Origin of the sequence: Veillonella montpellierensis (assembly GCF_947090115.1) — a bacterium.
In the GTDB taxonomy this organism is placed as follows: Bacteria; Bacillota; Negativicutes; order Veillonellales; family Veillonellaceae; genus Veillonella; species Veillonella montpellierensis.
Genome location: NZ_CAMUMS010000008.1, coordinates 57,672 through 115,342, shown reverse-complemented (window position 1 = coordinate 115,342; position 57,671 = coordinate 57,672). Strand labels below are relative to the sequence as shown.

Genomic DNA, 57,671 nt, shown 5'->3' with positions numbered 1-57,671 from the left:
TGGTAGATTCTACGCCCAAATCAATAACATCGGCGCCTTGAGCAATCATATCCACCGTATGAGCCACAGCGGTTTCCACGGTATTATACTTGCCCCCATCAGAAAAAGAATCAGGCGTACCATTTAAAATGCCCATAATCAACGTCTTATCTTGCAATGTTAATGTTTTGCCATCATTCCATGTATAATTTCGTTTTTTAAACATGACTCGTTGTACCTCCCATAATTGCAAATGCTTCTTCTCGTGGGGCTCCATCAACGCCCAATACGCCACGACCTTCTAAGGTAACCGTTTGTGTACCTTGCTGCATATCGCCACGAATTAGCATACACAGATGTGTACCCGTAACACGAACTAATACACCGGCAGCACCTAATTCATTTTCAATCGCATCCGCTATTTGATTTGTTAATCGTTCTTGTAATTGGGGGCGTCTCGCCAAGATATTAATCACATCACCGAACTTACTAAGACCTGCTACTTTCCCATCCGTTGGTTGATAAATGATATCCACCATGCCATAGAAAGGCATTAAATGATGTTCACACATAGAATAAAAGGGGATATTCATAACAGATACAAGGCCCTCATACTCCGTAGGGAACACTTCACCCCATGCATGGCGAGTCGATTTTCCCACACCTTCAAACAACTGACTATACAACATAGCCACGCGAGTCGGTGTTTTTTCCATGCCTTGTTGTTTTAAATCAATGCCAAAGGATTCTAAAAACAAAGCCATGTTCTCTTTTGCCTGTTCATTCACCGCACAAGTCTCCTTACACAATCTTCGTCGTCCAATCTTCAATATTCCATATATCGGTCACCCATGATTCATAAAATTCTGGTTCATGACTAACTACTACGATGGTGCCTTTGAAAGCTTTCAGCGCCCGCGCCAATTCTTCTTTCGCATATATATCCAAATGGTTTGTCGGTTCATCCAGTACTAATACATTATAGTGCGATAACATAAGTCGACATAAGCGTACTTTAGCATTTTCACCACCCGACAAAACGCGCATTTGCGATGTAATGTGTTCATTTGTCAGTCCACACCGCGCTAAGGCTGCACGCACTTCTTGATTCGTCATAGACGGATAGGCATCCCAAATATAATCGAGGGCCGTGGTTTCGTTACTCGGCACATCTTCTTGTGCAAAATAGCCAATTTCTAAAAAATCGCCTTTCACAAGTTCACCGCTCACCGGTTTGATCATACCTAATATAGTTTTTAACAAGGTTGTCTTTCCCAAACCATTCACGCCGCGAATGGCAATTTTTTTATTGCGCTCCAACTGAAAGTCCACAGGGCGCGTTAAGGGAACATCATAGCCAATTTCTAATCCAAAGGCTTCTACAATATATCGGCTCGGTGTCCGTCCTTCCTTAAATCGAAACGTAGGCTTACTATATTCTTTAGGTTTCTCTAAGATTTCTATCTTTTCTAATCGTTTCGCCCTCGAATTAGCCATACCTCTCGTCGCCACACGCGCTTTATTTCGTTGAATAAAATCTTCCATGCGACTAATTTCTTGTTGTTGTCGCTCATAGGCCTTACGAGCTTGCTCTTTCTGCATTGCATAGGCCGCCTGAAATTGTTCGTAATTCCCCGTATAGCGAGTTAATTTGGCCTGTTCCACATGGTAAATCACATTGACAACGCGATTTAAAAATTCCATATCGTGAGAAATTAAAATGAAGGCATTCTCATAATTTTCTAAATAGTTCTGCAACCAATAAATATGTTCTACATCCAAGTAATTTGTCGGTTCATCTAATAATAAAATGGTCGGTTTTTCTAATAACAATTTTGTTAACAGTACCTTCGTGCGCTGTCCACCACTTAGCTCTCCCACATCTCGCTCTAAGCCAATATCCATCAGCCCTAACCCTTGTGCTGTTCGCTCAATGGTAGCATCAATTTCATAAAAGCCACGCTGTTCCAATTGTTCCTGCCAGTCACCAACTTGTGATAGCAACGTATTCATACGCTCTTCATCGCAATGGCTCATTTCATCATAGGCTCGTTGCATTTGTTCTTCTATCGTAAACAAATCATCAAACGCCGTTTTTAACACATCGCGAATCGTCATATGCGGTGCTAGTACACTATGCTGATCTAAATAACCGACCGTCACTTGATTAGACCATTCAATCTTGCCTTCATCGGGAGGAATCTTGCCTATAATAATATTTAAAAATGTTGATTTGCCCTCACCATTCGCACCGATTAAACCCACATGCTCGCCTTTCAACAATCGAAACGAGGCGTCCTCTAAAATCTGACGCGCCCCAAAGCCATGTGTCACATTAGAAACCGTTAATACACTCATACATTCTCCATCACTAACAATCGTATCATATATTAATAATGCACATTATAGGCACCTTTGTATCTATAATGTGCATATCATAGGTAAAACGGCTACATAACCTTCTTTTACACTAATTGTATTTATTTATTATTGTACCGTGAATTCAAAGGTATGTCAAAAATAAGGAGCCTTTTATCAGTCCTTTTATCAAGTGTTCATTCTATATAAGAACTATCATATAGTGTGATACAATATGTTATTTCTGCTTATCATATTCACTGTTTTGTATAGGAAATACTAGTAGGCCTACATGCGTATATTCGTCCCAAACATACTTAGTTAATTCATACACATGTTGATTAGAAAACCAAGCGGCTCCACCCCTACAACGAACACCTGGCATACGTATTCCATGAGGTTCTCCATACTTAGCGCGTAAAACATCATACATAGCATTATATACCGCCTGTACTTCAGGATTATGCGTACCACCACTTGTGAATGTAGAAAGCACAAATGTATTACCTACCTTAGAAACATGATTCGTCGAATCAAACTGTATCCATACATGTTGGGATATACTAGGTGTAATATCTCGTTTTAAATAATAAGAATTCCATCGTTGACTAGACTCTTTTTCCCAGTCCTTCACGTCAGAAAAATTAAAATCAACTTCATCCTTAGGCATGCCTATATAGACGGTGTATATATTTTCTGGATTCGAGCTAATACGTTTTCCTACGTCTATCACATCCGTTGCATAGGCAAAACTAACACAGAGCAACGAAAACAAAACGCCCACCAATATAGATAGTGTTTTTTTTAGCATAATAAATAACCCCTTTCATAACACATATAATCCTATCATTCGATAGTCCAGACAGTAAAATTGTACATCATTGAATATAGGTAGTAAAAATGTACATCATTGCCGCTTACAATACGGTTCATATAGCAAGGTATTTGAAATATAGCGAAAATTAACTGTCGCCCCTAATGGCAACGGAATACATCGCCCCTCACGATTGGTTGGCAAGTAACATACAAATGGATCTCCTTTCGATGAACGACGAGACTCTTCCATGCACCGCAATAAATCAAATCCTATATCATCGCAACCAATACTACCACTAACTGCTATGCCCTGCACCCATCCCAATACATCCGTTTTTTGCAATTCTTTGATGCGCTGTGAAAGCAGTTTTACTTCGCTCTTTTCTGTATGCACCCAAAGTATCGTCGCTGTCGCCTCATCGTCTCTTAGTCTATACGGTGTATCCTGCAATGCACACAACGAGGACAAGGAGCCGCCCAGTAATCGTCCCATCCCCAATTCAGTGCCAATCATGCCACGTGGTGGTTCTGGCAAAGGCTCTATTACCTTACTTTTTCCCTCTACTAAGGCAACCAATTGCCACATAGATATAGCCGCATCCGATACATACACTTGTTCTACATGCGGTTGATCCAATCTTTCACGAATCATATGTGCCTCTTCTACTGTACATCGACCTTGCTCCGCCAAAGATAGACCATGATAGGTAATTAATCGGCTCTCTTGATGCAAGGCACGATGAAACATTGTGCAAAGGTTCGCCCCTATACAGGGTTTATGATAATAACGAATACGTTCATAATCTAATCGTGCTAATGCCTTAATTCCTATCGTATCATCCTGTGACACCATCACCGCATCACAATCGGCACTTGTCATATAGTGATTAAGCTCATCCATCACCACTTCTTGTGACACCCTCGTACTTGTTTGTACTGACGATGAGGCCCATATTAATTGATACCCTAAGGCTTGCCAAAGTAATGTTATATGTAATCGTTCAGTGCTACTCATCGTATGACCGCTAACGACGGCTATGGTCATCCCCTTATGTAGTTGTGTAGGCAACCGCCATGATTTAGTATATCTGGTTTTCATAGAGTTCCATTCTTTCATCATCATTATACTAGTAGGGGAAGGCCCTATACACGGATATGGTCATTCACATATACGATGCGCCCACTTGTCTAATCCTACTTTCCCATACATCATTCTCACGCACTCATACCTATTAAACTCATCGCATGATACACGTCTCATTCTATTTTACTATACCAAGCTCTGCCGCGGATAGGAAATCATGCATCACGCCAAAACAATGTAACCACGAACTTTCATAAACGAACCTATTCCATGTACATACATGTACTCATTCACCATTACCACAAATGTAAATATTCCTCCATCCTATTAGCCTATACGCTAGTTATAGGTCATCAATTTTTGAAATAACCGCGTCTGTGTTATAATTTAAACATATAATAGTATGAGGAGAGATATATGGAATCATTAGATATTTTATATGCCATGGTCATCACTGCCCTGATTGGCCTATTAGGATTATGGATCGGTCACACAGGTCGACAAAAGAAACTTTCTATTTTTTCACTGCAAGGTCGTCTAAATCGCAGTCAATTTATACTAGGAACAATCATCCTATTTGTAATACTAAATGGATTAAGCACATTGACGCAATTACTCATTATCGATGCCGTCGTTATATTAGCCACCTATTGGGCCGTACGAATTGCCATGTTAGTTGGTCTAGTACTCATTACGCCATTTTTAATCACCTTATTTGCTCGACGCTTACATGATATCAGTCTGCCCTCTTGGCCTGCTATACCATGGACATTTTTTATTATCTATACCTATGTATCCAATCCAGTAAAGAATATATCCCTCATATATGACATGCTAATCATAGTCGTTCTATTGTTGCTCACCCTGCCCAACAATACTCTTCCTAATCAATATGGCATGCCACAAACATGGCCATCCTCTACACCTTCAAAACGCAGAACTAAACATATCCGTACTCATAAAAAATCCCTCGTGCACCCTGCGATGTCTAGTAGCTCATCCGTAGAAAGCCTTTCATTACGCGAGGAATTATTATCATCCAAACAAATGCAAAGGGGCCCAAAAAAGGTAACCACAACTGTCTCGTCAAATACTGCAGAAAAGGCGTCTATTATCACGCATATCCATAGCAGAGCGAATAGCTGGTTACATTCTTTACTGACTCTATGGTCTATCGTAAAAGAAATCTTTCAAACTATAAAAACTCGTCTACATACATTTCTTCACAATCAGCAATAATCTCATCCATGGTGACTACGAAACGTGATATACCCTTCCCTGTTAAAAATCACTTATACGAACGCAGCTACTTCAATGTCTATCACTTACATTCCTATCGATAGCTCGCAACACATAATCGGCTAGCACAGTATTACCTCTTGCATGTTGTCTATACATGCCGACAGATGATAGTACAAAAAGAATTCTGTCACTTACATTCCTTATTGCTAACGCGCAACACATAATCGACTAGCACAGTATGTATCATTTACATTTTTCCTATAAAGACCGACAAATGATGCATGCAAAAGATTCTATTACTAATATGATCCCATATAGATAACATACTATCGGTTTCTATATGTGTATGCACTATAAAAAAGGACGGTACCAAATGTAGTTTACATTTGGTACCGTCCTTTGCTTATTTTTTTAATTCTATACAATTTTCTTAGAAATACTATAGTAAAACGAAAGAACATCTCTTATCTATATAGACATGATAGTCATAATAGAGTGCGCCCAAAATAAGAATACAATCCTCCACATCAACTCTATACCAGTACTACGCAATGTAACTAAAAGGAATCTAACAGAAAGATAAACCTAGTTCTATCCCTTTATAAAAATATCTCACTCCACGTCGCTACATAAAGTATAAACGCCTTACTTTCCGGGACGTGAAAAACAGAAATAGATCTATAGTGTAACTCATATCCATCGTCTATTTACTACATTTAATAGCCTGTATCAATTCTTGTATCGTCGCTGCTAATAAATCAATTTTGCCTTCAAACCGTAGTAATAAATACAAGGCAACCACCATGGGAAAGCCATAATTAGCAGTGGCTTGTAATAGATAGTCCATATTACCACCTCCTACTCTATATATTTATAGTAGTAAAAGAATGTTAAATACAGCGATCATATATGGATTATGTATAAGGTGATTATAAAATCTCTCTATCTATGATATAATTTGTGTATTAATGAGAAATATTAACCCTTGGAGGGTCTATGAATAATATACTAACAAAACTATTACCATGGACGATTACCACGACGTTAGCATCAACAAAGCAGAAAGACTGTGCTACTGATTCCACAAAATCTGCCATGGATGATACAGTAGAGTTATATGACCATAAAGTAATCACTATTGAAGAAGATGTATTAAATCGAATATTGCGATCTAAGCTAAGAAATCACTGGCTATTTTACGCAATTACTTTCGAATTTGAACCAAACAATACGGTCTTGCTCAGTGTGATTACAAAAATGGGAAATGTATTTAACATCGTCTATTCTATCGAAGATGTATGGTTTGATGACTATACGTCATCATTTGAAATCAAATTAGATATTAGCGCCAGTGACATGGGCGGATTTATTTTAAATACCCTCTTCCATCTATTAGGGGCGTGGGGATTTAATCTAATTGGTGTTTTCTTCAATCCTATCCGCTTAAGTGAAGCAGGCTCTACATTGCGTTTTGAAAAAAATGGTGTAATTCGTTTTGATTTAACGGCACACAGTGATATACGTCATTTTATTCCTATGCCACCACGCGAGGAAACGAGTGTCGGTCCTATTTTATTTACCAATGTAAAAACAAAGCAAGCTGTATTACATATGGATTATTACGCGTTCCACGATCCCGTCAATACCTTTAATGTGCCAGATATTCCAATTAAAACTAGTTGGTTGCGTTCTATTGACATTGCCGCCGCTTTGCTATTACCTATTGGTGTATGGATTACCTTTGTCATTTTACATCATTATTTACCAACTCAAACGCTTTCCTTTACCTTTTCCACCTATTTTTTAATCTCCTTAGGTATTTTCTTTATTAGTTTCATCGTTATGAACATTCCTAGATATATTTACATGTATTTAGATTCTCGCAAAAAATGGCAAAGTGTGTTAGTTCACAACAATATTAAAATTCAGTTGAGAAAATTGCATCGTCGCATTTTCATGCAGCAATCCATTCTAACTACCGATAACATCGATGGAACTAGTCCCGAAGGAAAAGCAAGCCAAGCGCGCATTAGAGATTTATTATTACAAATTCGCGATAAACGCTTTTTAGCACAGCAATTAAAATTAGCCGATGAAGATCGCGATAGAAAGCAAAAAGTTAAATTTATTATTGCCTATATTGTATGTACTTTATTGGAATGGATGTTACTGGTTCGCTAAGAAAAGAGACTCTCCAATTGTTGTCATCGAGAAAAATTCAGTCACTCCTATCAATACATAGACTAACACGTGCGGTGTAGCCCATTTCATATTTCAGTCTTACCAATTCTCGACACGCTAATCAACCATAACGAAATAGAGGAAAGTTGAGCAAAATGCATCAACTTTCCTCTATTATTTTCTTTTCAAGGGTCGCCTCATTTTCATCATGCACCTAACTATACCTAGCAATGCATTCACCTAAAGACTAGCACATCATCCGCCTAAAAACTAGCACGGCATCTGACTATAGAAATGACCCCCTCTGTCGTAAATAGTGTTATCCTGTATGACCTTTACGCAAAGGATTACCACTCTATGCAACGTTAAAAGGGCTCAGTACTTAGCATTTACTATCGATGAAAGATTATACCCCATATAAGATATACAACAATAGCTAGTCATCAATTATCGGATTGACGACTAGCTATTATGTTTAATAGGGAACCATATATAAACTATCTTACCTTATTAGGCTAGATTCCTAGCCTTTTACTATCAATTTCCGTCTTGTAATTCCAGATTAGTGTAGCCATGATAGCCATTTATACAGCATAGACGATTAGAAATGCTTTCTACGCCACACGTAACAATTACCTAGGAGAGCATATTTTCTAAAGTTTCCTAAAAGAACGCTCCTTACTCTTCAAACATGGTGGCTAACAATAATTTTAACCGATTCGCTTGGTTAACAGCACTCGATCCTGGATCATAATCAATTGCTGCAATACGTACATCCGGATACCGTTCCGATAAGATGCGAACCATACCTTTCCCCGTAACGTGGTTAGGTAAACAACCAAATGGCTGTAAACATACAATCTGTTTTGCCCCTTTTTCAATCAAGTCGATCATATCACCTGTTAAAAACCAACCTTCTCCGCATTGGTTACCTAAATCAATTACGTGTGATGCTTCTCGTGCCACTTCTTTCATCGGTTGAATCTCATCGAAATGCTTACTTTTCTTTACCGCATTACTATAGGGGCGACGATACAATTCCATCAAATTACGTGCCAACGCGCCACCTAAGCCGGATAACCAAGAACCTGATAGATACTTAGCTCGATATTCACTATCCATAGAGCAATATAGGAAAAAGTCCATAAGCCCAGAGGTAACAACTTCGCCACCCTCTGCCTCAATCAAATCAATAATATGATTGTTGGCACTAGGATGGAATTTAACATAAATTTCCCCTACGATGCCTACTCGTGGCTTTTGAGGAATATCCTTGCGTGGCAATGTGTCAAAATCATGAATGATTTCTTTAATATATTTATTATACGTAAATAGGTTCGCTTTCAATAGATTATTCTTTAATCGCTGAATCCAATAATCACGTAACGCATTCGTAGCGCCCGCATCTCGTTCATACGGTCTAGTGGCTAGTACACATTGCATAATCGCATCACCATACACCATACCTTGCATCAAGCGATGTAGGAAATTACGAGTCAATGAAAAACCTGGTTGTTTTTCTAGTCCGCTAGCATTTAAGGAAAGAATTGGTACTTGTGAAAGCCCTGCATCAATTAAGGCTTTACGAAGGTATCCAATATAGTTTGTCGCTCGACAACCACCACCTGTTTGCGAGATGATCACCGCAGTTTTATTAACATCATACTTGCCTGAAAGCAGAGCGCTCATCAACTGACCTACTACGATAACTGCAGGATAGCAAGCATCATTATTAATATATTTCAATCCCACTTCAATATCTTCTCTTGTTGGTGCTGGGATTAAAGCACATCGATAGCCTTCTTGTGCTAATAACGGTTCAATCATGGAGAAATGAAGCGGCGACATTTGTGGTACCAAAATCGTATATTCTTTACGCATTTCTTCTGTAAAGACAACCCGTTCATAAGTGTATGGCGTTTCCAACTCATCTAATGATACTGGCTCTTCATGGTGACCGCAACAACCTGCACAACATTGACAAGGTGATACGGCTAGAGATTGTTCATCTGATGATGGAGATGGACTTGCACAGCTACCAGAATCATGGCGCAAGGAACGAGCCATCACCGATTGAAGCGAGCGAATACGAATTGTAATGGCCCCCAAATTAGTACCTTCATCAATTTTTAGTACTGTATGAATTTTATGGCGGGCTGCCAAAATATCCTTTACTTGATCGGCTACGATGGAATCTAGACCACAACCAAATGAATTTAATTCCACCATTTGAAAGCCGTCGGTGCGACTGACAAATTCCGCCGCCCGATATAAACGACTATGGTAGGTCCATTGATCGACCACGCGAAGCCGTTCGATAGGTCTGCCTAATGGTGCCACGCCGTCCTCAGTAAGCACCGCAATTCCCAACGAGTTAATCAATTCTGGTATACCGTGATTAATTCCCGCGTCTAAATGATACGGTCTTCCTGCCAATACAATGGCGGGTATACGTTCTGCAATTAAACGGGATACCGTTTTTTTAGTAAGCTCTCTGTACTCTTCTTTCCACGTTTCTTGTTCGATCCAAGCCCGTTCAACAGCCTCTTTAATCGCCTGCTTGTCCACGTGTAGCACAGGAGATAACTCCTCCACTAAACGAGGAATTAATGGCTTTTTATCGGCTAATGGCAAGAATGGTGATAAGAAAGGCGTATCTTTCAATACATCTTGCATATTGTTACGAATCAGTTCTGGATAGGAAATGACCATCGGGCAATGATAGTTGTTATCTCGACTATATTCATGTGGCCCCGCTTGGATACATGGATAAAAAATATAATCCACCCCTTGTTCTACCAATTCTTTAATATGTCCATGTACGGCTTTAGCTGGATAGCAAGCCGTATCTGATGGAATCGTATCTAAGGCAGAATTATACTGTTCTTTTGTCGTTTCCGATGACAATACCACTTCATACCCAAGATGAGTAAAGAAGGTGCACCAAAATGGAAAATCTTCGTACATATTCAATACGCGTGGAATCCCAATACGACCTTTTGCCTCATGAGAAGGTACATTTCTCTTTAGATAGTAATCAAAGATACGACGTAACTTGCTGGTAATCAAGTTCGGCACTGGTTTATGCTTTTCTTGAATCATTTTTCCTGCGCCACGATCACAGCGATTCCCCATCACATAGGTACGACCATCACTAAAAGCATTAATCGTCAACATACAATTATTCGCACATAGACCACAATGGCGCATAGTTGTTTCTACTTGTAACGTATGTAATTGCTCTGCATTAACTAATTGGGATGTGTAATTATCTTCTTCCTGAGCGTGTTCCTGTGCTAACAGTGCCATACCATAGGCGCCCATAAGTCCAGCCGTATCTGGTCGTATAACTTCTACGCCTAATAACTTTTCAAACGCGCGTAATACCGATTCATTATAAAATGTCCCCCCTTGTACAACGATGTGTTGTCCCAATTCTTTAGGGTCCTTTACTTTCATAACCTTATATAAAGTATTTTTAATGACCGAATAGGCTAATCCTGCCGCAATATCTGGCACACTAGCCCCTTCCTTTTGCGCTTGCTTAACCTTGGAGTTCATAAACACAGTACAGCGCGATCCTAAATCGATAGGCAACGGTGCCAGCATCCCAATTTTAGCAAAGTCCGCAATGGGTATACTCAAACCACTGGCAAAGGTGTCAAGGAACGAGCCACACCCAGAACTACACGCTTCGTTGAGAGTAATGTCTTCAATATACCCATCTTTTACTTTACAACATTTCATATCTTGTCCACCGATATCCAATATGAAAGTAACATCAGGGCAAAATTCACGAGCTGCTCGATAGTGTGCCATCGTTTCTACTTCGCCCACATCAATGCCTAATGCTCGTTTTAAAAAAGCTTCGCCGTAGCCAGTAACGCCCGTATGCGCAATATACGCATCGGCTGGCATATGGGTATAAATATATTCAATGATGGTCCGTGCTTTTTCAAGAGGCTTACCTTCATTCGGTCCATAATGAGAATAGAGAATCGCCTTATTTTCATCCATAAGGACTGCTTTTATCGTCGTAGACCCTGCATCTATCCCCAAGTATAATGGGCCCGTAGCAGTAGAAAAATCAGCCCGTAATGCCACGTCCTTAGCATGGCGTTCACGGAACTCCTTAATTTCTTCCTCATTGGCAAATAGCGGATCCAATCGGTCTGTCACTTCCATAGGTACATCCCGTAAGTCATCGACTTGTGTCACTAACTCGCTTAGCACTAAAGAACGACATTCATCTTTCATCAACGCTGCCCCTAGAGCGATAAACAGTTCTCCATTCTCTGGAATAATGCGACTATCTTCATCTAAAGCTAAGGTATCACAAAAACATTTTCGCAGTTCTGACAAAAAAGTAAGGGGACCACCTAGAAATGCCACATGGCCTTCAATCTTATGTCCACAAGCTAATCCTGCAATTGTTTGATTAACAATCGCTTGAAATACCGATTTAGCAATATTTTCATGAGATGCCCCTTGATTTAATAGTGCCTGTACATCCGTTTTAGCAAATACGCCACATCGTGCTGCAATAGGATATACCGTAGTCGCCTTAGCAGCCAATTCATTAAGACCACTCGCATCCGTCTGCAACAGGGTGGCCATTTGATCGATGAAAGCGCCCGTACCACCAGCACAACTACCATTCATACGGTGTTCTGCCGTCTGCCCCAAGTAGGTAACTTTAGCATCTTCACCGCCCAATTCAATGATCACATCTGTTTCAGGATAGTAGTGCTTAATCGCTTTTGTTTCTGCAATAACTTCCTGCACAAAAGGAATGTCTAAATGTCTAGCCATAGCCATACCGCCAGAGCCAGTAATCACCACATGCACAGTATGCTCTTCATATCCCACTACAGCTTCCTGTAATAAGGTATGTACTGTATCTAGAATATTCGCATAATGACGACAATATTTTTTATATATGTAATTATCTTCTCCATCAAGTAAGACAACCTTAACAGTGGTTGAACCTACATCGATCCCCATTCGTAATAGATCTTTCACTGAAGCCTCTTTCTGTATATTATCAAACACCTAGTTTGTGTACTTATAATCTATACTACATCTAAAAATATAAATTTAATATAGTTTTAATTATACTATAAGATATATCTTTTACAAATAAAATGTATAGGATTCCTATAGAAATTAATGTGATAAATAAAATTTTACAACAATTCCATCTATAAAATCATCTCCTACCTAAGGATATGTAAAAAAATTACACGAAACGTTAATCAGATGTAAATGAAATTTTATTTCATATTTATTTTTTTATATCTATAAAAATTCACTAATGGCTGATTTACTATTCATACATATAGAATCCATTACAAATATTTATAACAGTCATAAATTATACTAATTATCACTAGTTACTTTACTATTATAATTACAATATTTTCTCCTAAAACTAGGTCTAGTATCCTTCTTACGTCTATATTTATCTATATACTATCAATATCATTTTCAAAACATATTTTTTATATGAAAATTCTTATCAATACAATAATTTCAAGTGTAAATCGCCTTATAAAGAGCTTGGACAAATTGATAATTGCAAGTATATAATGAGGTCATAATAATTATTGCGTATAATAGTTATTCTCTATATGCAATAACATGTTAGGTGACTCTGTAAGGAATAGGTACTGATGAGGAGGTAACTATGGAACAGTTTGATGTCCTAATCGTAGGTAGTGGTGGCGCAGGTATGCGTGCCGCATTAGAAGTAGGCCGTCGTAAAGGTCTAACTGTAGCGTTAGCTACTAAAATTTTCCCAACTCGTTCAGCAACAGCAATGGCACAAGGTGGTGTTAACGGTTGTTTAAACAACGTAGCTAAGGAAGATACTATCGAAACACATACATTCGATACAGTAAAAGGGTCCGACTATTTAGGGGACCAAGATGCGATTGAATTCTTCTGTCAACGTTGTCCAGAAGGCATTTTAGAAATGGACCAAATGGGCGCTCCATTCTCGCGTACAGAAGAAAACAAAATTGCGCAACGTAACTTTGGTGGTCAATCCTATCCTCGTACTTGCTATAGTGCGGATAAAACAGGTCATGTTATTTTGCATACCACATATGAACAATGCTTAAAAGAAGGCGTTCACTTCTTACAAGAATGGTATTTACTTGATCTTGTAAAAGTAGATGGCCATATCTGTGGTGCCGTTATCTGGAACATGAAAGAAGGTAAAGTAGAAACCATCAAAACAAAAGCAATCGTATTAGCCACTGGTGGTTCTGGCCGTATTTTCTGGACTCGTACAACAAATCCATTCTTGTCTACTGGTGATGGTATGGCAGCTGCATTCCGTGCAGGGGCTGCCTTAAAAGATATGGAAATGGTACAATTCCATCCAACTGGTTTAGGTAAAACTGGTATCTTAATGTCTGAAGCTGTTCGTGGTGAAGGTGGTTACTTATTGAACTCCGAAGGCGAACGGTTCATGAAAAAATATGCACCGAATAAAATGGAATTAGCATCTCGTGACGTAGTAGCAAAAGCTATCGAAGTGGAAATCGCTGAAGGTCGTGGCCTTGGTGGATCTGGTCTAGACGCTTATGTAGTAGCCGACTTACGCCACTTAGGACCAGAAGTAATTATCGAAAAATTACATGGTATTCGTGACTTGGCATTGTCCTTCGAACATTGTGATCCATTGACAACACCAGTTCCAATTCGTCCTACTTGCCACTATATCATGGGTGGTATCGACGTAGTAGACTACAAAACATGTGCTACTGAATTGCCAGGCTTGTTCGCTGCTGGCGAATGTTCCTGTATCTCTATCCACGGTGCCAATCGCCTTGGCGGTAACTCCTTAGCCGACGGTGTCGTATTTGGTCGTGTAGCTGGTACTGGTGCGGCTAATTACGCTACCACTCATGAACAAGTGGAATGCACAACACAATTAGAAGAAAACGCAGCTGAATGGGAAGCTAAGTTCAAAGAAGTCACTGCTCGCAAAACTGGTCGTCCTGTTGTAGAAATTCGTGATGCTCTAGCAAATGCGATGTGGAATAAATGCGGCATCTTCCGTAATGAAGAAGGTATGACAGAAGCGTTAAACGAAATCAATCAATTAATTGAAGACTATAAAACTTGCTACGTTGGTGATGCAGAACGTACGTACAATATGGCGTTTGTTAACTACTGTGAAATCAACTCCATGTTGACAGTAGCAAAAGCAATCGTATCTGGTGCTTTATATCGTAAAGAATCGCGTGGTGCCCACTTACGTGAAGACTTTACGAAGCGTGATGATGTAAACTTCTTAAAACATAGTTTACAATACTTACAAGATGACGGAGAGTACAAATTAACAACCCGTGATGTAGTATTCACTAAATATGAACCACAAGAAAGGAAGTACTAAGATGAGACAAATTACTTATAATATCACCCGTTATAATGAAGGCCGTTCTTATGTACAATCCTTTACATTTGATTACGAGCCAGATCGCACTATCCTTTGGGGCCTACAAAAAATCAAAGATACCCAAGATCCTACGTTAACATTCTTAGCAGCGTGTCGTTCCGCTGTATGTGGTGCTTGTTCCGTAAGAGTTAACGGTCAAGCTATGTTGGGTTGCGAAGCTAAAATTGATGAAGTAACAGAACGATTCCATAGCGATACGATCGACATTGCTCCTATCGGTAATTTCCGTGTGATTCGCGACTTGGTCGTTGATTGGGAAGCCAAAGTAGATCGCTTACGTACAGTAGCTCCTTGGATTTATATGAAGGCGGAATTTGCCAAAGGCAACGTGCGTCAAACACCAGCCGATTTCAAAAAATTCGTAGCCGGTACAGAATGTATTCTTTGTGGCTGCTGTGCATCGGAATGTAATAAATTGACTGCCAACGAAGATGACTTCTTAGAACCATATGTATTTACTAAGGCCAATCGCTTTGTATTAGATAGTCGTGACGAAGCCCCATTTGCTCATATCAATCCTGCCTTAGCCCATGGCTTATGGAAATGCGTACACTGCATGAACTGTATCTCCCGTTGTCCTAAACATTTGAAACCAGCTCACGATATTTCCAATATGCGTAGAGAAGCAACAAAAGATGGTAATTTTGGTACAGGCATTGACCAAAAAGGTCCACGTCATGCGTTAGCTTTCAAAGACGACTTGAAGAAAACAGGGCGCTTGAAAGAAGTATCCATGAGCTTGAAATCCGATGGTATCGTGGACTCCTCTAAACAAATGTTCTACGCATTACGATTAATGAAACATGCTAAAATCAATCCATTGGAATTAATCGTACCGCAACAACCAGTGAACGGTATTGACGGCGTTCGTAAGCTTATCAAAATGGCAGAGGAGGCTAGCAAATAATGAAATACGCATTTTTCCCTGGCTGCGTACTTGAAAGTGCAGCAAAAGAAGACTATATGGCAACCAAAGCGGTTGCTAAACGCTTAGGTATTCAAATTGAAGAGATTAATGGCTGGACCTGTTGTGGTGCTTCTCATGTGCAAGACATCGAGCCATTGACAACCTTGGCTACCAATGCTCGTAACATTGCCATCGCTGAAGAACAAGGTCTCGATATTCTCACTGTATGTAATACATGTACCCTTATGCTTCGAGAAGCCAAAAAAGAATTAGATGAAAACGCCACTAAACGGACAGAGGTCAACAATATGCTCGCACAAATTGGCAAAGAGTATAAAGGTACTTCAAACATCACTCATTTCTTATGGGTCTTAATTCGCGATTATGGATTAGATAAACTCCGTACACAAGTGATAAAACCACTAACTGGTTTACGGGTGGCTGAATATTATGGTTGCCATATTCTTCGTCCGCAAGAAACAATGGACTTTGAAGATTACCAATTGCCAACTAGCTTATTTGATTTAATTACCGCCATTGGTGCGACACCAATCGACTTCTCTCGCAAATTAGATTGCTGCGGTTTCCATGCCGTATATCCTGCGCATGATTCAGTTATGCAAATGACTGGTTCCATCAATGCAGATGCAGTCAAAGAAGGGGCGGATTGCGTGGTAACGCCTTGCCCTCTTTGCCAAATGCAATTGGATATGTTCCAAAAAGAAGCAGAACAAACTGTATCGAAAGGAAAAGACATGCCAATCTTGCACATGTCACAATTAATCGGCTTGGCGCTTGGCATCAGTCCTAAAGAAATGGGTATGACCTCTCGTCACTTAACTGATGTAGGTTCTATCTTACAGTACATATAATGTACACATGCCATATCATATAGTCTATGTGCTATGGCATCTATCACACAATAGGTACCTATACCTAACATACTAGGAGGTTATCACAAAATAGCTTCCACAAACATAGAGGAACGTTGATAAAAAATACGAACTACACTTCCCAAATTATGTCCAAATTTGGTGTGCCGTTCAATAGCAACGTTCCTTTGTGTTTATATGTTAATAGGGAAAAGTATCTCAACGTATTCTTTTCATTACTCTAATGTGATCATGGTCAAGTCTAGTACCACTGCATACAGTTACATCAAATCGGAGAAATCTAGCTGACTCGTATCCCATTAGATTATGCATTTTACTTAAATAAACAACACCTTTCTTTTGCCCCCAAATAATGAAATTATATATAAAAACTACTAGTATGCGTATATGTAGCGTACTCTACATAAGAGATACCGCTGTGTCAAAACAAGTATAAATATCTGTATGGAATCGATATATGACAATACGTACTGATTCGATAATCACTTTCTTAATGTATATACTACGATATAAGAGTCAAAATATAGGCATATACTATTTCATTAGGCACATAGTAGACAATATATAGTTCTCCTAGTAACAAAATTCAATCCTTCCCAAAGCATAGAAAAGACGTACCGTAATGAGCCATAGTCTCTTTACGATACGTCTTTTCTATGTGTCTATAAAATCTTATAGATTAATCTTTAATTGTCACAGAACGGCTGATAGCGCGACGGAAATAAGGTACTAAGCGAAAGGCTACTTGGTAAATCACAAAGCCTATAAGAACCACACTTAACCCGCCAATAACAGCTATATCGCCTGCTGCATACATAGCATATAGACAATATACTAACGCAATCACTAGGAACGGTTTAATGCGCGAGCGCATCGCTAGTGGTGCATGTTCCGTTTTTAATAATTTACTAGCTGCCAACAATGTCAAAATATAAGGAAATACATTGGTAACAACTGCTAGATTAACTAAATTAACAAACTGACGATTTAAACTTTCATCGGTCGTCATTAATGCCATCCCCGTTTGTACCGTTAAAATAATAACGAGTCCACGTACAGGTGCGTCGGCACGATTAACCCGAGCAAAAATCTTAGGGAATAGTCCTTCTTCTGCACAAGATTTAAATACGCGAGATAATGTAAATTGCCAACAAAGAATGGCACCACAACAAGATATGACCATCATGGCCATAACAATCTTGCCAATTGTATCATTAAACATATAGGCAAAGGTAAGTCCAAATGGTGCGGTAGAGTGTAATAAGTCTACATGTGGCACAATCCCTGCCATAACATTCGTGGAAAAAATATAAATAACCGCTACGATTAATGTACCAAAGAATGTAGCAATTGGTACATTCTTTTTCGGATTTTCTACTGCATCTGCATTAGCTGCTGCTGATTCAAAGCCTAAGAAACTCCAAAGCGTCAATGCGATGGATTCACTAACTGCATCAAAGAATGGCATTCCATTAGGGTTCCAGACGGATACATACATATCCGCACTAAAGTAGTACCAACCAACGGTACTGATGAAAATAACGGGTAGTACGGATCCCCATACGGTAATATTACCAATTCTTCCTGTTCGACGATTGCCTCCAAAATTAAGAATCGCCGCTAACCAAAGTAAAACAATGGTGGCTTCACTAATTTGCCACGGATTCAATGTGACATCAAATAATACAGCTGCGTAGCCGACTGCAGAAATAGCAATCGCTACATTAGCAATGACAAGCGATACGGCATATGCGTAGTTCGCCATAAAATGCCCGGTTCTACCAAAAGTATACTCCGAGTAACCGCCCATGCCGCCCCGTTTAGTAGAGAACATACCGCATTGTGCAAAGATGTATGCTAATACTAACGAGCCCAAAGCCGTTACTAACCATGATAAAATCGAAATTGTCCCTACCTGTGCAAGTTGTGTAGGTAACATAATAATTCCTGCGCCAAACATATTAGCGGCTACCAAAGTGGTAAGCTGGAATACAGACATTTTTCTAGCGGTTGTTTTCATGTATCAATCCCCTTTCTCCGGTGGTGAATTTTTTCTCGTCCATAATTCACTGTAATGGTTTAATACCGCCTACACGTACATCAGTTCTCGCGGAAATGGGCAAGAATGTGATGACGTTAAAATTGTGTATTCTATTGTCAGTATACTTGCTAGTATCATTTATACATAATTACAATCATATGATACTATTCATGTTCAAAACTCTTATATAATTATAATTATCTATAAACAAATGCATCAGTATCTGTTTCTTAGTACTGATTTATAATACCATCATTTTCATGAGAATGAAAGTGTTTTTTTACAATAAAAAATGCTTACCAACCTAGTTATTATCTATAATGGCAAGGCTCTATACGAATGAGATTGTCATATATGGCTTATTACCTACACTTTCCACGCTACTACCCTCTACTATGCTCCAATAGAGGACATCAAAAGTTACACACATTGAATAAAAACGGATATTTTAGCCATATAGTTCTAATATTCGTTATTTTAACTACCCTAGCTGCATATTTTACCCATTTCTCCTCTTATAGTTTGTAAAATTTTACGGCTTACCTAACCTAAATCGTCTGTATAAAAAAAGCTATCGCCATATGTCCATGATACATAGACATATAGCGATAGAAGAGTGTCACCTGATCCTATCGATAGAGATATTAAGGTTCAACTTGTTGAATGATGCGTAACCATTCTTGTATTTGGGCTTCTTCACGGTGAATCACCGCTTGTCCAACCTGCCGCTGCCGAGCTACACATTCTGGTGCAGTGCCACTATAATTATTTCTACCTTTCACGCAAGATTCTATCGTAATCGCATCTAAAATATCCGCTTCAAAATGGGGCGAAATAGCTTTAAAGTCTTCTACGGTCAAATCTAATAATACGCAGTGATTTTGAATACAATGTTGCACCGCAGCACCTACGATTTCATGAGCCTCTCTAAAAGGTACGCCTTTTTTAGCCAAATAATCTGCCATATCCGTAGCATTGGAGAAATCATCGGCTAATACATCATGCATCCGCTTGCCGTTTACTTTCATACCACGAAGCATAGCCGCATTGATGGATAAGCCAAAATGAACGGTATCAATCGCATCAAAAATACCTTCTTTATCTTCTTGCATATCTTTATTATAGGTCAATGGCAGTCCTTTTAATATGGTCAATAATCCTAGCAAGTGACCGTAAATACGACCCGTTTTACCACGTACTAATTCGCATACGTCAGGATTTTTCTTTTGTGGCATAATGCTAGACCCCGTACAGTGGGCATCATCTAATTCGATAAATCCAAATTCAGTAGTGGACCATAGGATCAATTCCTCACTAAGACGACTCAAGTGCATCATACATAGAGAAGCAAAGCTCAAAAATTCTACTACATAATCACGATCACTCACTGCATCCATACTATTTTCATAGATGGAAGAAAATCCTAATAGTTGTTGCGTATATGATTGATCAATGCCATAGGTACTTCCAGCTAAGGCCCCTGCACCTAAGGGCATGCTATCCGCATGAGTAAACACTAAAGGCAATCGTTCAAAGTCCCGTTGCATCATGGAAAAGTAGGCCATCATGTGATGTGAAAACAATACAGGCTGCGCCCGTTGTAAATGGGTATAGCCAGGCATGATAACATCTTCATACTTGCTAGCCACTTCTAAAATAGCTTTTTGCATATCTACTAATAACGTCGCCATATGAACTACTTCTTTACGTACTAGCATATGCAAATCTACGGCGCATTGGTCATTGCGGCTACGTCCCGTATGAAGTCGCCCTCCAGCTTCACCGATAGCATCAGTTAATCGTTTTTCAATATTCATATGAATATCTTCTAAGGCTACGGAAAAGTCGAAGGACCCGCTTTCAATTTGTTCTCGAATGGCGGTTAAGCCCTCTACAATAGCATCACAATCAGCTTGTGAAATAATGCCTTGTTTTGCTAACATCTTGGCATGTGCTTTACTGCCTGCAATATCCTCTGCATACATTCGTTGATCAAAAGCGATGGAAGATGTGAAATCTTCTACCGCTTTATCGGTTCCCTTTGTAAATCGGCCACCCCATAATTTTGCCATGTAATACTCCTTTTCTTACCATACCTAGCAAGAAGAACCTCAGTCACATATACCGATGTGGCTGAGGTTCTTTACACGCCTATGTACCAATGCATCGGTGATAAGTAGTCCATAGGTATATAGTATCGTCTATGTATGGTGCTACTAATTATTGATGAGATTTTTCTTTCATTAATGCATTAATTTTTAATGGCAATCCAAATAGATTAATAAAGCCTTCTGCATCTGCTTGATTATATACATCATCTTCTTCAAAAGTAACAAATTCTTGACTGTATAAAGAATATGGACTAGTGGCACCAGCACTCATAATGTTGCCTTTGTATAAATGTAATGTAACTCTTCCTGTCACTGTTTGTTGTGTAGTGTCTACAAAGGCTTGAAGTGCATCTCGCAATGGAGCAAACCACATGCCATCATATACTAATTCAGCATATTTATTGGCGATTTGTTCTTTATAGTGGTATGTAGCTCTATCAAGGCAAAGATATTCTAGTTCTCTGTGGGCATACATAATAATCGCTCCCCCTGGATTTTCATAAACTCCACGAGATTTCATGCCTACCAATCTATTTTCTACAATATCTACAATGCCGATACCATTTTTTGCACCTATATCATTAAGCATTTGTAATAAAGCAAGTGGACTTGCTTGTTTTCCATTCACCGCTACTGGTACACCTTCTTTAAAATCGATGGTCACCTCTGTTACGGCATCTGGCGCTTCCATTTGTGATTTACATACTAATAATACATCATCTTTTGGTGCGTTAGCAGGATCTTCTAAATGACCGCCCTCATGAGATAAATGCCATACGTTTTGGTCCATACTATATGGATGTGATTTCGTAGCCACTACAGGGATATTATGCTTAGCTGCATATTCCATACAATCTTCACGGCCCTTGAATTCCCATTCTCTCCAAGGAGCGATAATCTTAGTATTTGGTGCTAATGCTTTGATTGCCAATTCAAAGCGAACTTGGTCATTCCCTTTGCCAGTAGCACCATGAGCGATGGCATCAGCTCCTTCTTGTTGTGCCACATCGACAAGAATTTTAGCGATTAATGGTCGTGCGAAAGAAGTACCTAATAAGTATTTCCCTTCATATACGGCACCAGCTTTTACAGTAGGCCAAATATAATCTTTCACAAATTCTTCTTGTGCGTCCACAATATATGCTTTAGAAGCACCAGAAGCGATGGCCTTCTTTTCTACGGCGGCATAATCTTCTGGTTGCCCTAAATTAACACAACAAGCAATCACTTCACAACCATAATTTTCTTTTAACCACGGAATGATAACCGATGTATCTAATCCGCCTGAATACGCTAATACTACTTTTTTTACATCACTCATGGTAGACACCTCTTAACCCCATTACTACGTATTAATTTATCATATGCATAATCTACTGTTGAAGTATAAAACTTGTTCAACTAAGTAAAAGCAAACCTATCGGCAAGACTTATATGCAGCTAACACCGACCATGGCAAAATCACTTACCCATCCATTCGCTCCTATTCATGCACATATATACTCTATAACTACGGTTTTCATTATACAACTGTAAGAATTTTTATGCAAGTATTTTTTATAAAAATTCTTACAATCACAATTTGATAAACTATCTACACCGCTTTGCACAGCAGATAATGATTAATTAGTTCGTCTTTTGTCAACTTTTACTCTACTACTTATATGTATATTTCTTTATGCAGTAATTATAAATATACTCCATTCATATCACTTTCAAACGGCTACACTACATGTAATCAGTGTATCCATGTCATCAGATTGTACATAATGCATAACATCGTTTCTATGAAAGCACGCCCCATACTACGATTCATCTATTCGAAACTCTATCTAATAAACATGACTTACCTCATAGTAGTCTGTGTTACAGCAAAATGATGATGAAGTCATACTATCATCTACTAAGTGCCGCTGATTTTGCTGTGTCTATTCGTTTACGAGGGCTGCGGATTGCTAATTCTATGATTCATTCACTATGAACGAGGCTTACGTAATTAGCCTACAAGCGATGTATACTGATTACAAAATAAATAACGTAGAAAAAGAAGTAAATCCTCTAGTTGTCATTTAGCTATTTATTATGCATACTAATTGCCGAAATAGATAACGTAGAAAAAGTCCCTATATATCGGCAAACTTGTAGATTCTCATAGTCATATGCCTTTATTCTCCAAGTGACGCATCATAATTTTCTATCTCCCCCTAGAGTCTTATACATCCAAGTTACAAAAAATACACTGAAAGAAATTATTCTTTCAGTGTATTTATATTGATAGTAGTGTCTATTCTTTGTATGCGTAAGCAATATCATAGCCTATACGCCAGAAACGTAGATGTGTCTACGGCACAAATCTAAGTCCTATTCTAGTTACCAATGATAAATGGATGCAAAGGATCCATCATCCATATCCTAATACGGCTTGTACTAGTACCTAGAATCATACCGCTCACCAGCATACATGGTTAGTTTGCATAAAGGAATACACCCGTCTACTATGAACGAATCTCTAGTTAATTTCCAATATACCCTGGCGCTCTATCACCGCGCTTAGCCTCTTCAGATGATGCATTATCCTTTGTACGAGCATGATTGTCCGTATCCTTTGAGGAATTCTTATCAGCAGAGGACTTGTCTTTCTTTGGCGTTAACAATTCCGTCGCCTTGTGCCCCGTTACTGCTTCTACTACTGAATCAAGAGAAATGCTTGCTCCATCCTTAGGTAACACAGTATCATCAAATTCTGGCTCATCCTCCATACCAAGAAGATCATTAAACGCTGATTTTGCTTCTGCTGGACTAATCATATCCTGAGATACCATCTGCATAAGCACCGTATATTGTCGTTCCTTAGCAGCCTGATAGTTATCTCGTGGATTATAATAGGTAGGCGCTTGTGGTAACCCCGCTAGCATAGCTGATTGCGCTAAAGATAGGCGAGCTGGCGTGGTGTCAAAATAGCCTTGTGCCGCCGCCTTAATCCCCGTATAATTATTACCAAAATAAACGGAGTTAAGATACATGGTAATAATCTCATCCTTTGAATAATGCCGTTCTACTAGAAAGGCTAACACCATTTCTTCTAATTTACGAGAAAATGTGCGATGACTCGACAAAAAAATATTCTTTACCAGTTGCTGGGTAATCGTGCTACCCCCTTCAACCGTTTGTCCTGCCATAGTATTCATATATAGGGCACGTCCTATGCCTTGTACATCAATGGCGCCATGATCATAAAATCGTTTATCCTCTGCTGCTATTAACGCTTTCTTAGCGAAATCACTAATATTTCCCTCCCTCACTTGGTTATCCGGGCTAACACGTCGATTGATAGCTTCGGCTACAGCATCTTCAATGTGAAATAAACGATACAAACGATCTAACACAGTCAATTGATCTTCCGAGGCCGTACTGCGCTCACCTTCAGGTAGTGTACTACTTGTTTCTTCCGTCTCTATAGTGTCGCTATGGCTTGCTGTATATTCATCATAGGCAATCAAACCGCCTACCACGAGAAATAAGGCAATAACCGCGCCAATCACTATACGACATATACATTTTATTAAAATCATCATATACTTATCATATCACATTTAAGTGAGAATTGACATTTATATATATGCTAATTCTATTGTATCGATTTTTCATGTATAATATAAATAAGTATATATAAAGGAGTAAAAATTATGAAACAATGTATGGATGCCACCAATTTACATCGTCGTATTAGTAAAATTATTGGTCAAGTACAAGCCATCGACCGTATGATTGAAGAGGATGTGCCTTGCGAAGATATTCTCAGTCAAATTAATGCCGCTAAATCAGCCTTACATAAGGTAGGGCAAGTCGTACTGGAAGGTCATATCAATCACTGTGTACGCGATGGCATTGAACATGGCGACGTAGATAAAACAATTTCTGATTTTACAAAAGCAGTCGAACGATTTGCCAATATGGGCAAGTAACCGACTAGAAACGAGGTATTTCCTATGAAATTTACTAAAATGCATGGTTTGGGCAATGATTTTGTCATGTTCACAGATCCTAACGGTGCCCATAAGGATTATACACAGGCTGCCATTACCTTGTGCGATCGTCATACGGGGATTGGCGCCGATGGTATCATTGTGGTCATTCCCTCTGAAATAGCCGATATTCGTATGCGCATCATAAATGCTGATGGTAGCGAAGCAGAAATGTGTGGCAACGGCATTCGTTGCTTTGCCAAATATGCCTATGAAACAGGGGCGATGCAAAAAACAACATTTTCCATCGAAACATTAGCAGGTATTATGAAACCGACCTTAACGATACAAAATGGGATTGTAACAGAAGTAACCGTTGATATGGGACATCCTTTCTTTGATGCTAAGGATATTCCTATGAATATAAGCGCTTACAAGGTCATTGATTATCCCATAACTGTAGCAGGCCAAGAAATGCATATCAGCTCCTGCTTGTTAGGTGTGCCCCACACAGAGGTCTATGTGGACGATGTGATGACCGTTCCACTCACTACCTTAGGTCCTCTAATTGAAACGCACCCTCTATTCCCACGTCATACAAATGTTAACTTTGTACAAGTTATCAATGACCATCATATAAAAGTACGCACGTGGGAACGTGGCGCTGGGGCTACCTTAGCCTGTGGTACTGGTTCCTGTGCGTGTGCTGTTATGAGTCATGAAAAAGGATTAACCACTCGTGAAGTAGATGTAGAACTTGCACTAGGCACATTACACATTACCTATCTACCAGATGGCACCGTCCTCATGAGGGGCCCTGCAGAAATTGTATTTGAAACAGAGCTTCCCATGACTATCTAACAATCAGCCCTATGCCATAACGATGTCTATCATAGGACACTAAGAAAGACTCATTGCTCTACAAAGAATAAAAAGAAAAAAACTAAGTCCCATTGAATTAGGGATGTTAGAAAAATTGATTCAGAGCGTCTTTCGGTAGTACGATACAACAGATAAAAAGGCTATGAGTTTGAATGCTCATGGCCTTTAAATTATTACAAAAATAGAGTTATAGGACAAAACGTGTTGTTTTAAATGCCGATAGAACTAGAAAATACCTAGTTCCATCGGCATTTTATCTTTTTTAGTGAACTTTAAAGGGTGGACAAAATGTGTTGCAAAAAAGCTGAAATCTCTTGCATTTACTGGCCTAAATAGGGTTTTATCTTTCTAGGAATATATTTTTTTAGAAGGAGTATTTTTATGAAAAATGTTAGATGCCCTAATTGTGGCTTTAGTTGTAGAAAACATGGTAGGTCTAATGCAGGTTCCCAAAGATGGATATAGAGGCAGTGTAGATGTTCATTTACGAATATAATTACAAAAGATGAAATCAAATTACAATTATTTTTAAAGTGGTTGTTTGGCAAGAATACTCAGAATGAAATGACAGGACAAGGTCGTAGTTTTCATAGAAAAACAGTAAGGTTTTGGGAGTTATGGCCGTTGCCCCCTAAAATTGAAGTATCGAGTACAGTGGTTTTTGTTAATGGAATTTATTTAGCTAAAAATGTCTGTATTTTAATCTGTTGTAATCAACAATACGTTCTGGGGTGGTACGTTTGCAGATATGAACATTCTAGAGCGTGGTGTGCTTTACTACAACGCATATCTAGTCCTATTGTTGTTATTTCAGATGGAGGTACTGGCTTTTAAAAAGCATTAAAAAAAGTTTGGACCAAGACAAAACTACAAAGGTGTATCTTCCATGTATTTCAGTAAGTTAAAAGATATACAACAACACGACCTAAAAGTCTCGCTGGAAAAGAACTATATGGATTAGCCAAAACTTTATTAACAATAAAAACACAAGATCAGGCTCGGGTATGGATTCAAAATATAATGGCTTGGAAGATTCGACATAAAATATTTCTAGCTGAAACAACCATAGATGAGTATGGTACTATACGACCTAAGCATGAACGCTTAATAAAGACAGAAAACTCCTTAATCAAATTAATCAATAAACATGTATTATTTACATATTTAGATAAATCTTTATGGTTTGAATGCCCTGCTACAAACAATCGAATTGAGGGTGGAATTAATGCACAATTACGTACTATGCTGCGAAATCATCGTGGTATGTCAATCGAAAGAAGAATAAAAGCGGTGTTCTGGTGGTGCTATATGCACTCACCGAACCCGCTTCCATTCAAAGAAATACTTAAGGTTATGCCGACCAATAAAAGTATCTCTGATATATATAATACCATGATTGTACAATCCAGATTAGATAACTCGATTCCAACATGGGGAGATGCCATTGCATGGAGTAATTTGCATAATTATGATTATTCTTTTAACAATTCATGGGATTAAATTTGCAACACGTTTTGTCCTATAACCCTATATTTTATATAAAAAATCAATAATTTCATCAATTGATTGAAATCTTTCTTTTAAGTTAGTAGAAAGACCTTTATTAATAAAGCTAGATAGATTCTTATTTTTTATATTATTTATATTTTTTCTACCTGTTAATACAAAATATATCAATCGAGTTATTGAATAAGTTTCATGTTCAATTCCATAATTACTAAAACCATAAGTTACTAATCCTGGATCGTTGAAGCCCCCCTTAAAATCCGTATTTAATGATGTTAAATTACTTTCAGGTGTCTTTACTAGTCCAAAATCTGAAATTTTAACTACATTAACATCGTCGTAGATCTTTATTAAAATATTATTTGGACTAATATCTCTATGAAGCAAATTTTTTGAGTGAATGTATTTAAAGGCTTTTAATATTTGTAAAGATAAGTTTTTCCTATCAGTTTTCTTTAATAAAGTGTTGTTTTCATTTATATAGCTTTCTAGAGTTTTATCCATATACTCCATTGTGTACTCTTTTTTTGATCATTAAAGTTATATACTTCAACAACATATGGAGATGATAAATTTTTCATTTCTTCAAATTCATTTTTAAACCTAACTTTTTCTTTATCAGATAAATCATTTTTTGCTCTTTTTAAGACAAATTTCTTTCCATAAAAAGGGTCTATATATGAAAATACTTTTGCATACGAACCCTCTCCGATAATTTTGATATCAACAATTTTATTTCTCCCACTAGGAGAATTAATCGATATAACCTCGGTAGGTTTTAAAATAGGAATAGTATAATAAAGTTGAACTTTTGCCATATTTGGAGGTATCTCGCTACCTCCACTATTAGAAAGAAATCCTTCAGACTCTTTGATAACCTTTTTATAATATTCGTCAAATGAAAAAGAAAATTTCGTGTTTTTAAGTGCTCGATGCATACCTGTTACAACATTAATAGCTAATAATAACTCTCTACTAGGTTCAGCCCAAAAATGTACTCCGTATTCTCTTGTAGGTAATCTTTGGTTCATGATTTTATAGTTCTCAACCATTAGATGATGAATTATAGAGAAAATTTTCTGTAGTTTTTCTGACTTGAAACATTCATATAAGTCAATAAATTCTATATTAATATATTTAACAATTTCTCTATACTGTGTTTCTATATAATTTTCTAAATCCATTTTTTAAACTTCACCACATTTCTAGATATCATAAATTATATTTTCTTAGAGTTTAATCTTCTGTTTAATAACTTAATAATATTGTTTTTACTTAATTCAAAAATACTTTCAGGTAACCCGTATTCTTTGTAAACCAATTTATTAAATTTTATCCAATCAAAATCTTCTAATTGAATATCAATATTTTCAACCTTCTTTTCTTTTATTTTTTTCCACGAATTCAAAATTATATTTTTTGATTTTGTTGATAATAAATCAGGATTTAAAAAATATGATTGACTTATTCCATCCTTAGTTAAATCAGTTGCCCCTAATGCTCTACCAAAACCTGATCCCATTAACATAAATATTGAAACTGATGTATTAAGTAATGCATGAATTAGATTCTTATCATCTTTATGCTCATACTTTAATCTAAATGCAGTAACCCTTTGATTTACAACAGTCTCTTCTTCAAACATCACCCAGAAGAATCTTTTTCCTGGGTTTATAGAGGTAGCAAAATCAGCAAATTGCGGTTTTTGATCAGCTTGATACCACGAATTTTTTCTCTTATTTTTTCTATTTATAGCTACTGGTGTATTTTCAATCTTCTTAATATATTTAATTGTATCAATATTACCTTTATTTTTGATGGTGTCGATTGAATCCTTGGTGTAAAAATAGTATTCATTAGTAATGTTAATATGGTAGCTATCAACATTACTTAAGTTTTTAAGTATTGGAAACGTATATTCATCATCGGCATACTTTTCACCTGTAATAAAAATTTTATCTGCTCCAGTTCTAACGCCTCTGCTACTGTTAAAAATACTATTTAAATCGACTAGTTTTTCTTTAATATCTAATATCCAGCTAACATCGTCAAATAGAGGTTCTAATGATAATCCTAAGTTTATAAATTCATTAACCTCATCGTATCCATATTCTTCTAGATTAAATAGTTTACTTTCGGAATTAAATAAAATTGATTCAGATAGTTCTTCAATCATTTCCTCTTTACATGTCCTAGGATTAATATTTAACGAAACAAATTTAGTACCTTTATCTAACGATTGACTTTTATTTTTTAATATAACTATTGAAGAAACTATTTCCGCATTTGCAAACCATCTACCAACATTCGAATATAGGATATATTCAACCTCATAATACTCTAAAAGCGTTTTATAAAAAGATTTGTAGTTCTTTTGAATCTTGAACCACGAATTTGAAATTATTACGCCAATTTTACCATTATTGTTATCCAGCAAATCTTTAAATTTTAACAATATTATTTGATATATATCTGATTTTCTATCTAATGAAGTTGAAGATACAAACTTTTCTATTTTTAATTTGTCTGATTCATTCCTTTTATTGCTACTGATAAATGGCAAGTTAGATAATAGATAGTTGAATTTAGGAATTTCTAATACTTCATTTTTACCAGTCATAGGATTTACAATATTAATTGAATTTCCAATATTTAAATCAAAAACATCACTTTGAAAAACTATGTTTTTCTTATTTATGCTTTTTGGAGAAGTCATTGCAAGGTTTGCAATTTGTAGAGGATAGTTATATTTATCAGAAGACCAAACATGATCATGAGCATAGTCTACAGAATTATAATTTGAAATATATTTAATCATGTTTTTTGCTATAGTTCCTGACCCAACAGTTAAATCGGCATATTCACCAACCCCCTCATCGATTGCCAAATGTACTAATAACTTCGCTAGATTATTTGGGGTTGTATAAAGACCCATTAATTCTCTCTTAGAAATATCCACGATATTTTCTAGAATATTTGAGGTAAATTCCATACTCGCATTTGAAAAATTTGTTTGTGATAGAAAAATGTTAAACTCATTTATACTAGAAACAACCTCCTGTGGCAAAATAGTTTCATACTTTCCGACATTTAATATAGTATAAAAGTCAGTTTTTTTAACTTCCTCGTTATATTTTACTGATAATTCATTGATATTTTCATGTTTAGAAAAATCAATCAATAAATTATTTATTCCAGTATGATATCTCTTTATTAAATGTGAGAATAGAATTCTATTAATCCATTTGATTATAATATTCTTAGCAAATGCTAAATAGGATTTCTTTTCATTATTAATATCAGAAATTATAGATAACTCTGCTTTTTCATTTTTTACCCAATAATTAACATATTTTCTAAAGGTAATATCTGTAAGATTTGAGTAGTTATAAGCTATTAATGGAGCAAGTTTATCTGAGATCGTATTTACATAATTTGAAATATTAAACTCTATAGGAGCGGCTACAAATTTTTCAGCTAGTAATTCTTCATTTAAACAAGAAAGAACATCCTCTAATTGTTTTTCCCATATATCTGTATTGTTCTGAACTTCTTTTCTATCAATTAAAACTTGACTATATTGATAAAAAAAATGCGTAGCCTTATCTTGCCATTCACCATTTTTATTTTTTATGTAAATAGACACATATTGAAAATTCCATAATACAAAAGCACTCGTTCCCAATCTATCCGCTTTATCTCTAGCATTAGATATAAATTCAGAATCATCTATTGGAACATCGGGCATTTTTAGTTCCCAACCCATTAAAGGTTGTAATTTATCCTCATCTTTAAATATAATTATATCTGGAAAAAGAGTAGAATTTCGATTATCTTTAGCGTTCTCACTTTTAAGTGAAAGTTCACCCACAGCCTTTTTCATACCCCAGTTATTATTGCTAAATATTATATTTATTTTGGTAATTAATTCGCTTCCTACACTTCTCTCGTTAGATATTAAATTTGATTTGCTTTGCATATTCCCTCTCCAACAGATTGACCGGAACAATTTCGCTTAACATATTTCCATCAGTTATTAGCATATTTTCATAACTTTCTAATATTCTATTTTTTGAGATTTCTACATAATCAATTTTTTTATTTTTAAATAAAGCCACGTCAATGTTTTTCTCTATACCTACAAAATTTCTACCTTCAAGTAGAGCAGCTACTAAAAAGGACCCTGATCCACATGTGTTATCCAAAACAACATCTCCTATGTTAGAATATGTCCTAATTAAATATCTTGCTAATTCTACAGGTTTTTGTGTTGGGTGAACAACTTTTCCTTCCGATTCAGCTGTCTTAAAATATATTACATCAACAGGGTATCTGTCTCCATCACTCTCAACTAATACAGGATTGAAGTCCCCATATGAACCTGTCAGTTGATTTTTACGTATACCTTTACTATAAGCTTCTCCTCTAGTCATTTGAGGATTGTAAACTGGTTGTTTTCTATAAAATACAACTATGTCTTCATGTTTTCTTAGTGGCTGTATCTTCGCATTTAAGAAATTTGTTGGCTTAGATTTTTCCCAAACTATTTTATATTTATAATTTTTAGGATTTGAAAGCATCAATTGTGCTGTAAATAAACCTGAAGCTGTAAAAATCATAGCACCATTGTCTTTAACTATTCTATTATATTCTTTCCATAGTTCTTCCAGCGGAATTACACTATCCCATTTATTTTGTGTAGTACCATAAGGCAAGTCTACTAACAACATATCGATAGAATCATCAGGTATTTTTGACATAATTTCAAGAGAATCACCCTCTATAATATTATTAAGAAATTCTGTATATTCTAATTTATTAATACAAGTTTTACCCATTTTTAAACTCCAATACCTCTGATATATCACATTTAAAATATCTACAAATTCTACCAAGTATTTCCATACTCACATTCTCGTCACGTCCCATTTTAGCTATGGTATGAGGAGTTGTTTGTATGGCTTTTTGTAGGTCTAATTTATTCATCTTTTCATCTATTAATTTTTTCCATAATTTATCATAGGAAAATCCCATATTCCACCTCAAATTAATCTTCTACTTTATACAGTTTTTCTATAATATTATACCACAAATTGTAACTTAATCTTTACATATTTCTTAACTAGTTGATTAGCCTATTACGTAATTCTTACAGTATATTAAAAAAGCTGAAAGAAATGACATGTCATTTCTTTCAGCTCTTTTTTATAACTCTGTCTGTTACATATGAAAATCATTAGATAGTAAATAGACCTAATAAGGCACCAAAAGTAAGAGAAATTAAAGAAAGTACAAACAATCGTGGTGCACAGAATTTTAACATATCTTTAATTTCTACACCGGCCAAGCCGCACGCTAAGAATGTTGTTGCCGCATGCGGTGTTACTAATACGCCATAGTTTTTGGAAATCAACATAGCCATCGCCATATTATGTCCATCAATACCAAATTGTTGTCCTACGCTAATAGCGAGTGGTACAAGACCAAAGAAGTAGGAGTCAGTACCTAATAACATACCGATTGGCACACCAAAAATGCCGAAAACAGTTTGCAAATGACCACCAATAGCATCTGGCACTAAGCCGATTAACAAGGATGCCATGGATTTCATCATACCTGTTCCGTCTAAGACACCTAAGAAGATACCGGATGCCAATAGGATCATAGGCATAGTCAAGGCTGTATCTGCATGCATTTTAATCGCCTTAGATTGCGCTTTTGCCCCAGGGAAATTAATAATTAAAGCTATGGCCAACCCTAGCATAAATGCTCCATATAATGGCACTTTTGTAAAGCAAAGAAGGCCAATAACACCAAGGGTAATCAACAAGTTAATCCAGATTAACTTAGGTCGTTTCATAGCGTCAAATTCTGCTTGAGAATGACCTATATCACTATCCTCAACGGTGCTATCAAGTAAAGCAGCTTTGCCAGTGGCATGTAGCCCAGCACCGCGACGTTTTTCAACCCATCCCATATAGGCCGCAAATAGAACGACAATGACAAGTCCTACCCCTTGTAATGGGATTAATTGTTGCCACAATGCATTTACATCTGCATTGAGTACAACACCTGTACGCGCTACAGGACCGCCCCATGGCACCAAGTTCATAATACTCATCGCTGCCCCGATAATAACTAGCAAAGTAACTGGTCGAATATGTAACTTTTTATACACTGGCAACATGGCTGGAATGGTAATTAATAATGTAGAAGCTAAGGAACCATCCATATGCGCAATAACGGCAATCAAGGAAGTGGCAATCGTAACCGCCATAATATTATTGCCCGCTTTTTTGGATAGCCAATTAACCATAGGATCAAATAGCCCTACATCCCCCATGAGAGCAAAGAATACGATTGAAAAGATAAATAATACCGCTGTAGACCAAGTTTTAGATACGCCAGCTTTCACGAACGCAAAGATTTCGTGTGGTCCAAAACCTACAATCACAGCCGCTACAATAGGCACAATAACAAAAATAGGAACAGGATTTGTTTTTGATTGAATCAACGCCCAAACGATGGTTACAATCATCAAAATTCCCATTACACCAAGAAGTGTTTCTCCATACATAAGCAAATCCTCCATGTATATAATAACAAAAAGTGGGTCTAACTTATAACAATGTGCTCATTGGTAACAACACAGAGAAAATAATAATTATACATACAAGTACATGACTTACTAACACTCATTCGTTATACTTAGAAAACTAACTATAACATACTATTGATATCGAGCCGATACCATATCTATCAATATGGCACGGCTCGATGTTCTATACCGATATAACTATTATTACCATACTGTATTAACTACTACAGCTGTATGATAGCTTATCAATCAAATGCTCTCTAGTCTATTCCAGTAACCATGTACTCATGCGTACTATACTAATGGTTTGCGAACCACGTCAATCACAGAGCCGTCACGATATTCTACGACAGCTACAATATCTTCATCTTTATCGGATACGGTAACTGATTCTGGTTTGCCGACTAAATCAAAAGCAATTTGTTGTAATTCTTCAATTGTGTAAATTGGCAAGTTACTATCTCTTAAGGCATCGATTAAATCTTTGCGATTTGGATTGATAGCAATGCCTCGTTCTGTAACAATCACATCTACAGATGTACCTGGTGTGATAATGGTTTGTACGCGATCTAAAATCATTGGCAATCGACCACGTACTAATGGACATGTAATGACAGTGCATTTAGCACCTGCTGCTGTATCACTATGGCCGCCAGAAGCACCCATCAACACGCCATTTGAGTCCGTCATGCAGTTGACATTGAAATCAACATCTACTTCTGTAGCACCCAAGAATACTACGTCAAGATAATTCGTCATGCAATCAGTCCAAGGATTAGCATACATGGACGCACTCATTTCAATATGATTAGGATTTGTATGTAATGAAGCTGCCGCTGTTGTATCAAATGTTTGTGTATCATAGACTGCATCGATTAGATTGTCTTCTAACATGCCTGCCAAGATACCAGTAGCACCGCCAATACCAAAGCCAGCTTTGATACCTTTCGCTTTCAATTTTTCACCGATGAACTTAGCCACTGTCAATGGAGCACCGCCAGCGCCTAATTGGAATGCAAACCCTTCTTTAATAATCCCTGCTTCATCTAAAAAGGCTGCCGCCATTTCAGCGATTTTAATTTGTATTGGGTTTTTAGTAAATCCTACTGCCCCTGACGCAATGCCTTCTGGGTCCCCAATGGATTCTACTTCTACGATATAATCTACATCGGTTTGTGGTACAGAGTAAGGATATACATAATCTACTAAATTATCAGTAATAGCCACGGTTACATCCGCATAATGTGAATCTACCATAGCATACCCTAAGGCACCACATGCTGATTTACCTTCAGAGCCAGTAAAATTACCGCGACGGTCACAAGTAGGAGCTCCCATAAATGCTACGTCAATATGAACTTCTCCAGATTCAATAGCTCTTGCACGGCCACCATGAGAACGAATGACTACAGGGCGTTTTAATACGCCTGGATTTTTAGTAAGAAATTTACCGAGGGCAGAACGCAAGCCTGATGTTTCAATGGCTGTAACGGTACCATCTTTAATCATATCCACTAAGAAGTCATGGCAAGGGCTTAAGGAGCTAGATGCAACGGTAATGTCTTTAATGCCTTTCGCTTGAATGCGTTCCATCACCATTTGGCATATATAGTCGCCATTACGTAAATGATGGTGAAAGGACACTGTCATACCATCTTTTAAGCCTGCTTTTTCAATTGCTTCATCAATGGAAGCTACAATTTTATTAGGCTGTTGTCCATACGCACGTACTGTACGGCCTACACGATGTGTGTTTGGTGTAATCGCAAATTCGCCTTGATATACTTCTTTGCCGCTAAGGTACGGCAAGTTTGTTGGGATGTCACGACCTGCTTTATTTAACATTAATTTCAGCTCCTTCATCTACTTCTACTTTAATACCTGCTGCCCGTGCTTTATCAATAATGCGTTGTGCACGGACTACGATAGGTCCATCAATCATTTTTCCGTCTACTGCAATAACGCCTAAATTATTTTTCAATGCATTCGCATAGCTATTCAACACTTTAACAGAATGAGCAATTTCTTTTTCATCTGGTGTAAATACTTGATGAGCCAATTTAATTTGGCTAGGATGAATACACGATTTTCCATCAAAGCCAAGGGCTTTAATATAGGTTACTTCTTCTACAAAGCCTTCAGGATCTTTCACATCAGAGAAGACTGTATCTACGCAACGGATACCCGCTTCACGGGCAGCCAATAAAATCGATTGACGTGCAAACGCCAATTCTACGGCTGGTTTCGATTTACCAGTACGAAGATCAGCGCGATAATCTTCTGCACCAAGAGCAATGCCTACCACGCGAGGGCCATGGCAAATTTCTCGCACATTATACAAACCTTTTACGGATTCAATGGCAACGATGATATTAATAGTGCCTTCTTCCCATCCATTTTCTTTTTCCACTTCTTCAATCTTACGAGCTACTAATTCCACTTCTGATACGTCTTCTGTTTTTGGTAAGCGAATCAAATCAGGTTTAGCAGGAATAATGACTTCCATATCTTTAATACCATATGGTGTTTGTGTAGGATGATTGATACGAACCACTGTTTCTGCACGGAATTTCATAGACTTTAATGCTTCTGCTGTCATTAATCGAGCCGTATCTTTTTCTGTAACAGGAATGGAATCTTCTATATCAAACATCAAGCTATCTGAACCGTGAATATCCGCACTGTTAATCATTTTAGGTGAATTGCCCGGTACGAACATCATCGACCGAGAAATACGAGCTTTTGCTGCTTCTGTTAATGCACTCATTATTCTTGGCTCCCCCTTTCTAAGGCACCCATAACACGGGCTTTAATCGCATAGTCCCAAGCTGCTTTATCATCACAAATTACTTTCACACCGTCAAAGCCTTGTTCTTTCACTGTGTTAATAATCAATTCTTCAATATGTTTGCCATATTGACGCATGACTTTTGAAGTTAATTCCACTTCAATACCTGCACTAATTGGTTCCACTGTAACGAGAACATCTTGCTTTTCATCAAAACCAGCCGTAGCAGTTTTCACTAAATGCTTCATAGTATATCCTTTCTTAGGTACATCTGAAAGTTACTACATCGTAGTAACTTTCCCTACAACATAAAATACAATAGGTCTATAAAAAACATTGTGCAATGTCTTTACCTTGTTAACCGATATAGCCTGTAAGGGACCACCATAACGGGCTAATCGTAAAATCAATAATCAAATAAACAATAACCAATAACGCTCCCACAGTCCACCAAGTTTTTACGGTGTTATATCCAGCGGAGAAAATAATTGGTCCTGGGGACGCGCCATAATGTGTTAAGGAACCGCCAAACGCATTCGTCGTCAACATTAATAAGCCGAATAGCGCAGGATCTACGCCTGTCGCCTTACCCACTGTCAAGAATACGGGCATCATAGATGCGATATAGGCTGTACTGGAGGCAAATAAATACCGAATAGCGCAGCTGATAATCGCCAATATAACTGCCACCATAAGTGGGGAAAGGTCAAATGCCATATGACTTTCCATGAATGTAGCCAACCAGTCAAAGAATTTCGCTTTTGATAAGGCTGTCGAAATACCAAGTAAGCCACCGAACCAAATGAATGTGTTCCACACCGCTTTGGTTTCCACAATATCATTCCATGTAATAATCTTAGTCAATAAGGTGAATGCCATCGCTACCAGTGCTACTGCAGTGGCATTTACGGCAATACCGATAGATGGCAAGGCCCAACCGATAAGGGCTAAGACGAAAATCACGCAGAGGATCTTTTCACTGGTCTTCATATCGCCTAGTTCCGCTAACCCCTTAGCGGCTAACGCTTTATTATCAATGGTTGTCACTGTAGGTCGATCCACATAGTACGCAATCAAAGGTGTGATGATTAGCATTAACAAACCAGGAACGATCATGGCTAAGGCCCATTCACCCCACGTCAATGAGATGCCTAAAATTTTATTCACAAAGTCTAAGGCAAGTAGATTGGGCGCCATGGCGGTCATGAAAATAAAGGATGTTATTTTTGTAACAAAATAACCATTCATCAAAATATAGGAACCACCTTTACGGGCTGTTTCACCAGGAAATGAGTGAATGGATTCTGCAATGGATAAATTGATTGGATATACAATGCCTGCTGCACGAGCCGTATTCGATGGTGTAGCTGGAGACAATATAAAATCAATCAATGCCGTTACATATCCTAAGCGCAATACGCTGCTACCAAATAGACTTACTAAATGGTACGCCAATCGATGCCCCAGTCCCGTCTTACCAAAAGCAACACTTAGCGAAAAGGCGGCAATAATCATCCATAAGGATGTGGAGCCATAGCCAGCCAATAATATTTTGGCATTATCCATAAAAATAGAAGATGCGGCAATAATGGCTAAAAATATAATCTGTACGGAATAGGGTTTTAACATAAGCCCTACAATCGCTGATAAATAAAAACCTAATAGGCGCCAACCTTCTTGACTCAACCCGTCTGGTGCCCCTGAAAACCATGTATATAATGGAATGGCTATCATGATAGCTAATTTCCAAATTTTGTTATTCATACAAATCCCTTCTATCGATTTACTACTCTGTATATATTCCACCTAGAATCTATACCATACAAAACTACACAACATATCTATTCCTATATGCACTAAGTCTATAACAATATTCTTATAATATGTGTATATAGAATACATATAATTCCATACATTCATTATATATGGTCTAGTAGAAGAAGAAAAATAGAAGCCTCTTATAGGGGGGTATAAAACTTTTATACCTATTGAACAACAACTACGTAACTCTTGTTACTTAACAAAAAAAGTTCACGTCTATATAATACATAGACATGAACTTTCATTATCGATATAAGGACACTCATTCTTTGTAAAAGAACGATGTGTCTACTACTTCATGTTCTTCATAATATGAAGTCACAAATTCTATAAAAATTTTAGCAGCTGATAAATTTAATATGCTTTCATTATAAAACATCTTTGTGCTTCTTGTCACGAAATTTCCCTGTTTATCACATACGGGGCGCACCACAATATCTCGATCCTTGCAAGAACCAAGACCCATATACGTAAGGATTGACCAGCCTAGTCCTTCCCGTACAAAGTGGCGACAGGTTACCATGGAATTCACTTCCATCCCTAATGTTAACATTTGTGGAATATGTTCTCCACACCAAGTTTCAATCACATTGGCTACGGTTGGATCTGTTTGATATCGAATATATGGAATGTCCCCTAATTCGTGAAACGGAACGGGGTCTTTATAGACCACACAGTACGGTTCCTCTAATAAGGTAGTCGCTTGACCTACTCCATTATAGTCACCTCGTGCAAAGGCAATCATGCATTCGCCAGAATTAAAAGATTTAATCGCTTGGTGGCTAAATCCTGTTTTTACATGCACCGTAATGTCTGGATACTGTTCCCTAAACAGTCGTAATAAGCGCGGCAATTCATAATCAGCAAAATTAATGGAAGAGGAAATTTTTAAGGTGCCACTAATTTTGCCCGATACGGAGCTTAATTTTTGTCGCAATGACTCTTGTTCGCCTAGCATGTGGCGGCAATATTCATAAAACACTTCGCCCTCTGGCGTAAGGATAATCCCTTCATTGGTTCGCAATAATAAAGATATATCTAACTCACGTTCCATATGACGCAATCGATAGCTAAGAGCCGGTTGCGATATAAACAGTTTACCAGCTGCTTTCGTAATATTCCCTTCTTCAACTACCGTAGTAAACGTTTTCCATTCTCTTTCATCCATAGATTGCTCCTATCTATCGGCATATACGATGCCCTACAACACCAACACATCTATGTTAACGAGCATTAACGGTTCCTTCAAATACTTTTCCCCGTACGCCATCAACAGTAACAATTTGACCATCCTCCAAAACACGTTCTACCTCTTTTGCTCCCAAAATAACTGGTATGCCTAAGTTAATACCTATAATGGCTCCATCCGATGTAAATCCATCTTCTACCGTAATTAAGGCACCTGCCTGTTTTGCTAATGCCATATAGTTAGGCTCCATAGTTCCTATAACAAGGATATCTCCTGGTTGAAAGTGTTCATGACTTTCATGGCGACTGGCTATGTATATACGCCCCGTAGCAGACGTACTGCCAAGGCTATTACTATCAATTAACACATTGCCCGCCACGTGCACGCGAATCATATTCGTTGTGCCATGTGAACCAGATTGTACACCGGCTGTAACGACGACTAAGTCGCCAGAAGAAATACAATTATCCGCTAAGGCTTGGTGTATGGACTGGGTTACCATGCCGTCAGAATTAGTACACACAGGTCCTTTAATCGCCTGAACGCCCCAATACAGTTGCATACGTCGAATCGTAGCCGCATGAGGTGTTACCGCTACTACTTGACAGCTAGGCCGATGGCGTGCCACGCCAATTGCCGTAGCGCCCGTTTCTGTACAGGTAATAATCGCACTGGCCCCTAAGTTGTTAGCCACGTCTACACTGGCCGCGCAAATTGATTCCGTCGTATTCATGGAGCCTGTTCTAATTTGCCGCCCCGCATTGTCATAAATGCTCGCTTGCTCTGTCACTTCTGCAATACGTGTCATCGTTTGTACCGCTTCCACAGGATAGGTACCATTTGCCGTTTCCCCACTCAGCATAATAGCATCTGTGCCATCTAAAATCGCATTCGCCACATCGCTCGCTTCCGCTCGTGTCGGTCTAGGTTGGTGAATCATAGATTCTAACATCTGCGTTGCCGTAATCACTACTTTCCCCGCTTCATTGCATTTTCTAATAATCATTTTCTGCAGTACAGGCACTTCTTCCGCTGGAATTTCCACGCCTAAATCACCACGAGCTACCATTAAGCCGTCCGCCATTTTTAAAATATCATCGAGGTTGTTAAGTCCTTCTGCATTTTCAATTTTTGCAATAATTTTTATATCTTTTCCCTTGCCTTCGCTTTCTAAAATACGACGAATGGCCACCACATCTTCACCGCGTTGTATAAAAGAAGCGGCGATGTAATCCACATGTTGCTGGCAGCCAAATCGTAAATCCGCTTCATCCTGAGCGGATACGGCTGGCAAATGTAATGGCACTCCTGGCACCGCCACACGCTTACGATCGCCAATTTCTCCACTGTTATTCACATAGGTCACAATATCTGTATCGGTAATTTCTACTACCGATACCTCCACAAGTCCATCGGCTAACAAAATGCGATCTCCTATAGACACATCATGAATGAGCCCCGCATAACTAACGGTGTTGCGTTCTTGATTCCCCATAACCGCTTGTGTCGTCAATGTAAACGTTTGTCCTGCTTGTAAATATACTGTTCCCTTTTCAAATAGACCTAGTCGTACTTCTGGTCCTTTCGTATCCAACATCAATGCCACTGGTTGCCGCACAATAAGTGCTGCATCACGCACCATATTCATTCGTTCTTCTTGCTGTTCATGCGTACCATGAGAAAAATTAAACCGCGCCACATTCATGCCAGATTTCAACATGTTTTCTAATATACCCGGTTGGTCGGTACCTGGGCCTATGGTACATACAATTTTAGTTCGCTTATTCATACTATACCTCTATAGGCATACACATTCCATCTCTATTACATAATAGAAATCACTGGTGGAATCAGGTATTACCTTTACTAAACCATTAATAAAACTCTATACAATCTTCACCTAAGATGGTCACCAACTGGTGGCAAATCTCGTCTGTCGGTGTAAAGTAAAAACTTGGATGCAACGGAATAGATTTACGTTGCTTCTCTAAATAAAAGCTAACCGGTACATTGCCCGTCGCCTTCGTAAGTAATGTTTTTAATTGTTGGCTCACTTCTGGTGTATCACACTCTATAGGAATATGAATCACCATCCGTCGCACTGTATGATAATTAACTTTCAAAGGCATGACGGACTCAGCAATGATTTGAACGCCTTTTTCATCTGCATCAACACGACCTTTAATTTTAACAATCATATCTACTGCTATATAAGATTGTGCTTTTTGATAGGTTTGTGGGAACAAAACTACATCACTAGCGCCAGTAAAATCTTCCAACCGCACGATGGACATCAACTCATTGCGTCGTGTCATGCGATCTGTTTTACTCGCAATCAAACCTCCCACTGTCACTTGCTTGCCATCATAGGCTTCTGGATTATCTCGCAAGCGGCCCAATTCAAACAAGGACGATAATTCATTGGCATAGCTACTCAAAGGATGTCCTGTAATATAGAATCCTGTATATTCTTTTTCATCCTTTAACTTTTCCTCTTCCGATAAATCCTCTATAGAGGGCGTCTTAATATAATCTATATCTTCTTCTAAACCGCCAAACAAATTCATCGTTCCTAAGGCTTGATCTTTTTGTTGTTTACTGCCCACAGCCTGAGCCGCTTCGTACATATGCAACAACTGATTGCGATTTTCCCCAAAACTATCCATAGCACCACAGCGAATTAAACTTTCTAATAATCGTTTATTCACCACTTTCGCATTCACCCGTTTGCAAAAATCAAGAAGTGACACATATTCTCCCGCTCTTTGACGTTCTAGAATAAGCTGATCAATGGCATTATCGCCTACATTTTTAATGCCCCCTAAGCCAAAGCGAATCGCCGTATCTTCCACCACGAATCCATGTTCACTGTAATTCACATCGGGGCCCAATACAGTGACGTCATGTTTCTTACATTCATTGATATAATAGGTAAGTTTATCCATGTTCGTCATAAAGCTCGTCATGGTAGCCGCCATAAATTCAGGGAAATAATGAGCTTTTAAATAAGCCGTTTGATAGGCAATATACGCATAGGCAGCACTGTGTGATTTATTAAATCCATATCCTGCAAAATACACGAGCAAATCAAATACTTCATTAGCAATAGCATCGTCAATCTGATTGTTACGAGTGCCGGCGATAAAGGATTCGCGCTGCGCTTTTAAGACAGATTCCTTTTTCTTACCCATAGCACGACGCAATAAATCAGCTTGCCCCAGTGAAAAGCCACCCATAACAGAGGCAATTTGCATAACTTGTTCTTGATACAAAATAACACCGAATGTATCTTTTAAAATAGGCTCTAACAAAGGATGCAAATAGGTTACTTCACGCTGTCCATGACGACTTTTAATAAAATCATCTACCATGCCACTGCCCAATGGACCTGGCCGATATAGGGCCACAAGGGGGATTAAATCTTCAAAATGTTCTGGCCCTAAGGCCATTACAAGTTTTGTAATCCCCTCTGACTCTAGTTGAAATACCCCTGCCGTATCGCCACGACTTAAAATTTCACACGCCTTTTTATCATCAAGAGGAATGCGATTTATATCAATCGTAAGGCCGCGATTTTTTTGAATGAGTGCCAATGCATCCTCTATAACTGTCAACGTGCGCAAGCCTAAAAAGTCCATTTTTAACAGACCTAACTCTTCAATATTATCCTTGTCGTATTGTGTCACAAATCCTTCTTCATTGGCATTTTGCACAGGCACGTGATCGTCTAAAGGATCAGCAGAAATCACGATGCCTGCTGCATGGGTTGACGTATTACGAGCAATGCCTTCTAGCTTTAGGCAAAAATTAATAAGTTCCTGTACTGCTGGATCACTTTCATAAAGCACTTTTAACTCTTTACTTTTCAAGGCCTTTTCTAAGGTAATGCCGAGTTCGTTCGGAATCATCTTAGCAATGCGGTTTACCTCGGCTAATGGCATGTCTAAGACGCGACCCACATCGCGAATAACCGCCCGTGCCGCCTCTGTACCGAACGTAATAATTTGCGATACCCGTTCTTGACCATATTTAGCGGTTACATAGCGAATCACATCGTCGCGCCGTTCATAGCAAAAGTCCATATCAATATCGGGCATGCTCACCCGTTCAGGGTTCAAAAATCGTTCGAACAAAAGATTGTATCGCAACGGATCTAATCCAGTAATTCCCAACAGATAGGCCACTACAGAACCAGCGGCACTACCACGACCAGGACCGACTGGGATATGATGATCACGAGAATATTTCACGTAGTCCCACACGATAAGAAAATAATCATCAAAGCCCATATCTCCAATAATACGCAGCTCATAATCAAGGCGCTCCATCAATTCTTCTGTCGTGCTTTCATAGCGATGAGGAATCATGGACTCGCATAATTTCCGCAAATAACTATGTGCCGTTTCTCCTTCTGGCACATCGTAATGGGGCAAATGATGCTCATCAAAGGAAAATGTCACGTTACACCGCTCAGCAATGCATAGCGTAGTATCCAAGGTCTCGGGAACATGCGAAAACAGTTCCGCCATTTCATCGCCCGTTTTCATATAAAACTCGTCATTAGGGAATTTCATGCGATCCACATCAGCTCGCTTGGCGCCTGTCGATATGCACACCTTAATATCTTGTGCATCCGCATCATCACGATTCACATAGTGAAAGTCATTGGAGCAAACTAGACCCACCCCATACTCTTTGCTTAACTGAATCAGTGCCTCTTGTACGGTGAGTTCTTCTGGAATACCGTGATTTTGAATTTCTAAGAAAAAGTTATCCTTGCCGAACACATCAATATACCATTCTATGGTACGCTTCGCCGCATCCATATTGTCTTGCAGAATATATTGAGGTATTTCTCCTTGTATACACGCACTCAACGCAATAAGGCCTTTACTATGCTGTGCAATCAAGTCATGATCCGCTCGTGGCTTAAAATAGTACCCTTCTGTAGAGGCTTTGGAAACAATTTTAACTAAATTGCGATAGCCTTCCATCGTTTCCGCTAACAATACCAAATGCTTAAGTCGTTCTCTCCGTCGCCCTTCTGGTTTATCGAAGCGACTCTCAGCCGTCACATAGATTTCACAACCAATGATTGGTTTAATACCTGCGACTACGGCTTGTTTATAAAAGTAAATGGCTGCATACATATTCCCATGATCAGTAATGGCTACTGCAGGCATATTGCATTCTTTTGCTTTACTGATGACATCTGGTAAGCGCGAAATGCCATCAAGCAAACTAAATTCAGTATGTCCATGAAGATGTACAAATGGTCGCATAGTATGTCCGCCTTTCTCACATAATAATCCAACTATATTATACCATATATATCGATTATCTTTACGAATCTAACTAGTAGATTTTGTTTGTTAGTCCCATCGCTGCCACTAGTAACAGTCGGTTATCTATGGTGTGACGGGTGAAAGTAAGTGCGCATCTGTGCCTTACGCATGCGCCAATCTGGCAAGATACTTTCTACTACGGCATGAAACGCTGGAGAGTGATTGGGATGAATAAAATGGGCATATTCATGAACCATAACATATTCAATAAATGACTCTGGCCCATGAAGCAAGGTCAAATTCATTTTAATGATGCCTTTGCTCGGCATACACGATCCCCAGCGGCTACGCATGCGTTGCTCTTTAATATGGGCCAAAGGCACATCATAAGAGGCCGCTAAAAATCGTTCTTGTACTAGATTAGACCATCGAACAAAGACGGCATGACCCCACGTTTTTAAAAATTTTTCGCCCATCGCCTGTCGTTCTTCACAGGTTGCCTCTGGTAAAGCATATAAGGTAAGGGTCGATTGTCCATCGTACACCATCCGTGATTGTCGTTTACTAGGAGCCCTATTCACCACTAGTGAAACGGGACGGCCTAGCAAAATGATGTCTTCCCCTTCTGTATAGGAAGGCCTAAAGCGTCTATCATCCGCTTGTCGCAAGCGCCACTCTTTTCTAGCTCGCTCAATAAACGATAGATGAGATACTACAAAATCATCGATTTGTTCTACCGGTACAGACCGTGGCGCCGACACACGCACCGAACCATCCGCAAGTACTCGTAAATTAATACGTTTTACAGGCTTTCTCGTCAGCTCATAGGAAAGGCATTCCCCATCCTCTTCGATTACCCGTTCCAAAGTCGTTACTGCTGATGATGGCTGACTTACGCCGCCTATAAAAGGCAATCTTCTTATCCTATCCCATAGTCTATTCATCATTCATCCTCTACTACTCTACCCATCGTAGATGTATACTACCATACACCTATGCATCCTAAGTATATACATCCCATATATACTAATATGCTACGTATCACTTCATGTATATTCATCATATCACATTCGTCTAGCATACCCTAGGCTCACTACTATTTTCCATACAATCATCCTAATCGATGTATCCAAGCGCACTTATTAACTCACCCATTACTAGCACAAAAACCTCCTTATCACACCAAAGTATGACAAGGAGGCCTACGTCTATGTATGCATGCGTAGTAAGAGCTGTGACAACTTACTACATGATGCTACAAGTATAATCATTATTTTGCATTCTTAGCCGCTTTTGCACGAGCCGATCTATCTAGAATTGCTTTGCGCAAACGAATGGATTTTGGTGTAATTTCAACCAATTCATCATCATTAACCCATTCTAATGCTTGTTCCAAACTCAAAATACGAGGTGGTGTTAAACGAACCGCTTCATCAGAAGAACTAGAGCGCATATTCGTAACATGTTTTTTCTTACATGGGTTGACTTCCATATCTAATTCACGAGAATTTTCACCGATAACTTGACCAGCATATACATTTTCATTGGCCCCTAAGAATAAGACGCCTCGATCCTGTACAGAGTTTAAACCGTATGGAGTCGTTTCCCCAGTTTCAAATGCTACAAGTGCACCACGAGTACGACCAGGAATATCACCTTTGTATGGTGCATATCCATGGAACACATGGTTCATAATACCAGTCCCTTTTGTATTGGTTAAGAATTGTGATCTAAAGCCAATCAAGCCACGAGCCGGAATAACAAATTCCATGCGCAAATAGCCAGCTAATTCAACCATATTGATAAGTTCCGCTTTACGAACCCCTAAGGATTCCATAACTGTACCCATAAATTCTTGTGGCACATCAATTGTTAAATATTCTAATGGTTCACACATTTGATCCTGAATGCGTTTGAAGATTACTTTTGGTTTCCCTACTTGCAATTCATAGCCTTCACGACGCATCGTTTCAATTAATACGGCCAAATGTAATTCCCCACGACCAGATACTTTAAAAGCATCTGCCGAATCAGTATCTTCTACTTTCATAGACACATTCGTTTGAATTTCTCGATACAAGCGATCGCGTAAATGACGACTTGTTACAAATTCACCTTCACGACCTGCAAAAGGAGAATTATTAACCATAAACATCATGGATAATGTTGGTTCATCAATAGTAATGGTTGGCAATGCTTCTGGATTTTCTGCATCCGCCACTGTTTCACCAATATTAATATCTTCAATGCCGATGAAAGCAATAATATCGCCTACTGTTGCTTCTTCAGTTTCTACGCGATTTAACCCATTATAGGTGTACACACGACCAATTTTAGCTCTCCGTGTGTCTTCCCCATTCATAACAACCACTGGTTGATTTGGTCTCATTTTACCGCGAACAATACGGCCTACTGCGATTTTACCTACATATTCATCATAGTCTAAGGTAGTTACCATAAATTGTAATGGCCCATCTGCATCAGCTTCTGGTGCTGGAATTTCATCAATTAACACCTTAAACAATGGCGTTAAATCTGTAGCTTCATCGTCCATATTCGTTTTGGCAATACCTGCACGAGCCGATGCATAAACTACAGGGAAATCAAGTTGGTCATCATTCGCTTCTAATTCCATAAATAACTCAAGCACTTCATCTTCCACATCATGCACACGTTGATCTGGACGGTCAATTTTATTGATAACCACAATTGGTTTCAATCCTTGTTCTAAGGCTTTACGCAATACATATTTAGTTTGTGGCATAGGGCCTTCATAGGCATCCACCAATAACAATACGCCATCAACCATATTCAATACGCGTTCTACTTCGCCGCCAAAATCAGCATGGCCTGGGGTATCTACAATATTAATTTTAATGCCATCATGCATGACAGCCGTATTTTTAGAAAGAATGGTAATCCCTCTTTCTCGTTCCAAATCATTAGAATCCATCACACGTTCTGCGACTTTTTCATTATCTCGGAAAATATGGCTTTGTTTCAACATGGCATCTACCAACGTTGTTTTACCATGGTCAACGTGAGCAATAATAGCGACATTACGAAGATCTTCGCGAATCATAAATATCCTCCCTTACAGGTAATGTAAATTTATATGGGGTTCTCATATACTAAAATAAAGTGTCCATAGCAATGAACACTTTATTTTACCACACTTTATAAAACTATGCTACCTATTTATCGATTTTCCTAGTAAGCATTCACTCATCACGCCCTACGTGATGGCTTACTACGATATAGACGTCTTTACCATCACTTCACACGGCCAGATGATAACCTAAAAATTTCTGAAAGTCTATCGTCTAATGGTCTACCAACTAGTACATCTATTTATCAATGCCTAGTAACCGCACCTCTGGTTCTAATTGCACACCGTGCGCTTCGTAGACTTTATCCTGAATTTGTCCAATCAATGTCAATACATCGCATGCAGATGCATGGCCTTTGTTGATAACAAAACCCGCATGTTTTTCAGAAACTTGTGCATCACCTACTGACAAGCCTTTCAGACCCGTTTCTTCAATCAAGGTCCCTGCAAAATAGCCTTCTGGTCGTTTGAAAGTAGATCCTGCGCTAGCATATTCCAATGGTTGCTTGGATTCACGACGCCTTGTTAAATCCTCCATAAGTGCTTGTATCTCACGCGCATCGCCTGTTTCTAATGTCATTTCCACTTGGGCAATCACTTCTCCCGTATGTTGAAAAACACTATGGCGGTAAGCGAAATCAAATTCACCAGTTGTATATTTTCTACAAGCTCCTTTCGCATCAACTGTCCAGACGGCAGTGACGACACGACTCATTTCGCTAATGTAAGCGCCTGCATTCATAAATACAGCACCGCCCAAGCTGCCAGGAATACCTACGGCAAACTCAAGACCTGTTAGGGAATTCGCTAAGGCAAATTCAGATACTTCTTTTAACAAAAAGCCTGACCCCATAGTCATAACGCCCTCTTTACAAGATTTAACGGTCGTCATACGCGCTAGGCTCACCACAGCGCCACGTATGCCACCATCACGGACAAGCACATTGGAACCTAGGCCCAATATAGTCAGTGGTATTTGATAGCGGTCTATCATTTGCATGACAAAGCTCAGTTCCTCAATCGTATGAGGTGTAACGAATACATCTACTGGTCCACCGATTTTAAAGGTCGTATGATCTGCTAGTGGCTCTTTTTCACGTACCAGTTCCGCAGGCAATTTACTAGCAACTGCTTGTATAAAATCCTTAATATTTTGGTTGTTCATCGCCATGATCAAGAATCTTCATTCCTTCCGTAATTGGTGCGCTAATGATGCGATAAATGTCATTGGAAATTTGGCTCCATCGAACATGTGCTTGCAAATAGGCTTGTGCCGCTTCATTCGCTTGAATCATAGGCATTAAATCCTCTTGCTTTTTCAACAATTCTGCTTCATTCGGCGCCTTCGCCAATTTAGCATATTCCCATTCCATTTGTTGGGCCATAAAAGTCCGTACTAGCCCCGTAGCAGTTGCATCGCCTTCTACTCGTTGTTGTGCTTCCATTAACGCTTTGTACTCTTCACTATCTCGCATAGCTTTTGCTAGGTCATTTGCTTTATCGTAATTCATATGTTCCTCCTACTACAATACTCACTGTCATAGCCTATACATCTCTATATAGACTATCATATCTTGTATATATCTATTTTATCTTTTTTAAATCGGGATACCCCAATTGACGCATAGCTTCATAAGAAACAATTGCCACTGCATTAGAAAGATTCAAGCATCGTGCTTCCTCTTTCATAGGAATGCGAATACTCGTTTCCTCATGCGCTTTAAGTAGTTCTTCTGGTAATCCTTTCGTTTCCTTTCCAAACACAAGCATATCGCCCATTTTATACTGCACATCACTATGCACATGCTTTGCCTTAGAAGATGTAAAATAAAATGTCCTATCTGGATAGGCATCAAACACTTCTTCTAAATTTTCATGAATACGAATATCCACTAAATGCCAATAATCAAGGCCTGCCCGTTTCAAATATTTATCTTCAATGGAAAACCCTAATGGCTTTACTAAGTGCAACGTCATGTGATTGGCGGCACACAATCGTACAATATTTCCCGTATTTCCGGGAATTTCTGGTTCTACTAATACTATTTCCATGTATCTATCCTTTATCCTATATGATGAGTTCATTGTACTACAAAAGACGTATTCTCTCAATATCCTAGATATCATAGTCTAATCGTCACGTTCAATCGATACTCGTACCATGATGCATACTAGGGCTTGACGATAATTTGCTATCCATCGAACGCATCTGTTACACCATTTTAAGGCTTCTACCTATGTATCTTTCTATCTACCGCTTCGCGCCGTATAAAATGTCCACTCTTGCCACCGTCTTTTTCTACCAAGTAAATGGGGCCTATCACCATACCTTTATCGACAGCTTTGCACATATCATATATTGTTAACAGTCCTACATGAACCGCCGTGAGCGCTTCCATTTCAACGCCCGTTTGCCCTCTCGTCTTAACCATAGCAGTAATCTTTATCTGCCATGTATCAAGTACTAGCTGGCAATGCACGTCTACTTTCGTCAATGCCAACGGATGGCATAAGGGGATTAACTGACTCGTTTGTTTAGCCCCCATAATCGCCGCCAATTGTGCTACGGATAAAACGTCGCCCTTTTTCATGGTCCCTTCTTCTATTCGTTTATAAATTGTTTCATTCACCGTAATGAATCCTTCTGCTACCGCCATGCGATCCGTGATTGCCTTATGGCCCACATCAACCATGCGTGCATTGCCGTATTTATCAAAATGTGTCAATTCCATACTGTGCCTCTATTCTAATTATCACCACACGTGATATACTTATCTAAATATCCTATGTAACTATAGTCTATAAAATTTATTATACCAGATAGGATTTTTCCTATCTATCTAGAATATAATATACATAGGCACTAACCGTATGGTTGCTATCATCATACACTAGGGATTCAATGACGTGGGAGGTATAAGTATGTCTAATCAATTAACGTATTTCGGTCATGCCTGTTTCATGCTAACACATGATACTACATCTATCATATTTGATCCATTTTTAACCGGCAACACATGGGATACTGCTCGTCCTGAAGATATTTCATGCCAATATATTTTTATATCTCATGGTCACGACGATCATTACGGCGATACGAATACCATCGCTAAAGCAAATGACGCACTAGTAATTTCTACTGCCGAAGTAGCCAAAAAAGCGGCCGATGCTGGTTGTCGCATCCATGCCATGCATTTAGGGGGCAAATATAATTTTGACTTTGGATCCATTCGCCTCGTGCCAGCATTCCATGGTTCTGGTGTACCTGGTGGTCACGCTTGTGGTTGCCTTGTAGAATTCTACGATACGCGTCTATATTTTGCTGGCGATACAGCCCTATTTAGCGACATGAAATTACTAAATCGATTTGGCGAAATCGACTATGCCCTATTGCCGATTGGCGATAACTATACGATGGGTATCGAAGATGCAGCACTCGCAGCCTCCTGGGTCAACGCGAATGTAACAATTCCAATTCACTACAAAACATGGCCCGTAATTGATAAAGAACCAGCGGTATATACAGCACTCATTGAAAGCAAGTATAATAAGGCGGGTCTTGTCGTAGAACCAGGATCTACCATCGAATTAGGCTAATAGGCCGTACACTTACTAGCTCTAGGTATCTAGTAAGTACACATCATGATAGGTATTCCCAACCTATCACACAAAAGAGAAGTTTCTCATCCTATGCTAGCGAGAAACTTCTCTTTTTTATGCTCACGTCTATTTAACTTTACATCGATCAAACTTTGAAAAAATGGTTTCTAATTCTTTCATCAATAGTTGTTTTTGTGATTCCTTCAATACATATACTTCACCTTTAAAAGCAATGTGTTTACTTTTAACCACTGCATATAAATCACAAGGCGGTAAATCGCCATCTGTAGTAATGCCGATTAAGTCATCTAAGGACACATTGTAATATTTAGCCAATTGATATAAGGTGTCTACGTCTGGTTCACGGTATCCCGTTTCATAGTTAGACAACGCCGCATTACTAATCCCAATATTTTTAGATACTTTAATTTGACTTTGTCCTATACGCAATCGTGCTTGTTTTAAATTTTTATGCAATTGCATAGCTACTACCCCCATAGTTACTCCATCAACGACCTACTCATCTATGTATATGTCTATCTGGTTTGTCACGTACTACCAATGGGTCCATTCATCGCTAACACTTGTTTCATATCGGATACTACATGTCCATCATGGTCCACTATAGTCCAGCGCCTCGAGTATAGCTCTAGTTGAAAGTCCATCTAGCTAGGTATACTTATAATTTAATACACCTACTACATATGTCGACTAAGAAGATTATTTCTAGATTCGTATTGGCCTAGTACTATGACGTGTAAGTATTTTGCACCCATCTGACACCAATCAATTACTATATACATACGTATTACAGATTTCCCTATTTGTATAAAGCAATCATCGTGCATTTTCTATAGATTATTACATGTTCTTCTGTTGTGCTATGGCACAGAACGCCTCCTTAGCAATTTGAAGTGTAGTCTTAATATCTGACTCACGATGCGATAGGGACATGAAATTACTTTCAAATTGACTTGGCGCATAATAAATGCCATGTGACAAATTATAGTGGAAAAATTGTTTAAATTGTTCCATGTTACATGCATTTGCCTCTTCAAAATTAGTGACTGGTTTCTCTGAGAAAAATAGAGTAAACATGGATCCCACATGTTGCACTTGTACTGGCACTTCTGCTGCATGTGCCGCATCTAACAAACCTTCACAGAGCATATCTGTCGCCGTTTCCACTTGTTTAAATACAGTTGGGTTGCGTTGCAAAATAGATAAGGTTGCTAATCCAGCTGTCATGGCTAATGGGTTACCACTCAATGTGCCCGCTTGATAAATAGGGCCACTTGGTGCGACTTGACTCATATATTCTGCTTTACCGCCGAAGACTGCCATAGGCATTCCACCGCCTACAATTTTGCCTAAGCAAGTTAAATCTGGATCAATATGATAATACTTTTGGGCCCCTCCGGCACTAGCACGGAACCCACACATCACTTCATCAAAAATAAGTAGGGCGCCTGCGTTACGCGTTTCTTCACGCAAGCATTCTAAAAAGCCTGGTACTGGTGGTACACATCCCATATTACCTGCCACTGGTTCTACAATAACACCAGCTATATCATGGCCTTTTTCTTTAAATAAAGCGCGTACCCTTTCTATATCATTGTAGGGAATGGTAATGGTATTGGCCGCCACGCCTTGTGGCACACCGGGACTATCGGGTACGCCGAAGGTAGCCAATCCAGACCCAGCTTTTACTAATAAGGAATCACTATGTCCATGATAGCAACCGATGAATTTCACAATGCAATCACGACCTGTCACGCCACGAGCTACGCGTATAGCACTCATAGTGGCTTCTGTACCAGAGTTAACCATGCGCATCATTTCCATAGACGGCATAAATGCTTGGATCTTTTTCGCCACTTCTGTTTCTAACAACGTAGGCGCGCCATAGCTAGTGCCACGAGGGATAGCTTCCTGTAAGGCCGCCACCACTTCTGGATGGGCATGACCTAAAATCATAGGTCCCCAAGATAAAACATAGTCAATGTATTCATTATTGTCGATATCGTAAATGCGACTGCCCGAGGCAGCACTGATAAACGGTGGTGTACTTCCTACGCTACGATAGGAGCGAACTGGACTATTAACACCGCCTGGCATATATTCTTTTGCTTCTGTAAAAGCTTGTTTAGATTTGTCTAGTGTCCACATACGATCCCCTTATGCTTGTAGCCAACGTGCTACATCTAATGCATGATATGTAATAATAATCTTAGCGCCAGCTCGTTTCATCGATAACAAGGTTTCTAATACCAATTGTTTCTCATTGATGAGATTGGCCTGTGCTGCTGTTTTCACCATGGCATATTCACCGCTTACATTATATACGGCTAGTGGGTAATTATACCGATCCCTGGCTTCACGAACCACATCTAAATAGGATAGAGCCGGTTTAATCATGATGATATCAGATCCTTCAGCGATATCGCCTTCAATTTCACGCATCGCTTCATAACGATTGGCTGGATCCATTTGATAGGACTTGCGATCGCCAAATTGCGGTGCCGAATGAACCGCATCTCTAAAAGGTCCATAATAGGCAGAAGCATATTTCGCCGCATAGCTCATAATCGATACATTCTTAAAGTTCGCCGCATCTAATCCTTCTCGAATCGCTGCCACACGACCATCCATCATATCTGATGGTGCTACAATATGTGCCCCGGCCCGTGCTTGACTGACCGCTACTTTTACCAATAAAGGCAATGTTTCATCATTTAAAATTTCATGATGTTCAATGCAACCACAATGGCCATGGTTCGTATATTGGCATAAACATACATCACCTACGACAATCAACTCTGGCACTTCTTGTCGAATTGCTTGAATCGCTTGTTGTACTGGTTGTGACATATCCCATGCAGAAGAGCCCAATTCATCTTTATAGGTTGGTTCTCCGAATATTTCTACTCCTCGAATACCTAACTGATGTGCCTCTTTTGCCACTTTTACAGCCTCATCTACCGACAAGTGATATTGGCCTGGTAAAGAGGAGATTTCTTCGCGAATACCTGTACCAGCAACCACAAAAATAGGATAGATTAAATCAGTAACATCTAATGTAGTTTCTCTTACTAAATCTCTCATCGCTGCAGTTGTACGCAGACGACGGGGACGATAGGTTAAATCGATCATAGCTATCACTCCTTATTGCCTGTAGCATGTGCTACAAGCGCTGCTACTAAACCATCAATCGTATATTCTTCACTAATAACAGTAGGCTCTAATCCTGCTTTCACCGCTGTAGCTGCCGTAATCGGCCCAATGCAAGCGATATGAGTATCGCTCAATAGCGACGCGTCGCCTACTAAGGCCAATGTGTTTGTCACTGTAGATGAACTAGTAAATGTAATATAATCTACGGTTTTGCTAGCTAACGCCTCTTGTAACACTTCACGTTGACTCATATCTTGTACGGTTTCATATAAACGAATCACATCTACATCGATGCCACTAGCGCGTAAGCCATCGGAAATGACCGATCGGGCCACTTTAGGTTGTACTAACAATACTTTATCCCTATCACCTACCACAGCTTGTAAGGTTTCTACCACTGATTCAGCTTGATAATTAAGAGGTATACAATCTGGACGAATGCCATAGGCATGTAACGCTTTTCCTGTCGCTACACCGATGGCACAGATTTTATGATTACCTAGAGCCCGTGTATCTAACCCTCTATCGGCTAAGGCTTTGAAAAAGTAGCGTACCCCTTCGGCAGATGTAAACGTAATATACGAATAAGCCCGTAAATTTTCTAACATTGCGCGCGTTACTTCATCCAATGCCAACGCCTGTGTCTTAATCGCCGCCGCCTCAATTACATTGGCCCCTAAGTTTAATAACGCTTCCGACAAAGCACTGGCCTGACGTCTTGCGCGAGTGACTAACACGGTCTTACCAAATAGCGGTTTATTATCAAACCACCGCAATTGGTCACGTAAGTTTACTACATCGCCAACGACGATGATTGCTGGTGATGTGAGTCCCGCTTTCGCCACATCATCTACCACATGTTCCAAAGTAGACACCAAGGTTTCTTGAATTGGTTTCGTACCCCATCGCACTAAGGCTACTGGTGTAGACGGTGCGCGACCATGCGCCATAAGTTCTTTCACAATCATCGGTAAATGTCCAATTCCCATGACAAAGGTAAGTGTATCCACAGCGGTCGCAAGACCCTTCCAATGCATGCCCGATTCTCGTTTTGTAGGATCTTCATGACCAGTAATCACTGCAAAAGACGTAGCAACTGCACGATGTGTTACAGGAATCCCTGCATAGGCCGGTGCAGAAATAGCGGAAGTAACGCCCGGTACAAATTCAAAGGCTACGCCAGCCTCATGTAAGGCTAAGGCTTCCTCGCCGCCACGACCAAATACAAGAGGATCGCCCCCTTTTAAGCGAGCTACCACCTTGCCTTCAAGTCCTTTTTTTACCAATAATTCATTGATTTCATATTGATGCATAGTATGGTCCCGACATTGTTTCCCTGCATAAATGATCTCAGCATCGTCTCTAGCCCATTGTAATAATTTACTATCTGCCAGATAATCATAGACGATAACATCTGCTCGTTCGATGCATTCTTTTCCTTTAACGGTAATGAGCTTGCTGTCTCCAGGACCTGCACCAATTAAATATACTATGCCTGCCATTATTTTATGATCCCTTCTTTAATCAATGTTTCTATAATCTGCTTGCCCCCCTCTTCATACAATGCTTTTGCCAAGTTTTTACCCAACATATTCGCTTTGCAAAGAGGGCCAGAAATACTGCCTTCATATACATCTTTACCATCAATGGAAGCAATTAATCCTTGTAGTGTTAATTGATGATTATCAATCATCCCATGAACGCCCATCGGCACTTGACAATTGCCTTGTAATTGCCGCAAGAAACTGCGTTCGCCTTCAACAGCACATCGCGTTTCCTCATGATTAATCGGTACTAACATAGAAAGCATTTCTTCATCATCGTCTCGACATTCGATTGCTAATGCGCCTTGTCCTACAGCGGGAATCATATCATCAACGCTAAACACTTGGGTAATCAAATGATCGAGTCCCAATCGTTTTAAACCAGCTTGTGCTAATACGATGGCATCAAACTGTTCATCCTCTAACTTGCGAAGTCGCGTCTGCACATTACCACGCAACACATGAATATCTAAATCAGGCCGTGCATGCAACAATTGTGCTTGACGTCTCAAACTACTAGTGCCTACTTTAGCCCCTTGTGGCAACTGATCAAGCATTTTATACACCGGTGCCACCAACGCATCATAAGGCGCTTCTCGTTTGCTAATCGCCCCTAAGATCAATCCATCTGGTAACTCTGTAGGCATATCTTTCAAACTATGTACAGCTATATCGATGTCTCCCCTATGCATAGCTGCCTCTAATTCAGCCGTAAACAAACCTTTACCGCCAATATCCGCCAACGGTTTTTCTAAAATGGCATCGCCCTTCGTCGTAAAATGTACCAATTCAATCGTACAAGTTGGATATAGCCTCTGTAATTCATCGCGAATATACGTAGCTTGCCATACAGCCAACGCACTTTGTCGTGTACCAATTTTAATACTATTTCTCATGGTCAGTTTCCACCTTTAAGTTAAATATGTCCCTAAACAATTCCCAATATAGTCCTTCCTCTTCGGTACCAGCAATCTCGCTAAGCCGAATCATTGGTTCTCGTAATAGTTTGCGAACAATCATGCGAGACATGGAGTCCATCATTTTTATGTCGTGCTCTGTAGCATGAGGCAACTTCACTAAGGCACGATGCAACTCACGACGACGAATCGTTTCCCCTTTATCGGACAGTT

At 38.9% G+C, this 57,671-nt stretch carries 44 protein-coding genes and 1 pseudogene (2 of these 45 cut by a window edge); 9 read left to right on the top strand and 36 right to left on the bottom strand.

The annotated features are described in order from the left end of the window. From folP to P6940_RS05570, 5 genes are all read right to left on the bottom strand, one after another. Nucleotides 1-205: the start of a dihydropteroate synthase gene (folP, locus tag P6940_RS05590; protein ID WP_277293456.1), read on the bottom strand. Its footprint begins 632 nt before the window's first position; 205 of the gene's 837 nt are visible here — the first part of the coding sequence; the start codon lies at nt 203-205; its stop codon lies off the left edge, out of view. Beyond that, nucleotides 198-767 (bottom strand): GTP cyclohydrolase I, encoded by a 570-nt coding sequence (gene folE / locus P6940_RS05585; RefSeq protein WP_038152961.1) that lies wholly within the window; start codon nt 765-767, stop codon nt 198-200. Before folE ends, folP begins: the two co-directional genes overlap by 8 nt. A 13-nt stretch (nt 768-780) precedes the next feature. Next, the gene (locus tag P6940_RS05580) at nt 781-2,337 is read right to left on the bottom strand and encodes an ABC-F family ATP-binding cassette domain-containing protein (RefSeq protein ID WP_277293455.1); all 1,557 of its coding nucleotides are present in this window, start codon (nt 2,335-2,337) and stop codon (nt 781-783) included. A gap of 238 nt (nt 2,338-2,575) precedes the next feature. After that, the gene (locus P6940_RS05575) at nt 2,576-3,148 is read right to left on the bottom strand and encodes a hypothetical protein (RefSeq protein WP_028258186.1); all 573 of its coding nucleotides are present in this window, start codon (nt 3,146-3,148) and stop codon (nt 2,576-2,578) included. Between the two features lie 96 nt (nt 3,149-3,244). Next, nucleotides 3,245-4,276, bottom strand: coding sequence for an LD-carboxypeptidase (locus P6940_RS05570; RefSeq protein WP_277293454.1), 1,032 nt, complete (start codon nt 4,274-4,276; stop codon nt 3,245-3,247). 378 nt (nt 4,277-4,654) lie between these two features. Between P6940_RS05570 and P6940_RS05565 the strand changes: the two genes are divergently transcribed. Beyond that, entirely contained in the window at nt 4,655-5,476 is an 822-nt protein-coding gene (locus tag P6940_RS05565) for a DUF805 domain-containing protein (RefSeq protein WP_277293453.1), read from the top strand. Nucleotides 5,477-6,182: 706 nt separating this feature from the next. On the opposite strand, the gene P6940_RS05560 is transcribed toward P6940_RS05565, so the two are convergent. Beyond that, nucleotides 6,183-6,326 (bottom strand): YvrJ family protein, encoded by a 144-nt coding sequence (locus P6940_RS05560; RefSeq protein WP_071838056.1) that lies wholly within the window; start codon nt 6,324-6,326, stop codon nt 6,183-6,185. Between the two features lie 149 nt (nt 6,327-6,475). Here P6940_RS05560 and P6940_RS05555 point away from each other — a divergent pair, with 149 nt between their 5' ends. Next, nucleotides 6,476-7,660, top strand: coding sequence for a hypothetical protein (locus P6940_RS05555; protein ID WP_028258189.1), 1,185 nt, complete (start codon nt 6,476-6,478; stop codon nt 7,658-7,660). 678 nt (nt 7,661-8,338) lie between these two features. Here P6940_RS05555 and P6940_RS05550 read toward each other — a convergent pair. Next, nucleotides 8,339-12,682, bottom strand: coding sequence for an acyl-CoA dehydratase activase-related protein (locus P6940_RS05550; protein ID WP_277293452.1), 4,344 nt, complete (start codon nt 12,680-12,682; stop codon nt 8,339-8,341). A 664-nt stretch (nt 12,683-13,346) separates the two neighbouring features. Here P6940_RS05550 and P6940_RS05545 point away from each other — a divergent pair. From P6940_RS05545 to P6940_RS05535, 3 genes are read left to right on the top strand one after another with little or no spacing between them, the layout of a single operon-like run. Beyond that, nucleotides 13,347-15,065 (top strand): FAD-binding protein, encoded by a 1,719-nt coding sequence (locus P6940_RS05545; protein ID WP_277293451.1) that lies wholly within the window; start codon nt 13,347-13,349, stop codon nt 15,063-15,065. A gap of 1 nt (nt 15,066) precedes the next feature. Then, nucleotides 15,067-16,035, top strand: coding sequence for a succinate dehydrogenase/fumarate reductase iron-sulfur subunit (locus tag P6940_RS05540; protein WP_277293450.1), 969 nt, complete (start codon nt 15,067-15,069; stop codon nt 16,033-16,035). After that, complete coding sequence (locus P6940_RS05535) at nt 16,035-16,907, top strand: CoB--CoM heterodisulfide reductase iron-sulfur subunit B family protein (RefSeq protein ID WP_277293449.1); 873 nt, start codon at nt 16,035-16,037, stop codon at nt 16,905-16,907. The genes P6940_RS05540 and P6940_RS05535 overlap by 1 nt, the downstream gene beginning before the upstream one ends. Before the next feature lie 700 nt (nt 16,908-17,607). Here the strand turns inward: P6940_RS05535 and potE are convergent. From potE to P6940_RS05515, 4 genes are all read right to left on the bottom strand, one after another. Beyond that, complete coding sequence (gene potE, locus P6940_RS05530) at nt 17,608-18,948, bottom strand: putrescine-ornithine antiporter (protein WP_277287941.1); 1,341 nt, start codon at nt 18,946-18,948, stop codon at nt 17,608-17,610. Nucleotides 18,949-19,613: 665 nt separating this feature from the next. Continuing rightward, a complete protein-coding gene (argH, locus tag P6940_RS05525) occupies nt 19,614-21,041 on the bottom strand; it encodes an argininosuccinate lyase (RefSeq protein ID WP_277293448.1) in 1,428 nt (475 codons plus the stop codon). 148 nt (nt 21,042-21,189) lie between these two features. Then, complete coding sequence (locus P6940_RS05520) at nt 21,190-22,401, bottom strand: argininosuccinate synthase (protein WP_038152509.1); 1,212 nt, start codon at nt 22,399-22,401, stop codon at nt 21,190-21,192. 1,192 nt (nt 22,402-23,593) lie between these two features. Beyond that, the gene (locus tag P6940_RS05515; RefSeq protein ID WP_277293447.1) at nt 23,594-24,655 is read right to left on the bottom strand and encodes a transglycosylase domain-containing protein; all 1,062 of its coding nucleotides are present in this window, start codon (nt 24,653-24,655) and stop codon (nt 23,594-23,596) included. Nucleotides 24,656-24,766: 111 nt separating this feature from the next. On the opposite strand from P6940_RS05515, the gene P6940_RS05510 reads away from it, so the two are divergent. The 3 genes and pseudogenes from P6940_RS05510 to P6940_RS05500 all read left to right on the top strand — a co-directional run bounded on the left by P6940_RS05510 (nt 24,767) and on the right by P6940_RS05500 (nt 27,427). Beyond that, the gene (locus tag P6940_RS05510; protein ID WP_038152510.1) at nt 24,767-25,045 is read left to right on the top strand and encodes a metal-sensing transcriptional repressor; all 279 of its coding nucleotides are present in this window, start codon (nt 24,767-24,769) and stop codon (nt 25,043-25,045) included. 24 nt (nt 25,046-25,069) lie between these two features. Next, nucleotides 25,070-25,906, top strand: a complete 837-nt coding sequence (gene dapF, locus P6940_RS05505) for a diaminopimelate epimerase (protein ID WP_038152512.1) — start codon at nt 25,070-25,072, stop codon at nt 25,904-25,906. 402 nt (nt 25,907-26,308) lie between these two features. Further along, nucleotides 26,309-27,427, top strand: a pseudogene (locus P6940_RS05500) (IS1249 family transposase). 27 nt (nt 27,428-27,454) lie between these two features. Here the strand turns inward: P6940_RS05500 and P6940_RS05495 are convergent. From P6940_RS05495 to moaC, 19 genes are all read right to left on the bottom strand, one after another. Next, nucleotides 27,455-27,946, bottom strand: coding sequence for a protein kinase domain-containing protein (locus P6940_RS05495; RefSeq protein ID WP_277293446.1), 492 nt, complete (start codon nt 27,944-27,946; stop codon nt 27,455-27,457). Further along, complete coding sequence (locus tag P6940_RS05490) at nt 27,922-28,617, bottom strand: hypothetical protein (RefSeq protein WP_277293445.1); 696 nt, start codon at nt 28,615-28,617, stop codon at nt 27,922-27,924. Before P6940_RS05490 ends, P6940_RS05495 begins: the two co-directional genes overlap by 25 nt. A gap of 35 nt (nt 28,618-28,652) precedes the next feature. Beyond that, nucleotides 28,653-31,412, bottom strand: coding sequence for a hypothetical protein (locus tag P6940_RS05485; protein WP_277293444.1), 2,760 nt, complete (start codon nt 31,410-31,412; stop codon nt 28,653-28,655). After that, nucleotides 31,384-32,271 carry a DNA-methyltransferase gene (locus P6940_RS05480; RefSeq protein ID WP_277293443.1) on the bottom strand — a complete coding sequence of 296 codons (888 nt, stop codon included), beginning with the start codon at nt 32,269-32,271 and terminating at the stop codon, nt 31,384-31,386. The genes P6940_RS05485 and P6940_RS05480 overlap by 29 nt, the downstream gene beginning before the upstream one ends. Continuing rightward, on the bottom strand, nt 32,264-32,467 hold the full coding sequence (locus tag P6940_RS05475; RefSeq protein WP_277293442.1) for a helix-turn-helix domain-containing protein: 204 nt from the start codon (nt 32,465-32,467) through the stop codon (nt 32,264-32,266). The genes P6940_RS05480 and P6940_RS05475 overlap by 8 nt, the downstream gene beginning before the upstream one ends. A 202-nt stretch (nt 32,468-32,669) precedes the next feature. Beyond that, nucleotides 32,670-34,010 carry a CitMHS family transporter gene (locus tag P6940_RS05470; RefSeq protein WP_038114006.1) on the bottom strand — a complete coding sequence of 447 codons (1,341 nt, stop codon included), beginning with the start codon at nt 34,008-34,010 and terminating at the stop codon, nt 32,670-32,672. A gap of 315 nt (nt 34,011-34,325) precedes the next feature. Beyond that, nucleotides 34,326-35,876 carry a citrate lyase subunit alpha gene (gene citF / locus P6940_RS05465; RefSeq protein WP_277287934.1) on the bottom strand — a complete coding sequence of 517 codons (1,551 nt, stop codon included), beginning with the start codon at nt 35,874-35,876 and terminating at the stop codon, nt 34,326-34,328. After that, entirely contained in the window at nt 35,866-36,798 is a 933-nt protein-coding gene (locus P6940_RS05460; protein WP_028258200.1) for an aldolase/citrate lyase family protein, read from the bottom strand. Before P6940_RS05460 ends, citF begins: the two co-directional genes overlap by 11 nt. After that, nucleotides 36,798-37,067: a citrate lyase acyl carrier protein gene (gene citD, locus P6940_RS05455; protein WP_028258201.1), complete on the bottom strand. Its 270-nt coding sequence runs from the start codon at nt 37,065-37,067 to the stop codon at nt 36,798-36,800. Before citD ends, P6940_RS05460 begins: the two co-directional genes overlap by 1 nt. A gap of 109 nt (nt 37,068-37,176) precedes the next feature. Beyond that, complete coding sequence (locus P6940_RS05450; RefSeq protein WP_277293441.1) at nt 37,177-38,583, bottom strand: DASS family sodium-coupled anion symporter; 1,407 nt, start codon at nt 38,581-38,583, stop codon at nt 37,177-37,179. A 319-nt stretch (nt 38,584-38,902) separates the two neighbouring features. Further along, nucleotides 38,903-39,808: a LysR family transcriptional regulator gene (locus P6940_RS05445; RefSeq protein ID WP_277287933.1), complete on the bottom strand. Its 906-nt coding sequence runs from the start codon at nt 39,806-39,808 to the stop codon at nt 38,903-38,905. 55 nt (nt 39,809-39,863) lie between these two features. Next, nucleotides 39,864-41,618 carry a pyruvate kinase gene (gene pyk, locus P6940_RS05440; protein WP_277293440.1) on the bottom strand — a complete coding sequence of 585 codons (1,755 nt, stop codon included), beginning with the start codon at nt 41,616-41,618 and terminating at the stop codon, nt 39,864-39,866. A gap of 85 nt (nt 41,619-41,703) precedes the next feature. Continuing rightward, nucleotides 41,704-45,111 carry a DNA polymerase III subunit alpha gene (locus tag P6940_RS05435; RefSeq protein WP_277293439.1) on the bottom strand — a complete coding sequence of 1,136 codons (3,408 nt, stop codon included), beginning with the start codon at nt 45,109-45,111 and terminating at the stop codon, nt 41,704-41,706. A gap of 122 nt (nt 45,112-45,233) precedes the next feature. Next, nucleotides 45,234-46,061, bottom strand: a complete 828-nt coding sequence (locus P6940_RS05430) for a M48 family metallopeptidase (RefSeq protein WP_277293438.1) — start codon at nt 46,059-46,061, stop codon at nt 45,234-45,236. Between the two features lie 323 nt (nt 46,062-46,384). Further along, nucleotides 46,385-48,196 (bottom strand): translational GTPase TypA, encoded by a 1,812-nt coding sequence (gene typA / locus P6940_RS05425; RefSeq protein WP_028258207.1) that lies wholly within the window; start codon nt 48,194-48,196, stop codon nt 46,385-46,387. Between the two features lie 265 nt (nt 48,197-48,461). Next, the gene (murB, locus tag P6940_RS05420) at nt 48,462-49,394 is read right to left on the bottom strand and encodes a UDP-N-acetylmuramate dehydrogenase (protein ID WP_277293437.1); all 933 of its coding nucleotides are present in this window, start codon (nt 49,392-49,394) and stop codon (nt 48,462-48,464) included. Next, nucleotides 49,369-49,734, bottom strand: coding sequence for a YlbF family regulator (locus P6940_RS05415; RefSeq protein WP_277293436.1), 366 nt, complete (start codon nt 49,732-49,734; stop codon nt 49,369-49,371). The genes murB and P6940_RS05415 overlap by 26 nt, the downstream gene beginning before the upstream one ends. A gap of 73 nt (nt 49,735-49,807) precedes the next feature. Next, nucleotides 49,808-50,275 carry a tRNA (uridine(34)/cytosine(34)/5-carboxymethylaminomethyluridine(34)-2'-O)-methyltransferase TrmL gene (trmL, locus tag P6940_RS05410; RefSeq protein WP_277287926.1) on the bottom strand — a complete coding sequence of 156 codons (468 nt, stop codon included), beginning with the start codon at nt 50,273-50,275 and terminating at the stop codon, nt 49,808-49,810. Between the two features lie 179 nt (nt 50,276-50,454). Beyond that, the gene (gene moaC / locus P6940_RS05405; RefSeq protein WP_277293435.1) at nt 50,455-50,955 is read right to left on the bottom strand and encodes a cyclic pyranopterin monophosphate synthase MoaC; all 501 of its coding nucleotides are present in this window, start codon (nt 50,953-50,955) and stop codon (nt 50,455-50,457) included. A gap of 190 nt (nt 50,956-51,145) precedes the next feature. Between moaC and P6940_RS05400 the strand changes: the two genes are divergently transcribed. Then, entirely contained in the window at nt 51,146-51,820 is a 675-nt protein-coding gene (locus P6940_RS05400) for a metal-dependent hydrolase (RefSeq protein ID WP_277293434.1), read from the top strand. A gap of 129 nt (nt 51,821-51,949) precedes the next feature. On the opposite strand, the gene P6940_RS05395 is transcribed toward P6940_RS05400, so the two are convergent. The 6 genes from P6940_RS05395 to hemA all read right to left on the bottom strand — a co-directional run. Then, nucleotides 51,950-52,321 carry a helix-turn-helix domain-containing protein gene (locus tag P6940_RS05395; protein ID WP_231562193.1) on the bottom strand — a complete coding sequence of 124 codons (372 nt, stop codon included), beginning with the start codon at nt 52,319-52,321 and terminating at the stop codon, nt 51,950-51,952. A gap of 363 nt (nt 52,322-52,684) precedes the next feature. Further along, the gene (hemL, locus tag P6940_RS05390) at nt 52,685-53,992 is read right to left on the bottom strand and encodes a glutamate-1-semialdehyde 2,1-aminomutase (protein WP_028258213.1); all 1,308 of its coding nucleotides are present in this window, start codon (nt 53,990-53,992) and stop codon (nt 52,685-52,687) included. Nucleotides 53,993-54,001: 9 nt separating this feature from the next. Then, the gene (gene hemB, locus P6940_RS05385; RefSeq protein WP_277293433.1) at nt 54,002-54,976 is read right to left on the bottom strand and encodes a porphobilinogen synthase; all 975 of its coding nucleotides are present in this window, start codon (nt 54,974-54,976) and stop codon (nt 54,002-54,004) included. Nucleotides 54,977-54,981: 5 nt separating this feature from the next. Then, complete coding sequence (gene cobA, locus P6940_RS05380) at nt 54,982-56,499, bottom strand: uroporphyrinogen-III C-methyltransferase (RefSeq protein WP_028258215.1); 1,518 nt, start codon at nt 56,497-56,499, stop codon at nt 54,982-54,984. Continuing rightward, entirely contained in the window at nt 56,499-57,437 is a 939-nt protein-coding gene (gene hemC / locus P6940_RS05375; RefSeq protein WP_277293432.1) for a hydroxymethylbilane synthase, read from the bottom strand. Before hemC ends, cobA begins: the two co-directional genes overlap by 1 nt. Next, on the bottom strand, nt 57,427-57,671 hold the final stretch of the coding sequence (gene hemA / locus P6940_RS05370; RefSeq protein ID WP_028258217.1) for a glutamyl-tRNA reductase. It continues 1,039 nt past the right edge of the window; only the last 245 of its 1,284 coding nucleotides appear in the window; the start codon falls outside the window, past its right edge; its stop codon occupies nt 57,427-57,429. The genes hemC and hemA overlap by 11 nt, the downstream gene beginning before the upstream one ends.

Coding starts and splice junctions, on each gene's coding strand:
- P6940_RS05580 (WP_277293455.1), bottom strand. CDS start 2,337: ATGAGTGTATTAACGGTTTCTAATGTGACACATGGCTTTGGGGCGCGT.
- P6940_RS05575 (WP_028258186.1), bottom strand. CDS start 3,148: ATGCTAAAAAAAACACTATCTATATTGGTGGGCGTTTTGTTTTCGTTG.
- P6940_RS05570 (WP_277293454.1), bottom strand. CDS start 4,276: ATGATGATGAAAGAATGGAACTCTATGAAAACCAGATATACTAAATCA.
- P6940_RS05565 (WP_277293453.1), top strand. CDS start 4,655: ATGGAATCATTAGATATTTTATATGCCATGGTCATCACTGCCCTGATT.
- P6940_RS05560 (WP_071838056.1), bottom strand. CDS start 6,326: ATGGACTATCTATTACAAGCCACTGCTAATTATGGCTTTCCCATGGTG.
- P6940_RS05555 (WP_028258189.1), top strand. CDS start 6,476: ATGAATAATATACTAACAAAACTATTACCATGGACGATTACCACGACG.
- P6940_RS05545 (WP_277293451.1), top strand. CDS start 13,347: ATGGAACAGTTTGATGTCCTAATCGTAGGTAGTGGTGGCGCAGGTATG.
- P6940_RS05540 (WP_277293450.1), top strand. CDS start 15,067: ATGAGACAAATTACTTATAATATCACCCGTTATAATGAAGGCCGTTCT.
- P6940_RS05535 (WP_277293449.1), top strand. CDS start 16,035: ATGAAATACGCATTTTTCCCTGGCTGCGTACTTGAAAGTGCAGCAAAA.
- potE (WP_277287941.1), bottom strand. CDS start 18,948: ATGAAAACAACCGCTAGAAAAATGTCTGTATTCCAGCTTACCACTTTG.
- argH (WP_277293448.1), bottom strand. CDS start 21,041: ATGGCAAAATTATGGGGTGGCCGATTTACAAAGGGAACCGATAAAGCG.
- P6940_RS05520 (WP_038152509.1), bottom strand. CDS start 22,401: ATGAGTGATGTAAAAAAAGTAGTATTAGCGTATTCAGGCGGATTAGAT.
- P6940_RS05515 (WP_277293447.1), bottom strand. CDS start 24,655: ATGATGATTTTAATAAAATGTATATGTCGTATAGTGATTGGCGCGGTT.
- P6940_RS05510 (WP_038152510.1), top strand. CDS start 24,767: ATGAAACAATGTATGGATGCCACCAATTTACATCGTCGTATTAGTAAA.
- dapF (WP_038152512.1), top strand. CDS start 25,070: ATGAAATTTACTAAAATGCATGGTTTGGGCAATGATTTTGTCATGTTC.
- P6940_RS05495 (WP_277293446.1), bottom strand. CDS start 27,946: ATGGAGTATATGGATAAAACTCTAGAAAGCTATATAAATGAAAACAAC.
- P6940_RS05490 (WP_277293445.1), bottom strand. CDS start 28,617: ATGGATTTAGAAAATTATATAGAAACACAGTATAGAGAAATTGTTAAA.
- P6940_RS05485 (WP_277293444.1), bottom strand. CDS start 31,412: ATGCAAAGCAAATCAAATTTAATATCTAACGAGAGAAGTGTAGGAAGC.
- P6940_RS05480 (WP_277293443.1), bottom strand. CDS start 32,271: ATGGGTAAAACTTGTATTAATAAATTAGAATATACAGAATTTCTTAAT.
- P6940_RS05475 (WP_277293442.1), bottom strand. CDS start 32,467: ATGGGATTTTCCTATGATAAATTATGGAAAAAATTAATAGATGAAAAG.
- P6940_RS05470 (WP_038114006.1), bottom strand. CDS start 34,010: ATGTATGGAGAAACACTTCTTGGTGTAATGGGAATTTTGATGATTGTA.
- citF (WP_277287934.1), bottom strand. CDS start 35,876: ATGTTAAATAAAGCAGGTCGTGACATCCCAACAAACTTGCCGTACCTT.
- P6940_RS05460 (WP_028258200.1), bottom strand. CDS start 36,798: ATGAGTGCATTAACAGAAGCAGCAAAAGCTCGTATTTCTCGGTCGATG.
- citD (WP_028258201.1), bottom strand. CDS start 37,067: ATGAAGCATTTAGTGAAAACTGCTACGGCTGGTTTTGATGAAAAGCAA.
- P6940_RS05450 (WP_277293441.1), bottom strand. CDS start 38,583: ATGAATAACAAAATTTGGAAATTAGCTATCATGATAGCCATTCCATTA.
- P6940_RS05445 (WP_277287933.1), bottom strand. CDS start 39,808: ATGGATGAAAGAGAATGGAAAACGTTTACTACGGTAGTTGAAGAAGGG.
- pyk (WP_277293440.1), bottom strand. CDS start 41,618: ATGAATAAGCGAACTAAAATTGTATGTACCATAGGCCCAGGTACCGAC.
- P6940_RS05435 (WP_277293439.1), bottom strand. CDS start 45,111: ATGCGACCATTTGTACATCTTCATGGACATACTGAATTTAGTTTGCTT.
- P6940_RS05430 (WP_277293438.1), bottom strand. CDS start 46,061: ATGATGAATAGACTATGGGATAGGATAAGAAGATTGCCTTTTATAGGC.
- typA (WP_028258207.1), bottom strand. CDS start 48,196: ATGATTCGCGAAGATCTTCGTAATGTCGCTATTATTGCTCACGTTGAC.
- murB (WP_277293437.1), bottom strand. CDS start 49,394: ATGGCGATGAACAACCAAAATATTAAGGATTTTATACAAGCAGTTGCT.
- P6940_RS05415 (WP_277293436.1), bottom strand. CDS start 49,734: ATGAATTACGATAAAGCAAATGACCTAGCAAAAGCTATGCGAGATAGT.
- trmL (WP_277287926.1), bottom strand. CDS start 50,275: ATGGAAATAGTATTAGTAGAACCAGAAATTCCCGGAAATACGGGAAAT.
- moaC (WP_277293435.1), bottom strand. CDS start 50,955: ATGGAATTGACACATTTTGATAAATACGGCAATGCACGCATGGTTGAT.
- P6940_RS05400 (WP_277293434.1), top strand. CDS start 51,146: ATGTCTAATCAATTAACGTATTTCGGTCATGCCTGTTTCATGCTAACA.
- P6940_RS05395 (WP_231562193.1), bottom strand. CDS start 52,321: ATGGGGGTAGTAGCTATGCAATTGCATAAAAATTTAAAACAAGCACGA.
- hemL (WP_028258213.1), bottom strand. CDS start 53,992: ATGTGGACACTAGACAAATCTAAACAAGCTTTTACAGAAGCAAAAGAA.
- hemB (WP_277293433.1), bottom strand. CDS start 54,976: ATGATCGATTTAACCTATCGTCCCCGTCGTCTGCGTACAACTGCAGCG.
- cobA (WP_028258215.1), bottom strand. CDS start 56,499: ATGGCAGGCATAGTATATTTAATTGGTGCAGGTCCTGGAGACAGCAAG.
- hemC (WP_277293432.1), bottom strand. CDS start 57,437: ATGAGAAATAGTATTAAAATTGGTACACGACAAAGTGCGTTGGCTGTA.